The 57,671-nt window shown below is 43.3% G+C and carries 47 protein-coding genes (2 of these 47 running past the window's edge); 20 read left to right on the top strand and 27 right to left on the bottom strand.

All coding sequences use genetic code 11. The features are described 5' to 3' along the window. Positions 1-2,302 carry the 5' portion of a S8 family serine peptidase gene (locus tag TY16_RS27050; protein WP_081772898.1) on the bottom strand. It extends 2,228 nt beyond the left edge of the window, so only the first 2,302 of its 4,530 coding nucleotides appear in the window; its start codon is at positions 2,300-2,302; the stop codon falls past the left edge of the window. Positions 2,303-2,747: 445 nt separating this feature from the next. Here TY16_RS27050 and pepF point away from each other — a divergent pair, with 445 nt between their 5' ends. Further along, positions 2,748-4,562 carry an oligoendopeptidase F gene (pepF, locus tag TY16_RS05935; RefSeq protein WP_043930888.1) on the top strand — a complete coding sequence of 605 codons (1,815 nt, stop codon included), beginning with the start codon at positions 2,748-2,750 and terminating at the stop codon, positions 4,560-4,562. Between the two features lie 280 nt (positions 4,563-4,842). Then, positions 4,843-6,015, top strand: a complete 1,173-nt coding sequence (locus TY16_RS05930; RefSeq protein WP_043930886.1) for an MFS transporter — start codon at positions 4,843-4,845, stop codon at positions 6,013-6,015. A 178-nt stretch (positions 6,016-6,193) separates the two neighbouring features. Here TY16_RS05930 and TY16_RS05925 read toward each other — a convergent pair whose 3' ends face one another. The 3 genes from TY16_RS05925 to TY16_RS05915 all read right to left on the bottom strand — a co-directional run bounded on the left by TY16_RS05925 (position 6,194) and on the right by TY16_RS05915 (position 10,109). Beyond that, a complete protein-coding gene (locus TY16_RS05925; protein WP_052342614.1) occupies positions 6,194-8,158 on the bottom strand; it encodes an LTA synthase family protein in 1,965 nt (654 codons plus the stop codon). A gap of 207 nt (positions 8,159-8,365) precedes the next feature. Next, positions 8,366-9,262, bottom strand: a complete 897-nt coding sequence (locus TY16_RS05920) for a DUF2971 domain-containing protein (RefSeq protein ID WP_043930885.1) — start codon at positions 9,260-9,262, stop codon at positions 8,366-8,368. Then, positions 9,252-10,109 (bottom strand): SAM hydrolase/SAM-dependent halogenase family protein, encoded by an 858-nt coding sequence (locus TY16_RS05915; protein ID WP_043930883.1) that lies wholly within the window; start codon positions 10,107-10,109, stop codon positions 9,252-9,254. Before TY16_RS05915 ends, TY16_RS05920 begins: the two co-directional genes overlap by 11 nt. Positions 10,110-10,388: 279 nt before the next feature. On the opposite strand from TY16_RS05915, the gene TY16_RS05910 reads away from it, so the two are divergent. Then, positions 10,389-11,171 (top strand): SDR family oxidoreductase, encoded by a 783-nt coding sequence (locus TY16_RS05910; RefSeq protein WP_043930882.1) that lies wholly within the window; start codon positions 10,389-10,391, stop codon positions 11,169-11,171. A 493-nt stretch (positions 11,172-11,664) separates the two neighbouring features. Here the strand turns inward: TY16_RS05910 and TY16_RS05905 are convergent, their stop codons facing one another. Together TY16_RS05905 and TY16_RS05900 are read right to left on the bottom strand one after the other, a co-directional pair. Beyond that, complete coding sequence (locus tag TY16_RS05905; RefSeq protein WP_043930880.1) at positions 11,665-12,183, bottom strand: methylated-DNA--[protein]-cysteine S-methyltransferase; 519 nt, start codon at positions 12,181-12,183, stop codon at positions 11,665-11,667. A 214-nt stretch (positions 12,184-12,397) separates the two neighbouring features. Next, positions 12,398-13,078 carry an NAD(P)H-dependent oxidoreductase gene (locus tag TY16_RS05900; protein ID WP_043930879.1) on the bottom strand — a complete coding sequence of 227 codons (681 nt, stop codon included), beginning with the start codon at positions 13,076-13,078 and terminating at the stop codon, positions 12,398-12,400. 378 nt (positions 13,079-13,456) lie between these two features. Here TY16_RS05900 and TY16_RS05895 point away from each other — a divergent pair, with 378 nt between their 5' ends. Continuing rightward, a complete protein-coding gene (locus TY16_RS05895) occupies positions 13,457-14,686 on the top strand; it encodes a DHH family phosphoesterase (protein ID WP_197028364.1) in 1,230 nt (409 codons plus the stop codon). A 46-nt stretch (positions 14,687-14,732) separates the two neighbouring features. Here the strand turns inward: TY16_RS05895 and TY16_RS27245 are convergent, their stop codons facing one another. The 5 genes from TY16_RS27245 to TY16_RS05875 form a co-directional block, all read right to left on the bottom strand. Then, positions 14,733-14,936 carry a hypothetical protein gene (locus TY16_RS27245; RefSeq protein ID WP_442853245.1) on the bottom strand — a complete coding sequence of 68 codons (204 nt, stop codon included), beginning with the start codon at positions 14,934-14,936 and terminating at the stop codon, positions 14,733-14,735. 56 nt (positions 14,937-14,992) lie between these two features. Then, positions 14,993-16,663 carry an alpha-glucosidase gene (locus TY16_RS05890; protein ID WP_043930877.1) on the bottom strand — a complete coding sequence of 557 codons (1,671 nt, stop codon included), beginning with the start codon at positions 16,661-16,663 and terminating at the stop codon, positions 14,993-14,995. Between the two features lie 190 nt (positions 16,664-16,853). Continuing rightward, complete coding sequence (locus TY16_RS05885; protein ID WP_043930876.1) at positions 16,854-17,543, bottom strand: response regulator transcription factor; 690 nt, start codon at positions 17,541-17,543, stop codon at positions 16,854-16,856. 46 nt (positions 17,544-17,589) lie between these two features. Then, positions 17,590-19,044 (bottom strand): sensor histidine kinase, encoded by a 1,455-nt coding sequence (locus TY16_RS05880; RefSeq protein WP_043930874.1) that lies wholly within the window; start codon positions 19,042-19,044, stop codon positions 17,590-17,592. 117 nt (positions 19,045-19,161) lie between these two features. Then, positions 19,162-20,034, bottom strand: coding sequence for a hypothetical protein (locus TY16_RS05875; RefSeq protein WP_043930873.1), 873 nt, complete (start codon positions 20,032-20,034; stop codon positions 19,162-19,164). A gap of 526 nt (positions 20,035-20,560) precedes the next feature. On the opposite strand from TY16_RS05875, the gene TY16_RS05870 reads away from it, so the two are divergent. Next, positions 20,561-20,851, top strand: a complete 291-nt coding sequence (locus tag TY16_RS05870; RefSeq protein ID WP_043930871.1) for a hypothetical protein — start codon at positions 20,561-20,563, stop codon at positions 20,849-20,851. A 243-nt stretch (positions 20,852-21,094) separates the two neighbouring features. Here the strand turns inward: TY16_RS05870 and TY16_RS05865 are convergent, their stop codons facing one another. Then, positions 21,095-22,615, bottom strand: coding sequence for a DHA2 family efflux MFS transporter permease subunit (locus tag TY16_RS05865; protein ID WP_043930870.1), 1,521 nt, complete (start codon positions 22,613-22,615; stop codon positions 21,095-21,097). Positions 22,616-22,990: 375 nt separating this feature from the next. On the opposite strand from TY16_RS05865, the gene TY16_RS05860 reads away from it, so the two are divergent. The 4 genes from TY16_RS05860 (at position 22,991) to TY16_RS05845 (ending at position 27,737) form a co-directional block, all read left to right on the top strand. Further along, positions 22,991-23,869, top strand: coding sequence for a TetR/AcrR family transcriptional regulator (locus tag TY16_RS05860; RefSeq protein WP_043930869.1), 879 nt, complete (start codon positions 22,991-22,993; stop codon positions 23,867-23,869). A gap of 135 nt (positions 23,870-24,004) precedes the next feature. Beyond that, positions 24,005-25,519, top strand: a complete 1,515-nt coding sequence (locus tag TY16_RS05855; RefSeq protein WP_043930868.1) for a spore germination protein — start codon at positions 24,005-24,007, stop codon at positions 25,517-25,519. Positions 25,520-25,529: 10 nt separating this feature from the next. Further along, positions 25,530-26,609: a Ger(x)C family spore germination protein gene (locus tag TY16_RS05850; protein WP_043930866.1), complete on the top strand. Its 1,080-nt coding sequence runs from the start codon at positions 25,530-25,532 to the stop codon at positions 26,607-26,609. A gap of 18 nt (positions 26,610-26,627) precedes the next feature. After that, complete coding sequence (locus TY16_RS05845; RefSeq protein ID WP_043930865.1) at positions 26,628-27,737, top strand: GerAB/ArcD/ProY family transporter; 1,110 nt, start codon at positions 26,628-26,630, stop codon at positions 27,735-27,737. Between the two features lie 90 nt (positions 27,738-27,827). On the opposite strand, the gene TY16_RS05840 is transcribed toward TY16_RS05845, so the two are convergent. The 11 genes from TY16_RS05840 to atoD all read right to left on the bottom strand — a co-directional run bounded on the left by TY16_RS05840 (position 27,828) and on the right by atoD (position 39,734). Further along, positions 27,828-28,796: a proline dehydrogenase family protein gene (locus TY16_RS05840; RefSeq protein ID WP_043930863.1), complete on the bottom strand. Its 969-nt coding sequence runs from the start codon at positions 28,794-28,796 to the stop codon at positions 27,828-27,830. A 286-nt stretch (positions 28,797-29,082) separates the two neighbouring features. Then, positions 29,083-30,060 carry a ring-cleaving dioxygenase gene (locus TY16_RS05835; protein ID WP_043930861.1) on the bottom strand — a complete coding sequence of 326 codons (978 nt, stop codon included), beginning with the start codon at positions 30,058-30,060 and terminating at the stop codon, positions 29,083-29,085. A gap of 103 nt (positions 30,061-30,163) precedes the next feature. Next, positions 30,164-30,667, bottom strand: a complete 504-nt coding sequence (locus TY16_RS05830) for a DUF1259 domain-containing protein (RefSeq protein ID WP_043930860.1) — start codon at positions 30,665-30,667, stop codon at positions 30,164-30,166. A 53-nt stretch (positions 30,668-30,720) separates the two neighbouring features. Continuing rightward, a complete protein-coding gene (locus TY16_RS05825; RefSeq protein ID WP_043930858.1) occupies positions 30,721-31,845 on the bottom strand; it encodes an NADH-dependent flavin oxidoreductase in 1,125 nt (374 codons plus the stop codon). A 195-nt stretch (positions 31,846-32,040) separates the two neighbouring features. Further along, positions 32,041-32,775: a sporulation protein YunB gene (gene yunB, locus TY16_RS05820; protein ID WP_043934536.1), complete on the bottom strand. Its 735-nt coding sequence runs from the start codon at positions 32,773-32,775 to the stop codon at positions 32,041-32,043. Positions 32,776-32,940: 165 nt separating this feature from the next. Then, positions 32,941-34,344 (bottom strand): sigma-54 interaction domain-containing protein, encoded by a 1,404-nt coding sequence (locus tag TY16_RS05815; protein ID WP_052342612.1) that lies wholly within the window; start codon positions 34,342-34,344, stop codon positions 32,941-32,943. 234 nt (positions 34,345-34,578) lie between these two features. After that, a complete protein-coding gene (locus TY16_RS05810) occupies positions 34,579-35,361 on the bottom strand; it encodes a 3-hydroxybutyrate dehydrogenase (RefSeq protein WP_043930857.1) in 783 nt (260 codons plus the stop codon). An 88-nt stretch (positions 35,362-35,449) separates the two neighbouring features. Then, positions 35,450-36,880 (bottom strand): GntP family permease, encoded by a 1,431-nt coding sequence (locus TY16_RS05805; RefSeq protein WP_043930856.1) that lies wholly within the window; start codon positions 36,878-36,880, stop codon positions 35,450-35,452. A 273-nt stretch (positions 36,881-37,153) separates the two neighbouring features. Further along, on the bottom strand, positions 37,154-38,338 hold the full coding sequence (locus tag TY16_RS05800) for an acetyl-CoA C-acetyltransferase (RefSeq protein ID WP_043930854.1): 1,185 nt from the start codon (positions 38,336-38,338) through the stop codon (positions 37,154-37,156). A 77-nt stretch (positions 38,339-38,415) separates the two neighbouring features. Beyond that, positions 38,416-39,072, bottom strand: a complete 657-nt coding sequence (locus tag TY16_RS05795) for a 3-oxoacid CoA-transferase subunit B (RefSeq protein ID WP_043930853.1) — start codon at positions 39,070-39,072, stop codon at positions 38,416-38,418. Further along, positions 39,072-39,734 (bottom strand): acetate CoA-transferase subunit alpha, encoded by a 663-nt coding sequence (atoD, locus tag TY16_RS05790; RefSeq protein ID WP_043930851.1) that lies wholly within the window; start codon positions 39,732-39,734, stop codon positions 39,072-39,074. The genes TY16_RS05795 and atoD overlap by 1 nt, the downstream gene beginning before the upstream one ends. 444 nt (positions 39,735-40,178) lie before the next feature. Here atoD and ilvE point away from each other — a divergent pair, with 444 nt between their 5' ends. From ilvE to TY16_RS05735, 11 genes are all read left to right on the top strand, one after another. Then, positions 40,179-41,087 (top strand): branched-chain-amino-acid transaminase, encoded by a 909-nt coding sequence (gene ilvE / locus TY16_RS05785; RefSeq protein ID WP_043930850.1) that lies wholly within the window; start codon positions 40,179-40,181, stop codon positions 41,085-41,087. 11 nt (positions 41,088-41,098) lie between these two features. After that, positions 41,099-42,766, top strand: a complete 1,668-nt coding sequence (gene ilvD / locus TY16_RS05780) for a dihydroxy-acid dehydratase (RefSeq protein ID WP_043930849.1) — start codon at positions 41,099-41,101, stop codon at positions 42,764-42,766. A 381-nt stretch (positions 42,767-43,147) separates the two neighbouring features. Next, positions 43,148-44,869: an acetolactate synthase large subunit gene (ilvB, locus tag TY16_RS05775; RefSeq protein WP_043930848.1), complete on the top strand. Its 1,722-nt coding sequence runs from the start codon at positions 43,148-43,150 to the stop codon at positions 44,867-44,869. Beyond that, entirely contained in the window at positions 44,866-45,387 is a 522-nt protein-coding gene (ilvN, locus tag TY16_RS05770; protein ID WP_043930847.1) for an acetolactate synthase small subunit, read from the top strand. The genes ilvB and ilvN overlap by 4 nt, the downstream gene beginning before the upstream one ends. 120 nt (positions 45,388-45,507) lie before the next feature. Further along, positions 45,508-46,521 carry a ketol-acid reductoisomerase gene (gene ilvC, locus TY16_RS05765; RefSeq protein WP_043930846.1) on the top strand — a complete coding sequence of 338 codons (1,014 nt, stop codon included), beginning with the start codon at positions 45,508-45,510 and terminating at the stop codon, positions 46,519-46,521. A gap of 80 nt (positions 46,522-46,601) precedes the next feature. Next, positions 46,602-48,149, top strand: a complete 1,548-nt coding sequence (locus TY16_RS05760; RefSeq protein WP_043934534.1) for a 2-isopropylmalate synthase — start codon at positions 46,602-46,604, stop codon at positions 48,147-48,149. A gap of 55 nt (positions 48,150-48,204) precedes the next feature. After that, on the top strand, positions 48,205-49,311 hold the full coding sequence (gene leuB, locus TY16_RS05755) for a 3-isopropylmalate dehydrogenase (RefSeq protein WP_043930845.1): 1,107 nt from the start codon (positions 48,205-48,207) through the stop codon (positions 49,309-49,311). Positions 49,312-49,511: 200 nt separating this feature from the next. Then, positions 49,512-50,927, top strand: coding sequence for a 3-isopropylmalate dehydratase large subunit (leuC, locus tag TY16_RS05750; protein ID WP_043930843.1), 1,416 nt, complete (start codon positions 49,512-49,514; stop codon positions 50,925-50,927). Continuing rightward, a complete protein-coding gene (leuD, locus tag TY16_RS05745; RefSeq protein ID WP_043930842.1) occupies positions 50,928-51,509 on the top strand; it encodes a 3-isopropylmalate dehydratase small subunit in 582 nt (193 codons plus the stop codon). It abuts the gene before it with no gap. A gap of 85 nt (positions 51,510-51,594) precedes the next feature. Further along, entirely contained in the window at positions 51,595-52,548 is a 954-nt protein-coding gene (ilvA, locus tag TY16_RS05740) for a threonine ammonia-lyase (protein ID WP_043934533.1), read from the top strand. A gap of 708 nt (positions 52,549-53,256) precedes the next feature. Beyond that, positions 53,257-54,912 (top strand): glycerol-3-phosphate dehydrogenase/oxidase, encoded by a 1,656-nt coding sequence (locus TY16_RS05735; protein WP_043930840.1) that lies wholly within the window; start codon positions 53,257-53,259, stop codon positions 54,910-54,912. A 65-nt stretch (positions 54,913-54,977) separates the two neighbouring features. On the opposite strand, the gene TY16_RS05730 is transcribed toward TY16_RS05735, so the two are convergent. The 4 genes in view from TY16_RS05730 to TY16_RS05715 are tightly spaced (at most 30 nt apart) and all read right to left on the bottom strand, a layout consistent with a single transcriptional unit that may run on beyond the window. Beyond that, the gene (locus tag TY16_RS05730) at positions 54,978-55,628 is read right to left on the bottom strand and encodes a nitrite reductase (RefSeq protein WP_442853244.1); all 651 of its coding nucleotides are present in this window, start codon (positions 55,626-55,628) and stop codon (positions 54,978-54,980) included. 15 nt (positions 55,629-55,643) lie between these two features. After that, on the bottom strand, positions 55,644-56,441 hold the full coding sequence (locus TY16_RS05725; RefSeq protein WP_043930838.1) for an ABC transporter permease subunit: 798 nt from the start codon (positions 56,439-56,441) through the stop codon (positions 55,644-55,646). Between the two features lie 30 nt (positions 56,442-56,471). Continuing rightward, positions 56,472-57,266, bottom strand: coding sequence for an ABC transporter permease subunit (locus TY16_RS05720; RefSeq protein WP_043930836.1), 795 nt, complete (start codon positions 57,264-57,266; stop codon positions 56,472-56,474). Beyond that, positions 57,263-57,671: the end of an ABC transporter ATP-binding protein gene (locus tag TY16_RS05715; protein ID WP_043930835.1), read on the bottom strand. It continues 485 nt past the right edge of the window; 409 of the gene's 894 nt are visible here — the last part of the coding sequence; its start codon lies beyond the right edge, outside the window; it ends in the stop codon at positions 57,263-57,265. Before TY16_RS05715 ends, TY16_RS05720 begins: the two co-directional genes overlap by 4 nt.

Below are 57,671 nucleotides of genomic sequence, written 5' to 3'. Positions count from 1 at the left end.
CAACTGTTACTTCAAGTGTAGCTGTACCCTTTGCAGGTACCTTCAACTGATTTGTGCTGAATTCTATTGGGTAATCTCCCAGATAAGGCTCAGCATCAGATATCGTGCCATTCTTAAAAATACCTTGCGCTTCTTGTCGGTCTGTACCGTTCAGAACAAAATCAGTTTGAACATTCCCGCCAATATTGTACGTAACATCTTTGTCTGAGAAATTCTCTGCTTTCAAAGTAAAAGTAGCTTTATTCCCTGAAATTTCTTTCAAGGCAACTTTAGCTTCATCTGTAGTTGCTTCTGTAACGACAACAGGAGTAGTCAACGCCGCATGAAGCTGCATCAAACCTGCACCCTGACGACGTGGTGAATAAGGATTTCCTAATCCATATGCACTATTATAAGTGCCTTTATCTTCAACTACTTTTCCTGTATTCATCAGGATATTTTTCGCAAGATTCACTCGGTCCTTGCCAGAAACATTAAAGTCTTTATCAACGCGCTGGAGCACAAGCGCAGACCCACCGGCAACATGAGGTGCTGCCATAGACGTACCGCTCATGACGCCATACGTATTGCCATTCAATGTAGACAGGATATTTCCGCCTGGAGCTGTGATTTCAGGCTTGAAATCAAGGTTTGGAGTAACGCCCCAAGAAGTGAATGAAGACATTTGACCAGCTGTTGGGTTTGGAGCCGTAACCTGGTCACCTTTGAATTCAATTTCCACTTTAGTTCCTTTATCCAGCTCAGCCTTAAGCTTATCGCCATCGACCTTCAGCATGAATAGATGCGGAATTTTAATTGCTGGATCATCGGCCATGTTGACCCATCCAGTTGCGTTGTTAAATACAATTGCTCCGACTGCACCTGCAGCTTGGGCGTTCTTTGTTTTATCAACGAAGTTTACACCGTTACCGCGAGAAATCAAAGCATATTTACCTTTAAAATCTTTTCCTACAAATTCGGCAGCACTTCCATAGCCTGCAAAAACTACTTCAAATTTTTTCTTTTCTTGCTTCGTCGGATCTACTGTTCCTGCAATCATGAATGATGCCTTATCAGATTCTGTTCCATTAAAGGAATAAGTAATAGCATCCAAATCCATGAAACTGTTCTCATACGATGCTACCTGAAGTGACTCATAAGCCAACCCAGGTGCGCCAACAAGCCCCTTATCAGGGTCAGTTGCGAAGTTATTCCCAAATCCGCTTCCAAAACGGTCGGAGTTCCCGGCTGAAATTGACATCAATACTCCGTTGTCAACCGCGCGTGCGACTGCTTCTTGCTCCGGATCTTCAGGTGCCACAAATGAAGCTACAGAACCAAGGCTCATGTTCAGAACATCAGCGCCTAGTACGATTGCATCATCGATAGCCTTAACATAGATATCACTCCATGTAGATGGCATTTCAGGATCATTCCCAAAAACTTTCAGGGCAAGAAGCTGTGCTTCAGGTGCAACACCCTTCAATCCGCCTTTAGTTTCATCACCATTCGCTCCAACTGTACCGGCAACGTGCATGCCGTGCATTGATGCGTCTGGCCCTAGATCAAGAATTTGCTCGTTCTCATCAGCATAGTTATAACCATAAGGCACTTTATCTGTAAAAAATTTACCAGGCAGGCCTTTTTCAGCAGCTGCTGCATCCACTTCAGGCTTTGAAAGGTCTGCTTTGGAAGCATCTGTAAGTACCATATCTTTATGGCTTGGGTCGATACCAGTGTCAATGACACCAACAATCATGCCTTCGCCTTTATAACCGTATTCTTCCCAGGCTTTCTGCGCCTCAACAAGCTCTTTACTATATTTCATGTCTGGCTTTACTTCAGGGCGCTGATATTCATGGGAAATTGTTACTTTCGTTACACCATCAAGGCCTTTAATCAATGGAATTTGTCCATATTCAACGACCCCGCTGAAGCCGTTGACTGCAGTTGTGAAGTTCTGCTTATATTCAATGTTTACGTCGGCATTCTTAATTTTTTCTTTTACCGACTTCTGTTTTCCAAGGATTTGAGCTTGCAACTTATCTTTTGTTGACTTTGAAAGCTCACTGTATTTCTTGCCTTGCTGGGTAGCATATGTAATTGCCGGCTCCCCTTCTACTTCAACGATTACCCTGACTTTGTCAGTCTTTTTATAGCTCTTCTCGACTTCCTTCTTTGAGATGGATTTCGAGTGTGTTTTTTTGGCATTTGAGGTTTCCTGCTGAGTATTAGACAGGATTGGTTTCCCGGCCGCGAGCGCGCTGTTCGAGAACACTAGCAGAAAAATCATCAAAAGCGCAAAACTTCTTTTTAACTTCAAGCCTCTCACTCCCCGTTGTCTCTTATTCTTTCAAACCTGTTCCTTACCCCCACTGGCAAAGTCTTTACCAGCTTGTCTGACTTTTGTAAAATAACGATTCGAATTTTTGGGATAAGAAAAAAACACCCTATTCCAATGAACAGAGCATTTGCCTTAACTAAGAAGCATGGAGCCACTCAGCCCCAGATCAGAATCGTATTTTACTACATAAATGTGTTGGAAATTCCCTCCTTTAAAGGTTTTTAAATACAATTTCAGTTTATTCAAAATATAAACAATAGTCAATTAGTATTTTGTAAATAAATTAAATTTTTGGAAATAACAGAATTACGACATAACCATACCCTTTGAGCCGGCAATTTTATTTTTATTTTTGTATAGTTGACTTAATTTTCAAATATTATAGAATTATATTTAGTATCTCGAAGTAATCAGGAGGCACCATATGAAAAAAACAGTAGAAAAACGGCTTGTCCGATCCGAAGTGCCGGAAGAAACCACATGGGATCTTTCCAGTCTTTTTGCAAATGATGAACAGTGGGAAGAAGAATTGAATAAAACAGCGGCTTCACTGACCGAGTTTACAAGATTTAAAGGGCAATTGGGAAAGGATGCAGCCACCTTGCTAGATTGCCTCGAAGCCCAAGAACAGTTATATATGAAATTAATTAAACTAATGACTTATGCCAACCTAAAGCAAACTGCTGATGGGACAGACCCTGCCAACCAGGCTGATTCTGGCAAAGCTGCAGCGGTTAGGACCCAGGCAAACGCTGCCCTTTCATTCATTGAGTCTGAAATTCTCTCTCTGCCTGATGGCACACTGGAACAATACCTTTCCGAGGAGAAAGGGCTGAAGCCATTCCTGAAAACTCTTTTTGAATTGCTAGAAACCAAGAGTCACCGCCTGTCTTCTGAAACAGAGGAAGTACTTGCCGCTCTAGGCGAATTACATAATGCCCCTTATACCATTTATAATTTGAGCAAGCTTGCCGACATGGAATTTTCTCCAATTAAGGATGAACACGGAAACGAGCTTCCAGTTTCATTCGCACTTTTTGAAAATAGATATGAATTCTCAGCGGATACACAAGTCCGTCGTAAAGCTTACGATTCGTTTATCAAAACACTAAAGCAATACAAAAACACAATTGCCGGCACCTATTCAACCGAAGTAAAGAAACAGGTTGCACTGGCAAAGCTAAGGAAGTACAACTCTGTTACCGAAATGCTGCTTGAACCCCAGAAAGTTTCACTGGACATGTACAACAATCAGCTGGATATCATTTTTACTGAGCTAGCTCCGCATATGCGGCGCTATGCAACGCTGAAAAAGAAAGTGCTTGGCCTAGAAGAATTGCGCTTCTGTGACTTGAAAGCCCCATTTGATCCTGACTTCAATCCCGAAACGACCTATGAAGAGGCGAGAAATGTCATTATTGAATCCTTAAAGGTAATGGGACCTGAATATACGGATATCATTAAAAAAGGATTTGACGAAAGATGGGTCGATCGCGCGGACAATGTTGGAAAGTCGACAGGAGCCTTCTGCTCAAGCCCTTATGGAGCACATCCTTACATTCTCATAACCTGGCAGAATAATATGCGAGGCGCATTTACACTAGCACATGAATTTGGTCATGCAGGCCATTTCTATTTGGCCAATAAAGAGCAGCGGATTATGAATACCCGCCCGTCCATGTATTTCGTTGAGGCACCATCCACAATGAATGAACTGCTATTGGCGCAGCACCTTATGGAAGCCACTGATGATAAGCAAATGCGGCGCTGGGTGATTCTCCAGCTTTTAAGCACGTACTACCATAATTTTGTTACACACCTGTTGGAAGGAGAATTCCAGCGCAGGGTATACGCTGCGGCAGAAAATGGCGGTGCCCTGACCGCAAAATCGTTCAGTGAAATGAAAGGCCAGGTACTTTCTGAATTTTGGGGAGATAGTGTATCCCTTGATGAAGGGGCATCCTTGACCTGGATGCGCCAGCCGCATTATTATATGGGCCTTTATCCATATACGTATTCCGCAGGCCTGACTGCGTCTACTGCAGTTGCTCAATTGATCCAGGAAGAAGGCCAGCCTGCTGTAGACAGATGGCTTGAAGTGCTTCGGGCAGGAGGAACAAAAACACCTCTTGAACTTATGAAGCATGCAGGTGTCGATATGTCCACTCCTGAACCAATCAAGGTTGCCGTTTCCTATGTTGGTTCGTTAATTGATGAACTTGAAAAATCATATGAATAAACACGGGGAACTAGACGGAAACTCACTTAATAGTTATCCACAGTGGTGATATCCTTACCATAAAATGCCCGCCAGCAGAATGGCGGGCATTTATTTTGGAAAAATTTGTTCCATCTGATTCTATGCAATATACTAAAGTTACCATCATATGCTTCTACTAATCCTGTTGAAAGGAGTTGCTTCCCATGAAATTAGCAAGACCGCCTTGTTAACCTGATTGCCCACGTCCCCCTCCTCGTTTGTAAGGTTTTAACCTTACAAATGAAAGGAGAAAAGGGACATGAATTATTTCATTAATATCAGGCTTCTTTATGCCTATAGTTTTTTTCATAGCCTCATCCCCGCGTATGTAATTGAAAGGCTGTTCTGGGAAGACCGGGGGATGACGGTACTTATGGTTGTTTACACTGAAATCATCTATGCCGCCACCATTGTTGTACTTGAGGTTCCAACAGGAATACTGGCAGACAAATGGAGCAGGAAAAACCTTATATTAGTAAGCGCTGCCCTTGGTTCCATGGAGTTTTTGATTTTAGTATTTTCAACGGAATTTTGGCATTTTGCCGCTGTGGTTTTTCTTGCAGGGGTATCGAAGTCGGCATTCAGTGGCGCTGCTAATGCCCTGCTGTACGATTCTTTAAAAGCAAGCGCGCTTGAGCACCATTTCGAAAAGGATCTTGGCTACCTGAATGCCGTTGGATTTTTTGCCGCTATCCTTGCGGCGTTATCCGGGAGCCTCCTTGCAACTAAATTCGGATTCGAATTTAATTACTGGCTTTCGTTTGCAGCAAGTTCCATATGTATCATTTATGCTTTTGGCTTAACCGAACCCGTTCTTTTCAAAATGAGAGAAACGAAGCACGAGCCGCCTTTGAAGGAATGCCTAACAGGTTCAATCAACTTTTTCAGAGCAAAGCCTGAAGTCTGCGTTGTCCTTCTGTCCGGGATGGCCACAGGTGCTTCAATTAATTATATTTACGAATTTTGGCAGCTTTATCTTGACCGGTTGAAGATACCGGTTATGTATTTCGGTGTATTCTCTGCGGGAATTATGGTGCTTTCCCTGCCTGGAAGCCTTATGGCTCATTGGCTAATTGGGAAATTCAGTCATGCCAAGCTTTTAACAGCCGTACTGGTTATTTTTACTTGTGGTTTTTCGTACTTGGCAACTATAAAGGGACATACGGGACTGGCAGTCGTCTATCTTATCTGTCTGGCCTCCGGAATAGTCAACCCAATTGTGACAGGCTTCTTGCACCATCGGATTGATACAGATATGAGAGCGACCATTGATTCATTTCATTCACTTTCCCTTAATGCATTCCAAATTATAACGGGAATCGGCTTTGGCTTTTTTGCTGGCCATTTTGATATTTTCGGTGGGTATGGATTCATTGCAATCCTTTGTGCCATTAGCCTGGTCATCTTTATCCGATTTATCAAACGAACATGAGAAAAGGCGCTATGGGTTCATCCCATGCGCCTTCCTATTTCCTTGTCCTATGAGTATTTTATCTCCAGAGTTACTTCTTTCCCTACTCCTAACTGGTGGGGATTTGCATTTTCCCATTATGCTGACCCAGAGGTATAACAGCCTTTAACACCCACAAAATTATTATCCGATTAAGCTGCTAGTTTGAAGGGAAAATCTTTCTATAATAATCAAGATCCAGGACTTTTGCAGAGTAATAGAATTTGCTTTGGACAATAGAGGATATCGTTTTTATATAATTCTGGTCCACACTTACTCCGGGCTCCGGAAGATACTCGCTCGTCACGGCATTATAGCGTCCCTTGTCTGTGATAAAACTTTTGTTCATGAACACAACCAGCGGAGCTTTTTCAGAAAAAATGTCCTGGCCCATTAACAGCCTGGAATCATAATCGAGTCCAAGAAGGTTTGAAAGTGTAGGGATAATGTCAAGGCTTGAAGCAGGCTTATCAATGACCTCTGGTTCCATCCCCTTTGAATAGAGGATAAAAGGGCTCCTGTACAACTCGAAATTCTCTTCAACCTTATGTCCGGCAAGCTCATTGATTGTTTTTGGATCGAGCCCATATGGATAATGGTCGGCACTCAATGCAATCAAAGTTTTTTCAGCAACACCTGCCTGTTCAAGCTGAGCAAGCAGGCTTTCAAGCGCCCTATCAAGCTCGATTTGAGTCGCAAGATAAGCTTTGGCCTGATCGGATAAAGAGAGTGAATCCACATGCTTTTTGTTCTTCCAGGCAATATAATTTCCCGTGAACGAATATTGCATATGCCCGCTTACCGTCATGTAATAAGCGTGAAACGGTTCTTTTCCAATATACTCCGGCACAGTCTTTTCGATCATTTCAAGGTCTGATTCCGGCCATGTTTCTTTTACATTCAGGCCATTGCCGAGCCCTTTATACTCATAGCCCATATTTGGATGAGACAAATCTCTTCGATAATAGGTGTAAGTATGATTATGATAGGCCATTGTTTTATAGCCGATTTTTTTTAACTGATTTCCCATTGCGAAAGGGAGATAATTTCTTCCGGATTCCTGAAAGCTCCATACGCCGCTTTTCGGGATAAGGCCAAGCGTGGCAACATATTCCCCATCAGAGGTGCTGACACCCCAAATCGGATTATAAAAGTTTGTAAAGTTATATCCCTCATGGACGAGTTTATACAATGTCGGGGTAACTTCCTTATTGACTGCGTAAGGAGAAAAACCCTCGGCAGTAATGAATATCAAATTATAGTCCTTAAATTTCCCTGTATACTCATTTTTTTCTGTCGGCAGTACCTTGCTAAAATAACTGTGCACGCTTTTCAGGTCTTGATTCTTCTCCGCCCTTGCCATGGCTTCAAAGTCTATGTTCATTACATTATACTCTGCAGGTTTTTCCGGCTCCGCATCTTGATTGTCAGGCAGTGGATCTTCAGCCGGCAGTGGAATATCATCCGCAGACGCTTCAAGCCTCGGGGACCAACCTGTCACCATACGTTGCATATCCAGTCTCATTGTCGTAACAAGGCCAAGCTTTTCCATAGAAAGAAGAGGAAGACTGTTTCGGTAATATAAGTCATATGCCGAGTTGATGCCCTTTCCACTAGCAAAAACGGTCCCGATTCCGGCAATTTGGGCAATGACAAAGCAAAGTGCGATTGAAACTCGATTGAATTTATCAAGCCTTTGAAAGGATAAAAGCCTCTTGCCCCAGAAAACTAACAGCAGGAGTGGAATCATAAACAGTCCCAGCCAAACGATATTCTCCACAAGAAGAGTACGAATATCCTTCCAGAATTCGAAGACCTGGGCACCGTTTCCCGCTGAATACACGCTATAAAATGTTCTGAAGAATTGATAATACATAAATTGGGAGGCATAGAGTACTGTTACGAAGAGGAGAATCAGGCAGGCGATGACATGGCTTGCCTTACCCACAAAAAAACTGTTTATAAAGTGCAATAAAAAGGCTAACGCTAAAATAAAGATCAGCGAAAGGACGTAGTCACGAATATAAAAGTCTTCAAAAACACCTAATCTGAATGTAAGATCGATAAAAGCGATCGACATGAAATAAAAGATAAGCAGCGAGTCCCTCTTTGACATTTCAGCCATTTCTCCAACCCTTTCAAAAGCACCGTAATCAATCCGGGTTCTATACGTAAAGTATACTCGTCAAAACTGACGAAATAACTGATTATTTCGTTTCACTGATTCTTTTTGTCCAGCCAAGTTTTAGTTTTTTTAACAATGCTAAAAAGCCCATTCTTTTTAAAGAACGGGCATTTCATGCTTATAAGTGCTATTATTGCTATCACCAAATCAAAATCTAAGTGGAATAACTGATTTCTTAATGTCAGTATCCATGTATCCAAGTGATTGCAGAAAGGCCTTCAATCCAAGGTACGCATTATCCATTTTGTTGGTTGGTCCAATCCATACTTCTTTTACCGGAAGCTTTACATCATTTTGATTCTGCTTAAAATCAAGTTCAATGTATGGAACAAGGCCGCCTGCCGAGGTCCGAAACAAAACGGCAAACTCCTGTACCTTTGCGAGGTTTTCGGGAAAAAAGGCAACTCTATACTCTGTTTCCGGCTTAAAAGCAGGATGCTTAAAAAAGTAGCTGTAATTGAGCATCCTGACCATGAATGCCCGGGCAACCTCTCGCCCCGCTTCATTACTCATCCTTACATGTTCCCAAATGCCTAAATATCTCTCCACTTCTTCTCTAACAATTTTCCTCTGAAGGCTTTCATCGTAGAGGACATAGCCAGCCATATACGCCCCGCCATACTTTATTTCCAGCAGATGATGAAGTTGAAGGCTATCCAAGCCTATATTATAGCCATCAAAATTAGAATAAGCTGACCAGTTGGTAATTAAATCAGAAATCGCGGTCAATGAGAGAATATAGCATTTACTGCGGTGCTGTTCATTGAAGTATGAGCCATTTAAAATTTCATTAACCTCAGATTTGAATGTGGCCTCTATACTGGAAGCCGGTTTATCCGAAAAAACATCTTCAATAACTGTTTTTATATACGTCAATTCAGAGGCATCATTAAGGAACTCGCTTCGTGTCATCCAAATTGAGCCTGTTGAAAGAATTGCATAGAGTGCCTGCAGATTTGTGTAATGGTATAGTATACCTTCATTCTCACGCTTAATCCTATAGGGATTTTCGAGAGATTTTTTCAAAATAACCTCAAGCTCCATGATTAACCTCATTCTTTACAAATGAGATCGTCCAATTTGTGCCTGAGCCGATATGAAAGGCATCGGCAAACGAACCCTGATTAATCGCAATGGCCAAGTTATCAAGTGAATTGATATAAACGAGAGGCTCCCCGACTAGCGTATCAGCAAATGATCTGCCAAATGTCATCGTATTCTTATAGACCTGACGTGTCCCGTTGCCAATAGTAACGGATAGGCGATCGCCGTATTGAATTCCAGCTTCTTTTAGCAAGTCGCGATTGATATTCGTCCAGAGATTCCCAAACCTAACATCATGAATTTCTACTATCCCATCAATACTTCCTTCCGTTCTTGTTGCCTGATTTAATGGAAGGTTTACGATTGAGCTGACCTCAATTTCTTTTCCAATTTGCTCAAAAGATATTCTCCCCATCGCCAGCCGGGCACCTGTATAGGCAAAAATATCACGGCCATGAAATGTATAAGATTCCCTCGAATGAGGAAGCCTGTTTTTTCCCTCATCAAGCTCTCTAGCTTCTACAATGCCAATAAATCGATGGATATGTGTCAGAGTTCCATTATTCGGAGTAATGATGATTTTCCCATCCTTCGTTTTAACAGCCACACTTTTCCTCGCAGAACCGACACCCGGGTCAACTACAGATACAAAAACCGTTCCTTTGGGCCAGTAGGAGATAGCCTGGAGCAAGCGGTAAGAACCCTCCCATATATTGAATGGAGGAATGTCATGTGTCAAATCAAATATACGGATAGCGCTGTCAACAGAAAATGCAACTCCGTACATCGCGCTTACCGCCCCATCACTAATCCCGAAATCCGATTGAAGAACCAAAGCCCTATTCATACGTAATCCCCCTATTCTAATACACAATCCTTCTATTAAAAGTTTGTAAGGCCTTCCTTAATTAACGCGCACTATATTATTCTTCTATTTCTATATTTACTTCCCCTTGTCTAAAAAAAGAAAAACTTCTCTCCTTGAATTTCCTATTCTGCTTCCCACTGAATTATCCCCTTACGAAGGTATACCGTAACTCTAAAGATTTTCACACTTGAATGTTTCCTTCTTCAAAAAAAGGGGATAACAAATAAGTAAGTTTCGCAAGAATGGGAGGTTGGTTTAATGGGAACATTGGATGGAAAAGTAGCATTTGTAACGGGGGCAAGTTCAGGTATCGGCCGCGCTGCTGCCATCAAACTGGCCAGCGAAGGGGCTAAGGTCGCGTTAATTGACCTGAAAGAAGAAAATGCCGGTGAAGTAAAGGCCCTCATTGAACAAAAAGGCAGCAGTGCCATCATTGCCGAGTGCAATATCGCAAACCCGGATGATGTGGAACAGGCCTATAAAAAGACGATAGAGGCATTCGGGCGGCTCGATATTGTGTTTGCTAACGCCGGGATCAATGGTGTAATCGCACCAATTGAGGATCTTGAGCCGGATGACTGGGATGAGACCATCACCACGAATTTAAGAGGGACTTTCCTGACACTGAAGTATGCCATTCCCCATATGAAGGAACGGGGCGGAAGCATGATTATCACTAGCTCAATTAACGGAAACCGCTGGTTTAAGAATTTTGGCTTCTCGGCTTACAGCACGTCCAAAGCAGGACAAGTTGGGTTTGGGAAAATGGCTGCTCTTGAGCTTTCAAACTATAAAATCAGAGTCAATACCATTTGCCCTGGTGCCATCGATACCAATATCCACGACAATACCTTCCCTGCGGAGGAGGAGCTTGAAAAGATCACTATCCCTGTCGAGTACCCAGAAGGAAATCAGCCGCTCGCAGACCGGCCCGGAAAGCCCGAGCAGGTGGCCGACCTTGTTTACTTCTTGGCATCGGACCTGTCAAGCCACATCACAGGCACCGAAATTTACATCGACGGAGCAGAATCACTTTTATAAATCATTTTAACCGAAAAGGCCGGTGCGCAGCTGCATCGTGCTTTTTTTGGTTTGTGCGGATAGTACATTCACGCGCTATGGAAAAGGCCTTCGTTTACAAAGGTCATGGATATATCAGATGAATGACATTTCAGGCTATCGGACGAGACAAAGTGTCATTCATAAAGCAAATGAATAACATTTCGGGCTACCAGACGAAGCAAAGTGTCATACATAAAGCAGATGAATGACATTTCAGGCTGCTGGACGAGGCAAAGTGTCATTCATAAAGCAAATGAATGACACTTCGAGCTTCCGGATGAAGCAAAGTGTCTTTCATAAAGCAGATGAATGACATTTCGAGCTTCCAAACGTGGCAAAGTGTCATTCATAAAACGACAAGAGCCTATTTAAAAAAGATAGGAGTAAATTTTTTACAAAAAACCAAAGCTGCCCTATAAGGTTGTCAGTCAATAACCCGATGGGACAGCTTCTTCAATTTACAATGCATTCCTTATTGCTGTACAACGGTAAATTTGGTTTCATGCTCCAAAAGAAACTTCTTCATTTCAATGCCGCCTCGGAACCCTGTGAGAGCTCCATTTTTACCTATGACCCTGTGGCATGGAATTGTAATCATGACAGGATTTGCCCCAATAGCTGAGCCGACAGCCCTGACCGCTGCGGGCTTGCCTATTATATTTGCTATATCGCTGTAAGTAACCGTCCTGCCGTAAGGGATTTCCTTCAGGGCAGCCCAAATGCTCTCCTGAAAGGGAGTTCCCATCGTGTCCACCGGAAAGTTGAAGCTAGTAACTGAACCTTCAAGATAATCATTTAACTCAGTAAAATAAGGTTTCAAGAACTCCTCATTTTCAACAAGTTGGGCCTTCGAACGATGCTTCAACACCCAAGCCTCAAGTTCCTTGAACCCTTCACCCGGTGACCCTACATAGCACAATCCTTTTTCCGAAGCAGCGATATGCAAGGGCCACTGGCTATTTTTAAAAACCGACCAATAAATTGTTGTCATCTTGTCCAGGCTCCTCTCGTTATTCTGGCACTTCCTTCTTCATAACTACCAAAATATACAGGGAAAAGCAATATTTTTTTAATAGGGGCAGAGTAACGTGCAAATGCCCTCGTAACAGGCAAAGGGCATTCTTTGAAGCTTCTAATCGACCCCCGGCTCGCTTTTTACTCGTCTGTTCGAGTCAAAGTTAAAAGAGGGAAGGCCCTTCCCATATTCAATCAATCCATTTAATTACATCACTTTCAGGCCTGCGCTTTTTCGGGGCAGGTTCTTGTTTCCGATATCCAAACGCAGCCATAACGGAGATGCTGAATTTGCCATCCTCGAGCAAGCCCTCCTCTTCAAGGAGCGCATTCATTTTCTCGATATTGAAGCCCTCAATTGGACAGGAGTCGATTTTCAGCTGCGCAGCTGCCGTCATCATATTCGCCAGGGCTATATATGTTTGCCGGCAGGCCCATTCATACAAAAGCCTGCCATCATCATCAAGCAGCTTGAAATCTTCTCTTTGGAATTCCTCAATTCTGCTCAAGAATTTTTTTAGAAAATCCTCGGGGATCTGCGCTGAATTAAGGAAATGCTCCCGAAGGTAATTTGCATCATATCTCGTCTCACTGGCGGTCCTTGCCAGAAAAATCACAAAATGGCTGGCATTTTCCGCTTTACCATATGCGCCCCAAGACGTCTCCTTAATTTTTTTGCGGAGCTCCTGGTTCTGTACCACAATAAACCGCCATGGCTCCACTCCAAATGAACTTGGCGATAAACGTCCTGTTTCTAATATGAAATCAAAATCTTCCTTACTAATTTTCTTTTCCGGATCAAATTCCTTCGTTGCATGCCGGAAGTTGAATGCCTCAAGAATGTCCTTTTTAAGTTCCTCGTTCGTTTGCATATGTACCTCCTCGTTATCCTTCTATCTAACCACACTATTTAAGATACCTTTCACAGAAAGCAATTAAACAAATGATTAGAAAGCTAATACAGGCTGCCCGCTATCTTTTATCCCACTTTAAGGGGCAGCAAGCCTCCCTCGGAAGCAACTGACCCTAAAGGTCCGATTCGTGAACTAAGATTTTTCTTGGGCTTCAGTCCTTAGAAAAATCAATCGGACTTTGCGCGGCTAACAACCAGTGAAGCCTTCCACTGAAAGAAGGTTCACTTTATCATTAAATTAATATAGAGTAAGGACATGAATACTAAGTCAAATGAATAAGGAACTTTTTGGAGTTAAAACTAATCCTTATGAATCACCATGAAAGGAGACTTCCTTATGAAGCTTTTCACAGACATAGATTTGGATGGTTTAGGCTGCGGTTTGCTGGCAAAAATTGCATATGGAGACAAGGCAGATGTTGCCTATTGTTCGCATCGGGTCTTAAACGACCGCGTCCAGCAGCATCTTGCAAAGAATGAGACCGCCCATGATGAAATCTACATAACTGACATGGCTGTAAACTCCGAAGTGGAAAAAAGACTTGCGGAGCGTTTTAAAAAGGGCAGCCATATTAGGCTTATTGACCACCATGTGACCGCTATGCATTTCAACCAATATGAATGGGGTTTCGTTTTACCGGAGTATGAAACAGGTAAAAAAACCTGCGCGACCTCTCTTTTCTATGAACATCTTGTCAAGACCAATGCCCTCCGCCCGACAAAGGCACTCGACGAATTTGTCGACCTTGTACGTCAATATGATACATGGGAATGGGATGAAAACAACAACACGGCCGCCAAAAGGCTTAATGATCTATTTTATATCATGGAACGGAATGAATTTGAGGAGGTTCTGCTTGAACGGCTCAAGAAAAACCCGGAGGCCTTTTCACTATCTAAAAATGAAAACTTCCTGCTGGACATTGAAGATGCGAAAATCGAACGATATATCCGTTCCAAAAGCAGGCAGCTTGTCCAGGCAAAAGTTGATGGATATTTTGCAGGAATCATCCATGCCGAGCAATATTTGTCGGAGCTGGGCAACGCACTGAATAAACTGTTCCCACATCTAGATATGGTCATTCTCATGAATGTTGGCGGAAAAAAGGCGGGGTTCCGGACAATTCATGATGAGGTTAATGTTGCAGAATTTGCATCACGTTTCGGAGGCGGAGGGCACCCAAAGGCATCCGGCTGCGAGCTTAGTAAAGATGCTTTCCAGAAATTTGTAGTTGATGTTTTTTCACTTCAGCCGCTTAAACTCGATGCAGACAGAAATGAACTGAACGTAAAAGGCACCTCCTATGGAACCTTTTTTGAAAACAGAAATGGTGACATGATTCTTATTCGGCCATCAGAAGGCGGGAAAGTTGAGGCTGTTAATAAAGGAACAGTACAAAAAGAGTATTCTACATTTGCCGATGCTGAACGAGATGTGAAAAGGAACTTTTCAGCATGGCTCAGCTATGACAATGACTTGCTAAGAAGACTGGGCGAGGCACTGGATATACCATTTGAAGAAGCAAGGCAATCATACAAGGAAATGCTTTATCATTTAACAGAGTAATAAAAAGCGCTCATTCCCGATTGGAATGAGCGCTGAATTCTTTAAATTATAGTTTATATACAACAGCTTCATACTGACGAAGCGGAAAGAAGCCATTGGAATTCCCGATTGCTTCCGGATAGTTGCCGATCAACAGTGTTTTGCTGTCTGTCCTGAATTCAGCAGGCAGTTTGAATGAAAGTTCTTCTTTTGAGAAGTTGCAGACGTCGAGAAGTTTCTCGTTGCCTAGTGTTCTTGTATAGGCGTATATCTATTTATCGTCCTCAAGGAGCATTTCATATCGCAATAGACACAGCCATAGGGCTTTTAATAAAGGAAATATACTCTTGTTTCAAAAGGCTTCATTGTAAATTCCTTCGGCAGTTTCTTCCCCTGTACGGGATAGTTATTCACGATCAATTCGCTTTTCTTATATCGGATTGCTGCTGGCATTTTAAACCTGGATGGAGTTCCATGCACATTGCAAAGAATAATCGCCTTCTGGCTCCCCAGCGTCCGGGTGTAGACAAATAGCTTTGGGTGATTCGGATGATATAAATCATACTTGCCATAAACAAAGAGCTTATTTTCTTTGCGCAGCCTAATTAATTCTTTGTAAAAATGAAGGATGGAATCCTTATCATCCAACTGGCTGGCGACATTGATTTTTGTGTAATTTGGATTAATCCCGAACCATGTTTTATCTGCAGCCGTGAATCCACCCATGTGTGAAGAATCCCATTGCATTGGGGTCCGCGCATTGTCACGCCCATGCTTCCAGATAAACTCCATAATTTCCTCATGGGAACGGCCTTTTTCAGTTTCAATCCTATAATAGTTGCGCATGCCAACATCATTATAGTCCTCGATAGAAGGAAATTGGACATTGGTCATTCCAATTTCCTGACCCTGGTAGATAAACGGCGTTCCTTTCATGAAAAAGTACATCGCCCCTAGCATCTTTGCGCTTTCTTTCCAATACTTTTTATCATTTCCCCATGTTGAAACCCGGCGCGGCTGGTCATGGTTTTCAATGAACAGAGCATTCCAGCCAATTCCCTCAAGGCCTTTTTGCCATTTTGTCAAAACCCGCTTCAAAGCTTTAACATCGACCGAGTCTTTCTTATTCTTGTCCCATAGTCCCAGGAACTCGAATTGAAAAATCATATTGAAATAGCCGTCCCTCTCACCAACCCACTTGTCGGCGTCAGTGATGCGGACTCCATTGGCTTCTCCGACTGTCATGACATCATGGTTGCGCGTTGTTTTGCTGACAAACTCTTTTAGGAAGCCATCAACACCCTCGACGTTCATCATATAATCAAAGGAAGGAACATACTCTAAGCCCTTTGGATTCGGCATGTCAGGCAAGCCAGGCTTCTTTTTTATATGTGAAATGGCATCGACCCTGAAACCGTCAATCCCTTTATCCAGCCACCAATTTACCATGTCATAAAGCGCATTTCTGACCTCGGGATTTTCCCAGTTCAGGTCAGGCTGACGACCTGAAAATAAATGCATGAAATATTGCCCGGTCTGTTCATCCAGCTTCCAGGCTGAACCACTGAAGATGGATTCCCAATTATTCGGCTCCCGCCCATCCTCGCCATCACGCCAAATATACCAATCCCGCTTTGGATTGTCCTTTGATGAACGCGATTCAATAAACCAGGGATGCTCATCACTTGTATGGTTAATGACAAGGTCAAGGATAAGCTTCATCCCGCGCTTGTGCACTTCTTCCAAAAGTTCATTAAAATCCGCCATTGTTCCAAACTCATCCATAATATCCTGGTAATCTGAAATATCATAGCCATTGTCATCATTCGGCGACTTATACATTGGCGACAGCCAGATGACATCGATACCAAGCTCCTTTATATAATCGAGCTTTGCGGTTACGCCCTTTAAATCGCCAATCCCATCACCATTGCTATCCATAAAACTCCTTGGATACACTTGATAGCAAATACTTTCTTTCCACCACTTTTTATCCATCTTGCACCTCATAGTTAGCATATTCATTTTAATGCAAACGATTGCACAATTAAGCACAAAAACAGGATTGATAGAACAACCCATCACCTACATAGTAACATACTAATCTATTTTCCAAAACCACTCTGTATAAAAAATAGGCTTTCCTTAAAGAAAAGCTCAAGCTTTTATATTAAGGAAAGCCCTATATTCAAATTTTAAGCCTATATCCCGCACCCCAGACTGTTTCAATATACTGAGGCTTTGATGAATCCATTTCAATTTTTTCCCTAAGCTTCCTTATGTGGACTGTCACAGTCGAAATGTCTCCAAAAGCATCAATACCCCATATATGCTCGAAAAGCTGCTCCTTACTAAAGACCCGATTAGGATTTTTCACAAAGAATACTAGAAGGTCGTACTCTTTAGCTGTAAGGGTAATTTCCTTCCCTTCCCGGTATACTCTGTGGTCATCAATATCAATTGCCAAGGCCCCAAGCGAAATAACGCTCTTACGGGCAGTTTCCCTGCCAAGGAGCCGATCATAGCGTGACAAATGCGCTTTTACCCTCGCCACCATTTCTCCAGGAGAAAATGGCTTTACCATATAATCATCTGCACCCAGCCCCAGGCCCCTAATTTTATCAACATCCTCTTTCCTTGCTGAAATCATCACAATAGGTGTATCCTTCACCTGGCGGATATGCCGGCAAATTTCAAATCCTCCCAGACCAGGGAGCATTAAATCCAGTATAAAACAATCAAACTCTGCTGATAGCGCCTTATCAAGTCCAGCTTTTCCATTTTCCTCTATATCAACACGAAAGCCCTCGGCCTCAAGATAATCACGCTGCAGCTCAGCGATGTCCTGGTCATCTTCAATAATCAGTATATGCTTCATGTTTACACCACCTATAGTTCTACGGGATTACTACTACCATTTGCAGCTACTCTGAATCCGGCTTCATCAGCGGTAACGCAATAATCATCGTAGTTCCTTCACCTTCTTCGCTTTCAACCCTGATTGATCCGTTATGCATTTCGACAATTTGTTTGGCAATGGTCAGCCCAAGCCCTGAACCGCCTGTCTTCTTATTTCGAGAATCCTCGGCCCTGTAAAAGGTATCGAATACACGCGGAAGGGATTCTTCCGGGATGCCGGGTCCGTTATCCTGAATTTTAACAACCGCAAAGCCGTCTCTCTCTTTAAGCGAGATTTCTATCTTACCAGCTTCCTTGTCCATATACTTGGAACTATTCTGGAAAATATTATTGAAGACCCTCATTAGTTTTTCGCGGTCAGCCTTGACAAGAACTGGCGGCTCCAACTCACTCTCCAGCAACAGCCGAATTCCCTTTTTACGGAGTTCAAGTTCTGCTACCTCTGCGATATCCTTTATATATCTCGTTAAATCCACTTTTTCAAAATGGAAAGGCACTTGATTCAAATCGAGCGTGGAATTTAGAAACAGCTCATTAATCATTGCATCCATTTCATTTGCCCGCTTGTAGATAATGTCTATATATTTAGTACGCTTTTCTTCGGTATTGGCAATCCCGTCCTTGATACCTTCAACATATCCCTTTATCGAACTAATAGGTGTTTTTAAATCATGGGAAATATTCGATAACAAAAGCTTTCGGTCGTTTTCAAACTGAATCTGTCTGTCTATGGATTCCTTAAGCTTTTCCCTCATCTTTTCAAAGTCCTCTATAAGTTCACCGATTTCATCCTTACGTTTCGTCTCAAGCATAAAGTCAAGATTGCCAGCCATAATTTTCCCGGCCGCATCCTGAAGAAGTTTCATTGGATCGATAATGCCCCTTGAAACGATGTATGACAAAAGCCCGTTTGTTAAAAGGAGAGCTAGTACGCAAATGACCATGATAAGCGGAAGATGCTTTAGCGCAAACTGTTCAAGGGAAGTTGCTTCTTCAACAATAAAGATGCTTCCTTCCCGGCCATCAGGCATCACATAGTCATGCTGCCGGAATTTGAATGGTTTACCGTCGACCTCTACACTCTCATGGACCTGATTCACAAAACTCCCAAACGGAGGCAGCTTGTCTTCGATTGCTACTCCTTTAAACATCTCATCTGTATAAGTTAGCTTCCCATCAATGCGGATGATCAGTTCGTAATCGGATTTATTAAGGCGGGAATCCATCTCATTAAGATAAGATTCCTGCTCCAGCTTATCAGGCTCAGCGGTTGTCATCAGTTTAAGCTCACCAAACAATTCGTCACGTCTGGCTATCCGTTCAAGCTCATTCACATAACTCGACAGCCTGCCCTCTTCACCATATACAAGCATAAGAGCTGATACAGCGATCAGGAAAAAGAGGATAGGCACAACCACCATTGCACCGAATGCAAGCATAAGCTTTTTCTGAATCGACATATCATTCACAACTTTCCTTTGGCCTTACACCAAACATGCGGCCATTTTTACTAGAAATACTAATTACTATAACTATAATAGAAATAGGGCTATACAACACAGCCCCATTTCAACGAATTAATGTATTTTTTTCATTTCGAATTCCTTGATGTCCTTCCCTGTAAGGTCTAGCCTCTCAACTGTTGTACTGCCAACTGATTTCACAGCCAAATCCATGGTTATTTCAATTTTATGCTGGACTCCCAAGGCATCCTTGCCTTTAATTTTAAAAATGGCATCCTGGGACTTAATCAGACCTTCATCAGTTAGCTTAACTTTTACATATGCCTTTTCGATAGAAATTTCCTCTTCTAGCTTTGGAAGCTGGGAAGTAAAGCTTTCACTTAGGAATGGATATTCAGCAGGCGTCAGTTCAATGTCACTGTGGGCTTTGAAGCCCAATTTTATGACCTGCTTGCCGATGGTATGAATAATGTTAGGGAAATCGTCCTTATTCATATCGATTATGATTGTATTGCCTTTTTGTTCAAATTCCCCCTGGACCGGCTGGGCTACCGCATCGATAATCAACTCTCCAAGCTTGAGCATTTCAGGGTCATGGAAAGTCTCGCCTTCCTTCAGGTTCATACTCGGATGTTCAACACCTTCAGGTATATAGTAAGCACCGCCTTCAGACTGAATTACCGGCCGGCCATTCTCGAGGAAACCATTCATTTTTAGTGTTTGGCTGCTGTTATTTACAGTAACAGTCCCAGCTGCCAAGTCGCTGTCCTTATCAAACTTCATGCTTGAATCGGATGAAAGGAGAAGCTTGCCATTATCGGTAATTGTCATATCAATTTCCATCGTTGCATTGTCAATCGTGTGAATCTTTTTCATTGCTTCCTTGTAGGCATCGTAGCCTGCTGAACCCGCAAGGATCTTGTATGAACCCGCCCCGGCAAACAGAATTCCAAGAGATGCTGCGATTGCAATTGCTTTCTTGTTCATAAGTGTTTCCTCCTAAATAATTGATTGATTTGTATTAGCTGCTGGAAATTGATTCCGCCAAAGTAGCTGTTTTGCACTTTTTCAGCCTCTTCAATGTTGAACAAAGGCACACAACGAACCCTATGGAAAATGAGAACCTACCACGTTTTCCATTCCAGCACGATAAAAAGAGAAGCCTGCTTGCGAGTACAACAACCCCTCCTTTGGCTTTCGGTAGATCAAGCATATCCAAAAATCCTAAACTCTCTCTAAACGAATTCTTAAGAAAAGATTAAATCTTTGCATTGCCGTAACAACGGCGCCGTTATTCACAATTTCACCACTTAACTCCCCCTCACTCAGTAAGCAGGATTTATAACCCGGAACGCTTCACTTATAACCCCGAACAAAAAATTTATAGTCCTTGATTAAAAGTTATAAATTGACACCCCCGAATGCGGCGATTCTCCTGTACAAGATGCTGTCGTGAGTCCATACTGAAAGTTAGAAGAAGCAAATGAATACAATTAAAAATTGGAGGGTTCCTATGGCAGTCAAAACAAAGAAAGTGAATTTTTCTATCCCGCTTACTAATGGAAAGGTCAGGGAGATTACAGGTGGCTTGGAGTTCAAGCTGAATACTGGACATGCGGCAGTTGTTCACCCGAGCATCAAGGGTAATGGGTGGAGCGTTACGTTAAAAGATACGGGTCTGCTTATGATTAAGGATGCCGCTAATAAGGATGAAGCGATTGACCTTGCCTTAGAGGAAAGTGATAAGCTAGGTAAAGAGTTTATTGCCAATCGGATAAAGCGTTTCAAAAAAGAAGGGAAATAAGGAAAACTCTATAAAGTTGGATTCATACGGGGAAACCACTAAAAATACTCGCAATTCTTCTACTACTCATTCTTCCAAGCCTTTTAAAAGTAAGAGAAACCGTTCGCCATAATAATGCGGTTCGTTACATGGATAAGAATTAGCCGCAGGAATTGGTTGAATTGCCGTGGGGAGTAAACCCGAACGGATAAAGAAAAAAGGCATCGCCACATATATACGTGGCGGTGCCTTTAATTGTTTATATTAATTTTCAGCAAGCTTATTTCTGGCAGCAGTTTTTTCAAGTGGATCTTCCGCTTGTGTCGCTCGCTTGATAAAGAAGGCAAGTATTAGGGAAATCACCGAAATGAACGTTGCTACCAGGAACGAGAAATTAATTCCATCAAGCATCGCCTGTGCCATGATTTGCTGCTTCATTTGAGCTGCGACTTCTGCGGTAGGTTGTTCAGTCAATTTACTCATCGCCTCTTTGCCAAGCTCTTCAGCACTTGACTCTGTCCTGTTCGTCATAATGGTGACCAGCAATGCTGTTCCTATAGCACCAGCAACCTGGTTCATCGTGTTGTTCATTGCGGTCCCATGCGGATAAAACCTTGGCGGCAGCTGGTTGAGCCCGTTTGTCGATACCGGCATGAAGACCATCGACATCCCCAGACTCCTTATCGAATACAACACAATCAGATGAGTATAAGATGTTTCAAGGGTAAGCGTTGCGAAATCATATGTTGTAATTGTAATTATGAACAAACCAACAATGGCAAGAACCTTTCCCCCAAACTTATCAAACAGCCGTCCAGTAATAGGCGACATGAAGGCCATGATAAGGGCTCCCGGAAGCATCAACAGCCCAGCGTCCATCGGCGTGATTCCACGCAGGTTTTGGGTATAGATGGGCAGAAGTATCATCCCGGAAAACAATGCCATATTTACGGTCATTGAGATGACAGAAGCCAAGGCAAAGGCAGGAAATTGGTAAACACGGAAGTTCAGCATCGGATTATCCTGTTTCAGCTGGCGCCAGATGAATATCATCAAGGAGGCGACACCGATAATAATTGTTCCGTATACTAAAGGACTATCCCAGCCTTTGTTACCCGCTGAACTAAAACCATAAAGAATACCGCCAAAACCAATACTTGATTGAGTGAGTGAAACAAAATCAAGCCGGTCATTGGACTTCTCTTTCTTATCTTTTAAAAGGAAGAATCCAATGATTAGGATGGCAGCTGCTATTGGCGTGATGAAATGGAATAGCATTCTCCAATCATAGTGTTCTACAATCCAACCAGACAGAGTCGGCCCGATTGCAGGAGCAAACATCAAAATCAAACCAAACACACCCATCGCTGTACCCCTTTTTTCAATCGGGAAGCTGACGAGCATAACATTCATTAATAGCGGCATCAAGATTGCCGAACCCGAAGCTTGCAACATCCTGCCTGTAAGGAGAACAGGGAAAATGTGCGCAGTTCCGGCTATAATTGTACCCACTGTAAAAATCCCCAAAGCAGCCAGGAATAATTGCCTTACCGAGTATTTCTGGATAAGAAAAGCCGTTGTTGGAATTAAGATTCCGTTAACAAGCATAAAACCTGTTGTCAGCCATTGTACAGTAGCTGCTTCTATTTTCAAATCCGCCATAATGGACGGAAGTGCGATATTCAATAATGTATTATTTAAAAATGCGATAAACGCCCCGATCATCAAAACCGCGATAATGCCATAGGGGGGTCTCCCACTGTTGTTTACTGACTTTTGATCCATCTGTTCCTCCTGTATACTTTCAGTTCATATTTTATCCCACTCTTAACGGGCAGTAAAACTCCCCACATCAACATTCAGAGGGTACAAAGAATGTAAGTGGGGAAGCAACTGCCCATATAGATCCGATTGGCGAACTAATAATTTCTTGGGGCTTAAATCAATCGTGCGTTAGCGCGACTATCCATCCGTGGGGTGAGGACACCCTACGGATGGATAGTTCACTTTATATTCAAATTCCACATGCACTCTATCATATACCATGAGTCCAAAAAATTCAATCTGTAAATTCCATGTTTCTCGGGGGTTTGAATAATCTTATAAAATAGTTTAGTATTGTTTTGTACCGCAAGTACAAGTAATCCATAAGGTGATGAAATGAACGATAGGAAGCAGCATGTTATAAAAAGCGCTCATAAATTATTTGTGGAAAAAGGTTTTCAGGCTACGTCCATACAGGACATTCTTGAATATAGCTGCATTTCAAAAGGAACATTTTACAATTATTTTTCCTCAAAAAATGAGTTATTAATCGCTCTAATAAAATCAATACGCAAGAAATTGGAAATCGGCCTAAATGAGCTGCAGATCGGCCATGAACGATCTGATATTGAAGTCTTTACTAAACAAATAGAATTACATCTCAAAGCAAATCGTACAAATAAATTGCTTTCTCTTTATGATGAAGTTATGTTTTCAAATGATCCGGAACTAAAAAGGTATTTGAAAGAAAATCATCTACAAAATTTGAGATGGCTGTACCATCGGTTCATTGATATTTTCGGTGAAGAGAGAAAGCCATACCTTCTGGATTGCTCACTCATGTTTATGGGGATTCTCCAGCAAAGCTTAAAATTCAACTCACTGGCAAACTCTAGTATATCAATTCATGAAATTGTCCGATTCAGTGTTGATCGAATTGTAAAAATAGTCGATGAAGTTTCTTTATCAAATGACAGACTGCTGGATCCATTCTTCCTCGAGAAATTATTCCCTAAAGATAAAGGAACAGACCAGGTTTTATGTATTAAACTTCACAAGATGATTTCGGCCATAAAAAAGAATTACCGCCTTCAGGAGCAGGACAAAACGTATGAGCTATTGAATTTCATTGAGGAAGAAATCGTAAATGCAAAGGCACCGCGTGTATTTGTAATTGAAAGTGCTATTGGTACGTTAAAATCCGAAGGAACGATTAATATGGACCATATAACTGAATTGGAACAGCTTGCAAAGGCTGTTTTAAAAACTAAATAATGCTCTTTTCACCTCAAAGCTTCCGCTGCTGCGGAAGCTTTTTTTAATTCCTCGCCCGTTCTTGACTCATATTTCTTTTCCAAACATACATACTAACCTTATGATTCCATTTTTTCCTACAGGTTGGTGGCATAGGTGTTTAAAAGGAAAAACAGCTCGACTGCGAAAACGAACCGTGATACTCCCGTTCAAATAAAGGATCTTCTGGCCAATGCCGGGGAGTCAAGTGATTTTTCAAGTATTAGTCCATTCGAGGATAAAAAAATTTCTCTCCATTACTATTCGACTTTAATTGATGAAAAAAAGCTTTACGAGCTGGTCCTTCAAAATCTCCAAGACAAAATCAAAAATATACAGGTAATTTCAGATATCGTGAACATTATTCCTGTTGATGGTGTAAAGATAACCGAAGATCCAAAGGAAGTGGAAGAGAAGCTGCATAAAGGCTATGCCATACTCCTGTTTAAAAATGATATCCGGCATTGTGCTCTAATCAATATCGAAAATTGGTCTCAGGGTGTGCGGAAAACGAACGATACTAATAGTGAATACAGTGTTGTTGGCCCTAAATTAGGATTTATTGAGGATATTAAGGCAAACATGCACTTATTGAGGCGCGAGCTTTTGACTTCAGACTTGGTCTTCGAAGAAATCAAAGTGGGGACTAAATTGAAAACCAACACCTCGATCGTTTATATGAAAGGTATAACAAATCCCGAGTATATCCATACTGTCAGGCAGCGCCTCAAGGATGTCGATTTTGACGGCAGGGTTGATTCAACTGTCATCGAACAGCTTATTTCCGATAATAATTATACCCCTTTCCCATTATTCATTGTGACAGAAAGGGTTGATAGAGCCGTTTCTTCCCTGCTAAACGGTCAATTGGTTATCCTGACTGAAGGATCTTGTTATGCAATCATTGGCCCTTCAACTTTGATGGACTTTTTCTCCGCCGCGGAGGACTATTATTTATCTTGGATTCAAGGAACTTTTTTTCGATTAATTCGTTTTTTCGGTGTAGGTTTTTCAATATTAGCAACGCCCATGTACGTTGCTATTCTTACATATCATTACGAAGTTATTCCCAGCGACCTGCTTGGCCCAATTATTTTTTCACGGGCAAATGTACCCTTCCCGCCTTTTTTGGAGGTTTTGTTTTTGGAAATAACGATTGAGCTGCTCCGCGAAGCAGGAGCTAGGCTGCCAAACAAAATCGGCCAGACACTTGGAATCGTCGGAGGCATTGTAATAGGGCAGGCAACAGTAGAAGCAGCATTAACGAGCAACATTCTATTAATCATTGTCGCACTGGCTGCATTATCATCGTTCACAACACCCATTTACAAAATGTCCAACACCGTCCGGCTGTTGAGATTTCCGCTTATTTTTTTGGCAGCAATCTGGGGCGGTTATGGTTTGGCAGTTGCCATCGTACTCTTGCTCGGACATCTTATGAAACTAAAGTCGATTGGCAATCCTTATATGGTCCCTCTCTTTCCATTACGTGTAAATGATATAGGAACTGGGCTTTCAAGGCTTCCTTATTCACTCTCTACCAAGAGGCCTGGATTATTTAGGCCCTTGCAAAAAAAGCGGTATACAGCATCTGAAAGTAATGACCCTAAGAAAGACCTTGATACTGAATAGAGGTGAAATAATGTATCGCCCATTGTTATTTTTGATCATCATCATTCTTATCATTATTCCCGGATGTGAACGAACCAAGATTATTGACAGATTGAGCATTGTTCATACTCTTGGGTATGACATCCAAAAAGACGGGACATTGGGTGCAACTGTTCTGTATCCCGATTACACAAAAGGGAAAAATAAACAAGCTTTGGAAATCAGGAATGTCGAAGGAGCAAATTCCAGCGAAATGCTTGCCCATACAAATCAGCAAACCAAATTTCCCATTGAACTTTCGAAGACAATTGTCATTGTATTCGGTGAGGATTTTGGGAAGGAAGGAGTAGGGCATATCATTCGGACCGTCTTCAACAATCCAACGATAGGTACCAGTGTTCAGACAGCTGTCGTAAAACCAAATGCAAAGGAGTTCCTAAAAAAGGTTAAGGAAAACGGGACATTGGCAGTAGCGGAAACCATTACCCAAAACTATACAACGTTGTCAATGCCTCGTACAGATCTTCATATTTTTTTAAACAATTATTTTGGAGCTGGCAGGGATCCTTATATGCCCGTCCTTTCTCAAGGTACAGAAAATAGTGTCCGTATTGAAGGGCTAGCCGTTTTTAAGGATGATAAGTTAAAGCTTGAATTAAAGGAAAACCAATACGAAATTCTTGCCCTCCTTGATCCCTTTGAACACCAGGTTTTATTTGAAATACCGATAAAGAAAAATGAAAAGAAGGGAGAGATAGGCGTACGCGAAATAAGGAGTAAACCAACCTGGAAAGTCACTGCTAATGATTCAATTAAGGTAAATCTAGATCTAAATGTTAAAATTCGAGAATTTCCTGGCTGGATCCAACTGAATCAAAAGAGTGATATAGATCTGATAAAGTCAGCAATTGAGAAAGAGCTAAAAAGTGAAATTTTAGAACTGATCCAGTTGTTAAAAAAGAACGGGGTAGATCCAATTGGACTTGGGGATTTGATCAGGTCACATGACGAAGCATGGAATGAAGATGATTTCTATAATAATGAATATAAACACCTAAAGGTCGAGCCTGATATAACAGTAACAATTATTCAGGCTGGCATTCGAAGATAATGAATCGGGGTAATAAATATGGATCGGACTGTTCAAGAAAAAAATAAACTTTCCCCGTTTTTTTTGTTTTTCCTTTTTCCCGCCTCCCAAATTGGAATAGGGACTTTAAACTTTCAAACCAGAATCGCAAAAGGAGCAGGCCATGATGCCTGGCTTTCACTGCTAGTTGTCGGATTAAGCTTAAACATATTGTTTTTGATGGTGATGAGCATCTTAAAAAGTTCTCCGTCTGGTGATTTAATGGGATTCCACAAAAAGACTTTCGGAAAATACATTGGAAATTCCCTTAATATGATCCTTGTTTGTTACTTTGGCTTAATCAGCTTCAGCCTACTCTATGGATATATTGATATTTTACAGACGTGGGCGTTTGACATGGTTCCACTTTGGGAATTAACATTTGCTATCTGTATCGTTGTCTACTATATTGTATCGGGAGGATTCAGGGTAGTTACAGGAATAGCCTTTTGGGGAGTTGTCATACCCATATTTCTTATTTTCCCTTTCATTCTCTTGTACCCTTATCTTGAACTTCGCAATATGATGCCTTTTTTCTCACATAGCATAAAAGACTATTTCGTTTCCGGCAGGGAAAGCATTTATCTTTTTATTGGCTTTGAGAATATCCTTATCTACTTTCCGTTTATAAAGAACCATGGACAATCCAAAAAGTGGGGGCATTTGGGTCTCTTCTCTACAACATTGCTTTATCTAGGCCTTTGTATCCTGACTTTTTTATACTATACACAGGGAAAGCTTGCCCATACACTATGGCCGACACTGGCCATGATTAAATTAATTCGTTTTTCTGTATTGGAGAGCTACGAATTTGTTTTTATCTTCACCTTCTTCCTTGTCATCACATCTATTGTTTCCATTTCCCTATGGTCGTGTACAAGGATTCTAAAAGTAACATACGGCTTTAAACCTACCCGTGCTCTTTTAGGATTTTTGATTGCCTTTTTCCTTTTGAATCTGGCTTTGGAAGATATTGAATACGGAAAAAAACTCTCAAAAATCACAGCTTATTCAGGTATAGCCTTTCTATATGGCTATATCCCCTTCCTTTTCCTTGTAAGCATCATAAAAAGGAAAATGGAGAAAAAGAATAGGAAGGAACAACTGTGATATAAGAAAGCCGGTCTATCCATATAAGGATGCCCGGCTTTCTTGTCTACGTCTAGCTTCAGCGCCACAAGGCGCTTGCGCTTTTGATATTTATTTTTTCTTTGTCAGCCTGCCTAGAAGGAATGCTCCAGCTGCAAGGCCAATCATTGTATTCGTCTTCTTGTTGAACACTTGTTTTGCGACAAGGTTCAGGTTTTGCGGCCTTTCTGCAAGGCGGCGCATGAAATAGCCATACCAGTCCTTTCCAAAGGGAACATATGTGCAGAAGTTATAGCCTTCTTTTGCGAGTTCGTACTGAAGCTCCTTGCGGAAACCATACAGCATCTGGAATTCAAATTGGCTGTTCGGGATATTATGCTCTTTCACAAACAGTTTTACATGGTTAATGATGTTATGGTCATGCGTAGCAATTGAAGTGAATTTACCATTTAGCAAATGCCACTCAATGATTTTCCGGTAGTTTGCATCAATATCCTTCTTATCTTGGAAAGCAATTTCAGCAGGCTCTTTATAAGCTCCTTTTACAAGGCGAATACGCATGTTCCGATAGTTTTGAACCTGCTCTAGTGCGTTATGAAAATAAGCCTGGATGACGGTGCCAACGTTCTCATAATCCTCATAAAGGCGGTCAACGAGAAGAAAAGTCTTTTCAAGGTGGCTTGAATCTTCCATGTCAATATTCACAAAGATGTCGTACTCTGATGCTTTCGCAACGATTTCCCTTACGTTAGCAAGACAGAAGTCAAAATCGATATCGAGGCCAACCTGAGTCGGCTTGATGGATAGATGAGCTGACAATTTGTGTTCATTAATGGCATTAACAACCTTGAGGATTTGTTCCTTCGCTTCAGTTGCTTCGGATTCTTTGTAGACGAATTCCCCTAAGTTATCAACAGTAGCGGAAATGCCGTGCCTGTTCAATTCTTTTATACTTTCAATTGTTTCTTCAACGTTTGTCCCGGCAACAACACTTTGTGCACCTAGCTTAAGGCCATAATTTTTTGCAGCAGTATTCAGCATTTGGTTTTTGGATAGGCCAATGAAAAGATCTCTTAACATCCCAATTGCTCCTTGTTGTGTATTTTCTTTTATTATATCACGGCTGTCGAAAAAACTATTAATTTAACTATTAAAATATTTTTCCACTATAACATTAGGAAAAAATAGCAAATCTTTAAAGGAGCAGGATTTTATAGAATCATAGTTACATAGTTCCTTGAGGAGGAAAAAAGATATGGAGTGTAAAACACCACGCTAATTTCGGCTTCAGGCAGCGCTTCAATCAACTCTTGCTTATAATAAAACCGCCGTCCCTCGAGGGAACAGCGGTCATTCGTGAAGATAGTTATTCTTTTTCAAACTCAATGGTGCTTCTGATGGTATTAATAGGCCGCACCATTTTTTCAATTTGCTCGCGTTTCGGTTCCAAAAATGGCGGCAGTGACAGTTTTTCTCCTAGCGTTTCGTATGGCTCATCCCCCATGAATCCTGGTCCATCTGTTGCAAACTCAAATAGGATACCAGGTGCTACCCGTACATAAAGGGAACCGAAGAAGAAGCGGTCAACAAATCCAGACGTTTGGAAACCAAAGCTTTCCATCCTCTTGATCCAATAATCAAGTACTTCCCGGTTCTCAACCCTGAATGCCGCATGGTGGACCGTGCCGAAACCCTGCCTTCCCTGTGGAAGAAGTGTATTAGGCTCAACAATGACTCCAGCACCATTCCCGCCTTCACCGACTTCGAACAAATAGAGGGAACCTTCATGGGCAACTTCTTTGTAATCCATGACCTTTCCAAGAACTTGTCTGAAGTAATCAAAATGTGCCGTCCTAACATGAATCGGTCCTAGTCCGACAATCGCATATTCCAATGGAATCGGCCCTTTTATCCACGGAACCCCAGGGGCTACTCCACCAAGATGCTCATCAGAAATTAGTTGATACTGCTGGTCGTCAAAATCAACAAATGACAGTGTCTTTCTGCCGAACTGTTCCTTTATGCCTTTGTGGCTGACCTGCAAACGGTCGAAGCGCTCTACCCAATAACCTAAAGCAGCATCACTTGGAACGCGGAATGATGTTTTGAAAATTTCATCTGTCCCATGTGTGCCTTTAGGGATACCTGGAAAATCAAAAAAGGTCATATCTGTTCCAGCACTGCCTTCATCATCAGCGAAGAATAAGTGATAGGTCTGGATATCATCCTGGTTCACTGTCTTCTTGACAAGCCTCATCCCAAGTACATAAGTGAAGAATTCATAATTTTTTTCAGCACTGCTCGTAATAGCCGTGACATGGTGCATTCCTTTTAGTCCGTTCATGTTTTTTCCTCCGATATAATGTGTTATTTATCTTTAGTTAATTTATCTCTACTTCGAGATAAATATATCATGAACAATAAACTAAGTCAACCACCGGACCTTTTTAATGAGCTCCGGTGGTGTCCAATGCTTGTTTCTGTTTCTCTTTCGTCACTGCAATCGCGTTAATCAATGTATTGGCCTGCTTAATCATATTGCCTTTCCCTTGAACATGGAGATACATAATCCTTGGCTTTTCATACATCCAAAGGTTATGGATAGCGGAAATCTCAAGGCCACCCTCCCTTAACTCATCAATAACAGGATTTACTTCTTCTTGGAGCAGTGCCATTTCACCAATGACCAAAGTTTCTTTATCATCCAATTTCTCAAATGCAAAATGAAAAGCTAGACCCGCCGTTTCAGGTGAAACCTTTTCCCCCATATGAGTTGCTTCAATACTATTTCGGGTGATTTCCAGACTGCAAACATTTTTCTCAGCTTTAACCTTCGTCTTGAAAATCTGTTCTAATGCCTTGCACTCCGGATTTTGTTTACCCGCAAAGACTTCATTTCCGTTCATAATCAGCACTGTTAGTAAAGCAAATATTATTATTGTTTTTTTCATCCAGGGCACCTCCACCCTTATCGTTCCCACTGACGCGCCATTTATAAGCTATATCAATCCTTTAGAGGAAACCAGCCGGGTGTGTTAACAATTGCCTGCCATAACGGATTTGGGACTACAAGTTTTCCCTGATCATTTTTTGAAAGTGTTACACGAATCTCTTCTTCCTTCCCTGAATTTACCTTCTCCACCCATTTAGGTTCGACAATCAATTCACGGCCAAGTGCAATCAACGGAACCCCGCTAGACATTGCCTTCTTAACGTCATCCGGAGAATAAAGCGACCCTACTCCAATGACCGGAATCTTATCTCCTACGCGGTCATGTATGAGGACAACCCGGGAACGGTCATCTGACTTGTCCCTCAGCGAACCTTTCCAAAAATCTTGAGTCGAAACGTGGAGGTAATCCAAGCCCTGTTCCGATAATACATCAGCCAATTTTAGAGTTTCCTCCATTGTAATCCCAGGTTCCTCGATTTCTTCGGGGGAGAGCCTGTAACCGACAATAAACGGATCTATGGCATATTTTTTTGCAGCCTGCTTTACGGATTCAGTTACCGCTAACGGAAATGCCATTCGCTTCTCCAGGGATCCTCCCCACTCGTCTTCACGGCGGTTGGAATGAGGAGAGAAAAACTGCTGGATAAGATACGTATTGGCACCATGTATTTCAACTCCGTCAAAACCAGCTTCAATTGCCCTTCTAGTCGCTTCCCCAAAGGCGTAAATGATGGACTTAACCTCTTCTCCTGTTAGTTCACGAGGAGTTTTCGCACCAGGGCGCGCCGCTGCAACAGCACTTGCACTAACCGGCTGGCTGTCATCAAGCAATTCCGGAGGAGACATCCTTCCGGCATGAAAAATTTGCAAAATCGCTTTTGCGCCTTCCCCTTTAATGGTTTCCGCAAGCCTTCTCAGGCTGGGGATATGTTCATCTGAATAAGCACTAATCTGGTCCTTAAATCCCTGGCCGTCCCTGGTAACATTTGCGCAAGCTGTAATAACAGCACCTACTCCGCCAGACCGCTCCAGATAATAAGCCAATTCATCATCAGTGACCATACCATCTGCGCCAGAAGACCAATTTGTCATAGGCGCCATTAAAATCCTATTCTTTAGCTTTACACCTGATGGCAGCGCTATTTCTTCTAACATTTCTTTATATTCTTCTTTCATGCTGTAATCCTCCAATCCTAACTGCATTTCCCTTCAAAGTTGCTAGTTCCCTTTATAAATTCAACACAAACAACATGATTAGTTTTGGCCCATGAACTGGTTTTATTCCTTGCAATAAACAAACTAGTTAACATATGACTGCACATTAAAAAGTCATCAAAGGATTTCCCCATGATGACTTTGCTAAACATTGACTTAGTCAGGAATCACAATTGGATTGACATCATTGCCGCCCTTGTCGCTGCCGTTATAATATTGAGGAACCTTTCCTTGTAAAAATAAATCGCCTATCTTAACGGAGTTGGTTACCTTAACCTCTCTTTCAATGAGCGGAATAATGACACTCATTTGCACCTCTGTCTTCACGTATAACTCAAGAAACGTATTGTTGATGCCTATTTCTGAATACTTTGTTTCAATATTTGCTGTTACATCGCCGAGAATTTCAAAACGTACCGGCACCTTTGGACCTAAGTTTGAAAAGAGGGTATTGTTAGTTGCCATTCCTAATGGTATTTCGTAAATAATCCCATCTTTTCCATTTGATTCAGATATATCTGCTTCCTGAAAAGCCGCCTCAAGCTCGGCAATATCTCCTGATTCCAGTAAATTAAGATAGTTCTGGACCCGGGTTGTTGCTTCGGAAATGACATGGTTGTAAACTCTCGGATTAAAGCTGTAGCCAATTTCATTTCCATTATTATGAACTATGATTAATTGGTCAATCTCGATATTCTCCGATACATTTTGGGAAATTGCATTGTTTACTGCTTGGGATGCGATTTCCCTTGCTTTTGTTTCAGCAATTTTTATAAGGCTTGGCTCAATGTGTTTATTGATTAAACTTAAGCTTTGATATGTAACGAGTACAAAGGTAATAAACGTAATGAGCACTACATATCGAAGGGGCAGCGGACCCCTTCTCCTCATTCTCCTCAAATGGGATACCTCCCCGCAAAATCGTCTACTACTTGTATATGCGGAACTGACTCCCTATAGACGAACAATAGAGGGAAGTGCCCTATAGTTAAAGGATATGAATTGCCTGCATTCCACAAAAAAAAATACCAGGGATCCTGTTACCGGTCCCTGGTATTAGTTTATTGAATATTGCTTGCACTTTTCATAAAATCTCGTCTTGCCTATATTAAGGAGCTTCGCCGCCTCAACCCGATTTCCGTCTGTTAGCGCAAGCGCTGATAGAATGGCCTGTTTTTCCGCCTCCGCTATCGTTTCTTTAAGGGGCTTTACTGGTCCGGCCTTTGGTTCAGGCGAAACAGGAATCAAATCCGGGGTTACAAATTCCTGGTCCCTTAAATATAGCGGAAGGTGGACAGTCTCAATCACATTACCGTCAAGTACATTAATGGATCGTTCCAATACATTCTCAAGCTCACGAATATTTCCCGGCCAGGAATGCTGCTCGAGTATGCGAAGTACTTCAGGAGAAATTAAGATTCCCTTCCGATGGAATTTCTTTTCCAGCTTGTTAACAAGCCCCTCAGAGAGAACTTTAATATCTTCTTTTCGTTTCCGTAACGGAGGAATCTCTATTTTAATAACATTTAAACGATAATAGAGATCCTGGCGAAACTTCCCTTCCTCGACCATTTTTTCAAGGTCGCGATGAGTCGCGGTTATAATCCTCACATCGACGGGAATTGTCTTTTGACTGCCTACAGGCTGGATTTCCTGTTCTTGCAGGACACGGAGCAGTTTACTCTGCATGGCAAGCGGCATGTCACCAATTTCATCCAGAAATATCGTCCCTTTGTTGGCAAGTTGGAAAAGACCTTTCTTGCCACCCTTTTTGGCGCCAGTAAATGCGCCATCCGCATAGCCAAATAGTTCCGATTCAAGAAGATGCTCAGGAATGCTCGCGCAGTTAATTGGTACAAACGAAAAAGCAGATCGCATGCTGTTATCATGGATGGAATGCGCAAACAGCTCTTTACCTGTACCCGACTCTCCTAAAAGGAGAACTGCGGAGTTGCTGGCGGAAATCCGCCAGGCAAGTTTTTTCACCTCCATAAAGGACGGGCTTGTCCCAATAAGGTCACTAAATTCATACTTGCTGGTCAATTCCTTCTCGACTTTCTTTTTATAATATTTTAATTCGTCCACAAGATGCTGTATCTTTGTTTTATAGGTATGGAGTTCTTCTGGATTTCGGAACATGACTGTCCCCACTGCGCCGACCAATTGCCCATCCACAATAAGAGGGAATCGGTTCGCAATCATTTCGGTCCCCTTTATTTTATGGACCGCTGCAATTTCTGCCTGCCCTGTTGCTGAAACAATATGCATCCTAGTATTTTCAATAACTTCTGTAACAGGACGCTTAATTGCCTGTTCAACAGTGGTCCCCAGAAACTCACAATAGGCGTCATTAATAAAAATAATGATTCCATCACGATCCGTTACGACGATTCTCTCTGCTGAAAGGTTGATAATTTCCTCCAGCCAATCCGCAGGAATATCATCTATCCGTATACTCAACAGTTTCCCCCCTCGTTTAAAATCGTTATATTTATGATTATATCAAGTTAAAAAGGTTTTGTGGCTCAAAATGCGTTTTTTGTTAGAAAATTGGAATTGCCAAGCATGTCAATCTTTGGCATAGCAAGCGCAACAGAGTGGTTTCCTGTTAAACTATCAAAAAAATCCTGTCCGCTTTTCAGGACAGGATTTTAGTGTATTTTTTATTATTAACCTTTTTACTCTTTGCTATTCTTATTGCGCAGTATAACCACCGTCAAGAATAACAGCCTGGCCTGTGATGCCGCGGCCTTTGTCGCTTGCAAGGAAGACTGCATAATCAGCAATCTCGGATACGTCCAGCAGCCTCTTTTGAGGTACTAGCGGGTAAATAACTTCCTCAAGCACGCTTTCAAGAGGTACATTTCTTGTTTTTGCAAGATCGTTCAATTGCCCACGTACAAGAGGAGTGTCAACATAGCCTGGGCAAAGGGAGTTAACAGTGATCCCATCTGCAGCGCCTTCAAGGGCAGCTACTTTTGTCAAACCGATAACACCATGTTTTGCACTGTTATAAGCAGCTTTTCCAGCAAAACCAATTACTCCATTAATTGAAGCCATATTAATAATGCGGCCAAACTTTTGCTTCTTCATTACCGGGAATACAGTCTTGATGCCAATGAATGGAGCAGTAAGCATTACTTTAACGAGAAATTCAAACCTGTCAGTTGGGAATTCTTCAATTGGTGATACATATTGAAGGCCTGCATTGTTTATAAGCACGTCAATTCTTCCAAATTCCTCAATCGCTGAATTAAGAGCATTCTTATACGCTTCCTCATTTGTTACATCACATGGAGCAGAAAGTGCTTCATATCCTTCCTCTCTTAGCTGTGCAACAACCTGTTCGCTCTTTTCCACGTTCAAGTCCGAAATGACAACCTTTGCTCCCTCTTTTGCGAAAGTAGTTGCAATTTCAAGTCCAATCCCGCTGGCAGAACCAGTTATAAATGCTACTTTTCCTTCCAATTGTTTCATGGTGAAGCCTCCCTTAATAAATTAGCTCAAAGCTTATTTTCTGAAATACACCCTGGAGGGAGGTTGCCCCCTCCTTGGTGTGTATGAGTTAAACTAGTCCAGTCAATGTGTAAAGTGTGATGATGACAAATACTGCCAATGTCTTGATGACTGTGATAGCAAAAATATCCTTGTAGGACTGCTTATGTGTCAAGCCAGTAACAGCGAGCAACGTGATGACGGCACCGTTGTGCGGTAATGTATCCATACCGCCGGACGCCATTGCAACTACACGGTGCATAACTTCAGGGCTGATGTTTGCAGCAGCTATCGCAGCATTGTAGGTATCAGCCATCGCACCGAGTGCAATACTCATACCGCCGGATGCAGAACCTGTCACACCCGCAAGAACAGTAGTAGTTACTGCACCATTTACAAGTGGGTTAGTAAATGTCGAACCAATTGCATCACTGATTTGTGCGAAGCCAGGAAGAATCGCAATAACACCGCCGAAACCATACTCAGCACCAGTGTTCATAACAGCCAGCAATGAACCGGCGATTGCAGCATTCAGGCCTTCCTTAAATCCGAACTTAACCTTTTTGAAGTTATAAGCAAGGCTGGCAATGATACCAATACTAAGTGCCATCATGATGGACCAGATGGACATAGTGGCTGCAACATCAACCTTGTATGCATCAAGGCCGATTGCGGAAAAATCAAAACCGTTCGGATACCATTTCGGAATGTACGTAATGAACACTTTGTTTGCTACAGCAACCAGAATAAGTGGAACGAACGCAAGGATTTGTCTTGAGCGGGATTGCTCAAGATTCATCTCAGCCACAGGTTCTTCCTTTTTAGCTGCTTCTGCGGCAGCTGCATTTTCTTTTCCAAAACCAAAGTAGCCTTCACCGGCAGCCTGAGCTGTTTTCCTTCTCCATTCGAGGTAGAATAGGCCAGAAGCAAGGACAACTAGCCCACCAATAATACCAAGGGTTGGTGCTGCATAAATGTCAGTACCGAAGAAGGTCGTTGGAATAACATTTTGGATTTGCGGTGTACCCGGAAATGCATCCATTGTGAATGTAAATGCACCGAGTGCGATAGTACCAGGAATTAAGCGTTTCGGAATATCAGCCTGTTTGAAGATTTGTGCAGCAAATGGATAAATGGCAAATACAGCTACAAATAGGCTGACTCCGCTGTAAGTCAAGATTGCACCAAGTAATACGATAGTTAAAATTGCACGTTTTGCTCCGAGCCAGCTGACGATAGTCTTTGCAATCGATTCAGCGATTCCGGACATTTCAACTACTTTACCGAAAATTGCCCCCAGCAAGAAGACGGCAAAATAGTTTTTGATAAAGCCGACCATCTTTTCCATGAAGACACCGGAGAAGAATGGAAGCACATTGGCTGGTTCGATGAGCACAACAGCCAATAGGGCAGCGATCGGTGCGAACAAGATGACCGAGAAGCCCCTGTAAGCCATGAACATCAAAAGGCTTAACGAAAATAAAATAATAATTAAATCCATGTATATCCCCCTTAAAGTTTATGCAAGCCAATCCCTTCCCTTGGCAGCGTTTCCAAGAATGACTCGCATCTATCAATAATGCAAGTTTCGTGCCAATAATGGTAGAAAAATAGCAATTTTTATTTTTTATAGTTTAGGCACGTTCCTCGACTTTTAATAAATTAATTTACCAAGCTATTATGTTTTTTCCAACAACTCACAAACTATTTTTCCGGAATTCCGGAAAACCGGAAGCGCTTTCAGTTCGGAATTCCGGAATTTTTTTGGAAAATGTTAATTTTCCATTTCTACAACAGTTGCAATACCCTGTCCTCCGCCAATGCACAATGTCGCCAATCCATAACGAGAGTTTCTGCGTTTCATTTCATGCAGAAGAGTAACAAGAACACGTGCACCGCTAGCCCCAATTGGATGGCCTAGGGCAATTGCTCCCCCATTTACATTCAGCTTTTCGTTAGAAAATTTGAGTTCCCTGCCTACGCTCAGAGCCTGGGCCGCAAAAGCTTCATTTGCTTCAATTAGGTCAATATCATTCATGCTCAAACCAGCAAATTGTAGAGCTTTTTTTGTAGCAGGAACTGGTCCGATTCCCATGATGGAAGGGTCTACACCAGCTGTCCCATTGCCCCTGATAACGGCCATAGGAGTGATGCCTAGTTCTTCAGCTTTCTCCCTGCTCATCAAGACTAGAGCAGCGGCTCCATCATTGATCCCGGATGCATTTGCTGCTGTCACTGTCCCATCTTTCTTGAATGCAGGTTTTAGCTTGGAGAGCCCTTCAGCTGTTACGCCTGCACGAGGGAATTCATCTGTTTCAAAACGGATTGGATCACCTTTACGCTGCGGGATTTCAACAGCAACGATTTCATCCTTAAATCTGCCCTCATTAATTGCAGCTTCCGCCTTCTGCTGGCTCCATGCGGCAAACTCATCCTGATCTTCCCTGGTCAAACTGTACTTTTCAGCAAGGTTCTCGGCTGTAATACCCATATGGTAGTTGTTCATTGCACATTGCAGGCCATCAGCAATCATGCTGTCGATTACTTTGCCATCACCCATTCTGTATCCAGTACGTCCTTTTGGAAGCAGATAAGGGGCAAGGCTCATATTCTCCATGCCGCCAGCGACAACGATTTCAGCAGCTCCGGTTTGGATTGCCTGGGTTCCCAAATGAACAGCCTTAAGTCCTGAACCACATAATTTGTTGATAGCCATTGATGAGACTTCGATAGGAAGGCCAGCTTTAAGAGCTGCCTGGCGAGCCGGCCCTTGCCCAAGACCTGCCTGGAGTACGTTGCCCATGATTACTTCATCAACCTGGTCGCCAGGAATTCCAGCCCGGTTTAGAGCTTCTTTTATTACAATTGCTCCAAGTTCCGTTGCTGGTGTATTGCTGAGTGTTCCGCCAAACGTGCCAATTGCCGTCCTCACAGCACTTACTATTACTACATCACGCATGTTAAACTTCCCCCAAACTTATAATCTATCAGTCTCAGCCTGTACTAATAGGCTGAGACCGGTATTCTATTATATTATTATTTTGCAAGGTCCGGGCTCACCATGAATGAAGCCTCTGTTTTTTCTTCAACCATTTCCAGTGTGGCTCCATTTTGAAGCTCCTCAAGAATAAGGCCGGAATCTGTTACCCTGAATACAGCTAGCTCTGTGACAATCAGGTCAACAATACCTACGCCTGTCAATGGGAGGCGGCATTCCTTCAAGATTTTTGGAGAGCCATTTTTCGCAACATGCTCCATAGCAACAATGACTTTTTTCGCACCTGTTACAAGGTCCATTGCTCCGCCCATTCCAGGTACCATTTTGCCAGGAACCATCCAGTTGGCAAGATTCCCCTGCTCATCTACTTCAAGGCCTCCAAGGACTGTAACATCCACGTGTCCGCCGCGGATTAATTCAAATGAGAATAAGCTGTCAAAGAATGCGCCCCCCGGAAGAATCCCCGAAGGCTGGCCGCCGGCATTTACAAGATCAGGATCGATGTCGCCATCAAGCGGTCCAAGTCCTACGTACCCATTTTCCGATTGAAGGATAACGTTCACATCTTCGGGCAGATAGTTTGGCACCATGGTCGGAAGTCCGATCCCAAGGTTTACGACATCGCCATCTTGCATTTCCTTTGCGACACGTGCAGCGATTATTTGTTTTGGATTAGTTTGTTGAGATGTTGACATTATTTGTTACCTCCTCTTAACAAAATCTTATCAACGAGAATTCCTGGTGTCATAACTTCATCCGGATCAATCTCGCCTACTTCAAGTATTTTATCTACTTGTGCAATTACCACATCTGCAGCAAGAGCCATCAGCGGGTTAAAGTTACGTGCGGAACGATGGTAAACAAGGTTCCCGGCTTTATCTGCCTTATGTGCTCTTAAGATGGCAACATCAGCGCGCAGAGGCTTTTCCAACAGGTATTCACGGCCGTCCACTGTAATTTTCTCTTTGCCTTCCTCTACAACTGTACCAACACCGGTTGGAGTAAGTACACCGCCAAGACCTGAACCGCCAGCACGTACACGCTCCGCAAGTGTACCTTGGGGAACGAGTTCAACATCCATCTCGCCGGCAATCATTTGCCTTCCTGTTTCAGGATTTGTACCAATATGGGAAGCAATTACTTTTTTAACTTGGCGGTTGGATATTAGCGGGCCAACTCCAGTTTCAATAAAAGCGGTATCATTAGCGATCAGAGTGATGTCTTTAACTTCTTTTTCAATCATGACGTCCACGAGATCCTGTGGTGTCCCCACACCCATGAATCCCCCTGCCATTACAGTTACTCCATCGCGGAAAAACTGGGCGGCTTCTTGTTTTGTAATTACCTTGCTCACTATAAAAGCACCTCCGAAAAATTTTGGTGAGGTTAACTAATTGCTCACACCTTTTTATAATGCAAGAAGCGTGCCAACATAATGGACAATATAACTTCCTCATTCATCACCCCCTTAAATCAACTTAAACTGTAAAATTTGGTTTTTTTTAACACATGGATATTCATTATTTTCTTAGGTGAATAAACAACAGAAATAAAAATATTTTTCGAGGCCTCAAAACGCTGACAGGACAACAATGAAAACGCTATCAAATTTGTTTAATTATTCAGATTTTTCTGATTTGATGTGGAAATTCGCTTGATTCTTCTCGATAATGGTTGTATCATACAGAAATATCAGAAAAATCAATATACACCTAACTCTGTTTTATGTTTGTCAGAAAGTCTTACACACTTTTTTCTTATCCCAATAGCTTGAATACAAAGATTGTAAGGAGTGTTGAATTTGTCCAGCCAGTTTATCTTCTTAGATGGAAAATTTGTTAAAAAGGAAGAAGCGGTCATTTCGGTATACGACCATGGCTTCCTCTACGGAGACGGAGTCTTTGAGGGAATCCGGGTTTATAATGGGAACATCTTCAGACTGGATGCCCATATTAAAAGACTGTATGAATCAGCTCACTCCATTAGGCTTGAGATTCCGTACACCATCGAGGAATTTAAACAAATCATTGTAGAAACAGTCCGCAAAAATGAATTATCCAGCGCCTATATTAGGCCCGTTGTTTCAAGAGGAATGGGCAACCTTGGATTGGATCCTAATTCCTGCTCCAATCCGAAGGTCATCGTCATAGCTGAACCACTCGCTCTCTACCCGCAGGAATTGTACGAACGGGGCCTGAAAATTGGTTCAGTTGCAACGAGAAGAAATCGGCCAGATGTATTAAGCCCTCAGATTAAATCACTTAACTACTTAAACAATATCCTTGTTAAGCTCGAGGCAAACCAGGCCGGTTTAGATGAAGCACTTATGTTAAATGACCAGGGTTATGTCACAGAGGGCTCTGCCGATAATATTTTCATAATCAAAAATGGCGTCATCTTCACTCCTCCAGTCTATCTTGGAGCTTTGGAAGGGATTACCCGCAATGCAATAATCGAGCTTGCAAGAGACTCTGGCTACGAGGTCAGAGAGCAGCCATTTACAAGACATGATGTATATATTGCCGATGAAGTGTTCCTTACTGGTACTGCAGTTGAAGTGATTGCAGTTATAGATGTTGACACAAGGAAAATTGGCGACGGGAAACCAGGACCGATAACAAATCATCTTTTAAAAGAATTCAGGAAGTTGGTTACTGAGGACGGCGTGAAATGCTATCCGGATGTGAAACCAGAAGCAATCGTTGGGTAAGGAGGTCCATCATGCGAAGCGATATGATCAAAAAGGGAATTGACAGGGCTCCTCACCGAAGCCTTCTATATGCAACAGGAGTAAAAACTAGCGACCTTGAAAAACCCTTTATCGGAGTATGTAATTCATACATCGATATAATCCCGGGCCACAAGCATTTGAATGTTTTTGCCGAGGTTGTAAAAGAGGCAATCCGCGAAGCAGGCGGGATTCCATTCGAATTTAATACGATTGGTGTGGATGATGGTATAGCAATGGGTCATATTGGTATGCGCTACTCTCTCCCAAGCCGTGAAATAATTGCCGATAGCGCCGAAACAGTCATTAATGCCCATTGGTTTGACGGTGTTTTCTATATCCCGAATTGCGACAAAATTACACCTGGAATGCTGATGGCCGCTGCAAGGACCAACGTCCCTTCTGTTTTTGTATCAGGCGGGCCGATGGAAGCTGGCGTCTCCTCGACCGGGAAGCCTCTCTCGCTTGTCTCAGTATTTGAAGGTGTAGGTGCCTATCATAAAGGAACTATGTCCCAGCAAGAATTGTTGGATATCGAAACAAACGCATGTCCAACTTGCGGCTCATGCTCCGGGATGTTTACAGCAAACTCAATGAATTGCCTAATGGAAATGCTTGGAATGACCGTTCCGGACAACGGAACAATTGTTGCTACTTCAGATCAGCGTCATCAGCTTATCAGACAGGCAGCAAAGCATTTAATCGATATGGTTAAAAACGATGTTCGTCCGCGTGACATCATGACAAAAGAAACATTTGATAATGCCTTTGCACTCGATATGGCCATGGGCGGCTCTACAAACACCGTATTACATACATTAGCGATTGCCCATGAGGCCGGAATTGATTACGATCTTCACGAAATCAACCGTATTGCGGAAAAGGTTCCATACCTTTCAAAAATTAGTCCAGCTTCCGATTATTCGATGGAAGACGTTCATCATGCTGGCGGTGTTAGTGCTATTATTCACGAACTATGCCAGATTGACGGATTGATTTACAAAGACCAGCTAACGATTACTGGAAAAACGATTTACGAAAATGTTAAAGATGCAAAAATCACAAACGACAAGGTAATCAGAAGGAAAGAAAATCCTTATAGTCCGGTAGGTGGATTGTCCATCCTGTTTGGTAACCTGGCACCTGACGGCGGCGTTATTAAAGTGGGTGCTGTCGATCCATCAATCAAAACATTCCTTGGCGAAGCAATTGTATTTGAATCACAGGAAGATGCGCAAGCCGGGATTGACAGCGGCAAAGTAACATCCGGCCAGGTTGTGGTCATCCGGTATGAAGGGCCTAAAGGCGGGCCGGGAATGCCCGAGATGCTCGCACCAACCTCGGCGATTGCCGGGCGCGGCCTTGAAAAAGAAGTAGCTCTCATTACCGACGGACGATTTTCCGGAGCTAGCCGCGGAATCTCTGTAGGGCATATCTCCCCTGAAGCAGCCGAGGGCGGACCAATTGCATTCGTCGAAAATGGTGACTTGATAATGATTGATTTGAACGCACGTACTATTGACCTGCTAGTCGATGAGGAAGTTTTAAACGAGCGCCGTAAAAATTGGGTGAAACCCGAACCAAAAATCAAAACGGGTTACCTGGCCAAATACGCCAAGCTCGTCACCTCAGCAAGCACCGGCGGAATCATGAAGTTTTAACCTATATGAAAAATCGCAGACGGGAAAAAAGGAATAAGATTTTAGTATTCACAGAGATCCGGGGTTGCTGGAAGCCCGGAAATACTACTTATTCCGACATCGTCCCTGAGTGTTACGCCGAAAAGTTTTCTTAGTAGGCCTAGCCGGGTGTTTTCCAGCACTCGTTACTAAAACCGGAGCGGGAAGTTTCCGCTCCATGAGGCAGCAGTTGAAAGACTGTTGTGAAACCGGGTGGTACCGAGAAAAGCAAGAGCCTTTTCTCCCCGATGATACTCGCTGAAAAAATCAGCAGTGTTTTCGTGGGGGAAAAGGCTTTTTTGTTGGAACAAGCATAGTTAGAGTTGGGCGTTGAGCCAAATACAAAAAACAGGAGGTTATCACGTGAAAGTGGAAGCGATGCCGGCATTGGAACCGGCGGTAACGCCAAAGACAGGAGCCGATATCTTAATCGAATCATTGGTGAATGAAGGTGTCGATACGATTTTTGGATACCCGGGTGGTGCTGTATTGCCAATTTATGATGCCATTTACCGGGCAAAAGGACAAATACAGCATCTCTTATTCCGGCATGAACAAGGTTCCATCCATGCTGCCGAAGGTTTTGCCAGGGTCACAGGCAAACCGGGGGTTGTCATTGCTACTTCCGGCCCAGGGGCAACTAATCTGATTACGGGCATTACCGATGCGATGATGGACTCATTACCACTTGTTATTTTTACAGGCCAGGTGGCAAGCGGAGTTATCGGAACCGATGCATTCCAGGAGGCAGATATCATCGGCATCACGACTCCAATCACAAAACATAACTATCAGGTTCGCTCAATTTCAGATTTGCCAAGGATTATCAAAGAAGCTTTCCATATTGCTTCTACCGGCCGGCCAGGCCCAGTTGTAATTGATATCCCAAAAGACATCTCAAGTAATCCTGTCCATGGTGAACTGACTGACCATTTTCACTTGCCCGGGTATCAGCCAACCACAAAGCCGAATCCGCTGCAAATCATTAAGCTGGCAGATGCACTTTCCAAAGCAAAGAGGCCTGTTATCCTTGCGGGTGCCGGCATCCTGCACGGGAAGGCATCCAATGAACTGAAACAATTGGCAGAAAAATACCAAATTCCTGTAACAACTACCCTGCTTGGGCTTGGGACCTTTCCCGGGAGCCACCAGTTATCGCTTGGCATGGCGGGTATGCACGGGACTTATACAGCGAACATGGCATTGTATGAATGCGACCTGCTTCTTAATATCGGGGCACGTTTCGATGACAGGCTGACCGGCAACCTTAAACACTTTGCCCCACAAGCGGCAGTTGCCCATATCGATATCGATCCCGCGGAAATAGGAAAAAATGTACCAACAAACATCCCGATCGTTGCGGATGCGCGGGTAGCATTGGCAGAACTATTAAAACAGGAGTTTACGGTAAACCAGCATACGGATTGGTTAAGGAAGCTTGAAGATAACAAGGCTCACTTCCCGCTTTGGTATCAAAGGGACGATGAATCGATCAGTCCTCAGGAACTTATTGAAAAAGTTCATCAGTTCACCAATGGTGAGGCAATTGTTGTAACGGATGTTGGCCAGCATCAAATGTGGGCGGCCCAGTACTATACCCTTTCAGAACCTGATCGCTGGGTCACTTCCGGAGGCTTGGGCACAATGGGATTCGGGTTTCCGGCCGCAATCGGCGCCCAGCTGGCTGATCCTGAAAGGACAGTAGTTGCATTAGTCGGTGACGGTGGCTTCCAAATGACTTTGCAGGAACTTGGCGTTCTCCAGGAGAGGAACCTTCCAGTCAAGGTCGTTATAGTCAATAACGGTGCCTTGGGAATGGTTCGGCAGTGGCAGCAGGAATTTTATGGTGAACGATATTCCGAGTCCCTCCTCCCTGTCCAGCCTGATTTTGTAAAACTGGCTGAAAGCTATTCAATCAAAGGGGTAAGGATTGATTCCGAAGACCAGCTCTCAACGCTCCTTCCTGAGGCACTTGCTTTTCCAGGGCCGGTTCTGATTGATTGCCGTGTCGCCCCTGGAGAGAACGTCAATCCGATGATTGCCCCTGGTAAAGGACTGCATGAAATGATAGGAGTGAAACCATGAAACGGATCATTACAGCGATAGTCCAAAACAAAAGCGGTGTCTTAAATCGTGTGACCGGACTCCTTCAGCGGCGCCAATTCAATATTGAAAGCATTACTGTCGGCCCAACCGAAGTTGAAGGAATTTCCAAAATGACGTTAGTTGTTGAAGTTGGCGACAGCATGAAACTGGAGCAGCTGACTAAACAGCTCCACAAACAGATAGATGTACTTAAGGTCTCCGATATCACAGATAAATCGGTTGTTTCAAGGGAACTTGCTCTTATAAAGGTTTCAAGCACAGGTCATATAAGGCATGAAATCAAAGAAATTATTGAGCCTTTCCGCCCTGCCGTCATAGATGTTGCTAAGGACAGCATTACGATACAAGTAACCGGGAAGCCGGAAAAGGTGGAAGCGTTGATTGAATTATTAAGGCCATACGGAATTAAGGAAATAGCCAGAACAGGGCTGACAGCGCTGTTGCGGGGCAGCCAGCAAAACGTCTCGGAAATGCCCGCCTTTTCAATGCATAAATAGAAACGACTTGCCCTTTCTTAGCTTAGTACTACGAGCTGAGCCCGAAACGGCATCAAAGATTGTGTTCAATTAATTTTATATAAAACAAGCAAACTCAAAAACCGGAAGGATGGATGAATAATGGCAAAGGTACTTTACAATCATGACATTTTGGAAGAGGTTTTGAAAGCGAAAAAAATCGCAGTAATCGGTTACGGCTCCCAGGGCCATGCCCATGCACTGAATTTGAAAGAAAGCGGTTTTGATGTCGTTGTAGGAGTTAGGCAGGGAAGATCATGGAACAAAGCTCAGGAAGATGGGCTTGACGTACGCCCTGTTGATGAAGCTACAGCCCAGGCAGATGTAGTCATGGTTCTGCTTCCTGATGAGCAGCAGCCTAAGGTGTATCAAGAAAGCATTAAAGATAACCTTAAGCCAGGTGCAGCACTTGTTTTTGCACATGGATTCAACATTCATTTTAACCAGGTCGTCCCTCCTGCCAATGTCGATGTATTCCTTGTCGCACCAAAGGGCCCCGGCCACCTCGTACGCCGAACATACCAGGAAGGAGCCGGTGTACCCGCACTATTTGCCGTCCATCAGGACTATTCCGGCCAGGCACGGCAGATTGCCCTTGCGTATGCAAAAGGAATTGGGGCAGCACGTGCAGGGGTACTTGAAACTACCTTCCAGGAAGAGACAGAAACTGACCTATTCGGCGAACAAGCAGTACTTTGCGGCGGGCTGACCAGCCTCGTTAAAGCTGGATTTGAAACATTGACCGAGGCAGGTTACCAGCCTGAGGTCGCCTATTTTGAATGTATGCATGAACTAAAGCTGATTGTCGATTTGATGTATGAGGGCGGCCTAGAAAACATGCGCTACTCCATTTCCGATACAGCCCAATGGGGTGACTTTGTATCCGGACCTCGTGTCGTTAATGATGAAACGAAAGCAAGGATGAAAGAAGTGCTCAAAGACATTCAAACAGGCGTCTTTGCAAAGGGATGGATCCTTGAAAACCAGGTGAACCGTCCGCAATTCAATGCGATCAATGCAAAAGAAAACAACCATCCAATCGAAAAGGTCGGACGTGAACTCCGCGAGTTAATGCCTTTCGTCAAACCTCAGCAAAAGGCAAAGGTTCTTAATTAACCGCTGGAACTATTCGAGAAGGAAATTCGGCCCTTTCCCAGGGGAAGGGCCCAAGTCCAAAGAGAGGGATGGGAAAAGGAATGACCAACAATATCCTCATTTTTGATACGACTTTGCGCGATGGGGAGCAGTCGCCCGGAGTTAACCTGAACAAGCTTGAAAAATTGGAAATCGCCAAGCAGCTCGAACGCTTTGGGGTAAACGTGATGGAAGCCGGATTTCCAGCTTCGTCCCAGGGTGATTTTGATGCAGTCAGAAATATCGCCCAAACTGTTAGGAATGTTTCGGTTGCTGGCCTTGCCAGGGCTAATGTCTCTGATATTGATGTGACTTGGGAAGCACTAAAAGAAGCAGAAGCTCCCCGCCTTCATGTCTTCCTGGCCACCTCTCCCATTCACATGACATACAAGCTGAAAAAATCGCCTGAACAGGTCATAGATCTGGCAGTCGATATGGTCAGATATGGAGCGGGTAAATTCCCTTACGTTGAATGGTCCGCAGAGGATGCCTCCCGTTCCGATCTAAATTTCCTTGCTAAAATTATTGAGAAGGTAATCGATGCAGGAGCGAAAGTCATCAATCTTCCTGATACCGTTGGCTATGCAACCCCGGAAGAATATGGGCGAATGTTCAGGTATGTCAAAGAACATGTTCCTAATATTGATAAAGCAATACTTTCTGCACATTGCCATAATGACCTTGGAATGGCGGTTGCCAATTCAATGGCAGCGATTGAAAACGGGGCAACCCAGGTCGAGGGGACAATTAACGGAATCGGTGAACGTGCCGGCAACGCTGCCCTGGAAGAGTTTGCAGTCGCACTGGCAATCCGGAATGACCAATATCCATACACCACAAGCCTTGAACTGAAAGAGATTAAGAGGACAAGTGATTTGGTCCGGAAACTCACCGGGATGCCAATCGCCCCGAATAAGGCTGTTGTCGGGCAGAATGCATTCGCCCACGAATCAGGAATTCATCAGGATGGAGTGCTCAAACATGCACAAACCTATGAAATTATCACTCCATCCATGGTAGGTATTCAATCAAACGAACTCGTGCTTGGGAAGCATTCAGGGCGGCACGCCTTTAAAGACAAAATAGAACAGCTCGGTTTTGCCTTGACGGATGAAAAAATCGAGGAAGCGTTCAAGGATTTTAAATCATTGACTGATACAAAGAAAGAAGTAACCGATGAGGATCTATTTACTATCCTTACCGATATCCAGACGTCCATATCCGATTTGAAAAAGTATGACTTGCTTGCATATCAGGTCCAGTCGGGATCAATAAACCTCCCTACTGCTACGGTCGCACTTAAAACTCCGGAAGGGTTAAGAGTTGAAACCGCACGGACCGGTAAGGGGCCCGTAGAGGCTCTCTATAATACGCTTGAAGCTCTAATAAAGGAAGAAATCCATTTAAGCAGATATCAATTAAGCTCAGTTGGCCAGGGCCGTGATGCACTAGCCGAGGTCCATGTAAAAATGACCGTCAATGGTATCCCGGTGAGCGGGCGCGGCTCTTCACAAGATGTGCTTGAAGCTTCCGCAAAAGCATTCCTGAATGCAGTGAACCGGGTTTTTTACAACAAAAACTATAAAGTTATCGAAACTGTGAGTAGCTAACTGTTTAAGGGGCTAACCCGTTCTAGCTTTTTCAAATAAAAAGGAGGACCAACCGATGAAAAAACATATCGTCCTGCTTCCAGGGGATGGAATTGGAACAGAAGTCATCAACGCCGCTCAGGAAGTTCTTACTGCTATTGCTGAGGAATACAATCATTCCTTCAGCTTTGAAACCCATGATATTGGAGGGGCGGCAATTGACCGCCATGGAACTCCCCTTCCCGAAGAGACCATTACAGCCTGCAAGAGTGCCGATTCTGTCCTGCTCGGAGCCGTTGGCGGGCCAAAATGGGATCACAACCCTTCCCATCTTAGACCGGAAAAAGGCTTGCTTGGGATTAGAAAAGCACTCGGCCTATTTGCGAATTTAAGGCCGGTAAAAGGGTTTGAACAATTGTTGCATACCTCCCCTCTAAAAGAAGATATTGTCAAAGGGAGCGACTTGTTAATTGTTCGGGAACTTACTGGCGGGTTATATTTCGGAACCCCAAGTGAGCGGCAAAATGACGGGAACTCAGTCGTAGATACCCTTTTCTATACACGCGAAGAGATTGAAAGAATTGTAGATACGGCGTTCCAATGTGCCAGGCAGCGGCGAAAGCAACTTACATCGGTTGACAAAGCAAATGTCCTTGAATCAAGTAAGCTTTGGCGCGAAATCGTCGAAGAGAAAAAACAGCAGTACCCTGACGTAACGGTTGAGCATCAGCTTGTTGACTCAGCCGCGATGAAATTAATCACGAATCCTTCCCACTTCGATGTTATTGTCACAGAGAATATGTTCGGTGATATTTTAAGTGACGAGGCTTCGGTGTTAACAGGTTCATTGGGAATGCTCCCTTCTGCAAGCCTGAGAGAGGATGGTTTCGGACTATACGAACCCGTTCACGGATCGGCGCCTGATATTGCTGGCAAAGGAATTGCAAACCCGGTTGCCATGGTGCTTTCCGCAGCCATGATGCTTAGGCACTCCTTTGGACTTGATGAGGAAGCTAAAGTTATTGAAGATACAGTTGAATCAATCTTGAAAGCCGGCTTCCACACCTCGGATATCCGGATTGAATCTGGCCAAAAGGTAAGCACCGAAGAAATGACAATCTTAATCACAGAATCAATCAAAACCAGAAGCGCGGCTAATTGTATTATGAGTTGTTATGCATAAGAAAAGCCGGAAGCACCCGTTTAGCTCCGTATGGCCTGGAGGGCCTCGACACGAGATAAAGGAAACACGAAGAGCACTAGCGATTCGATGTTGACTTATCGTAGCGAGTGGCCCGAAGGACACTAGGCGCTGGGTGCTGGAGCTAGACAATTCTAAGGAGTTTTTGTCATTCTTATAGCTAAAAGAAGAGGAGGTACTTTATGACTGCCAAAACGATTATCGAAAAAATATGGGAGAAACACGTTGTCCATCAGGAAGCAGGTAAGCCAGACCTATTGTATATTGATTTGCACTTGGTTCACGAAGTCACCTCCCCTCAGGCCTTTGAGGGTTTGAGAATGAACGGGCGCAAAGTCCGCCGCCCTGATAAGACGTTTGCTACTATGGACCACAATGTGCCGACGAAAAACCAACTGGTTATTAAGGATTTAATCTCCAGAAAACAAATAGATACATTGATGCAGAATTGCAAGGAATTTAACATACCGCTTGCTGACATCACCCATCCTGACAATGGGATCGTCCATGTCATCGGACCTGAACTCGGCCTTACCCAGCCAGGAAAGACGATTGTTTGCGGTGATAGCCATACCTCCACACACGGTGCTTTTGGGGCTCTCGCATTCGGCATTGGCACGAGCGAAGTGGAACATGTGCTTGCCACTCAAACACTTTGGCAGCAGCGTCCCAAAACAATGAATGTAAAGGTTAATGGAACACTTGGATTCGGGGTGACGGCAAAGGATTTGATTTTGGCGATTATCGGCAAATTCGGCGTCCGTTTTGGCACAGGTTATGTTATGGAGTATACGGGCGAAGCCATCCGCTCCCTTTCCATGGAAGAAAGGATGACCGTATGCAATATGTCAATCGAAGCAGGTGCACGTGCCGGGTTGATTACTCCAGATGAAACAACCTTTGAATACCTGCGCGGAAAAAAATATGCTCCGCAGGGAGAAGCTTTTGAAGAGGCTGTAAAGGAGTGGAGTGCGCTTGCCAGCGATGATGGCGCTGTCTACGATAAAACGGTCGAAATCGACGCCTCGGAAATCGCACCTCAGGTCACCTGGGGAACGAATCCGGGAATGTGTATCCCTGTAGATGCAGCCATTCCTGCTCCGGAATCGGCCCGGACAGATAATGAACGAAACGAAATCGAGCGTGCCCTTGAGTATATGGGACTAGAAGCAGGAAAGCCAATCTCATCGGTCACAGTCGAACATGTATTTATCGGTTCCTGTACCAACTCAAGGCTGAGCGACCTCAGAAGGGCAGCATCTGTAATCAGGGGACGAATAGTTAATCCATCGGTACGCGCTATTGTTGTTCCCGGTTCAAAGAGCGTTAAAGCTACGGCTGAACAGGAAGGCCTTGACGTAATTTTTAAGGATGCTGGATTTGAATGGCGGGATGCCGGCTGCAGTATGTGCCTGGCGATGAACGATGACTTTGTCCCTCCTGGCGAGCGCTGCGCATCTACATCGAATCGTAACTTTGAAGGCCGGCAAGGTACCGGGTCCCGAACTCACCTGGTTAGCCCCGAAATGGCAGCTGCCGCCGCGATAGAAGGCCATTTCGTTGATGTTCGGGAATACGCTGCCGCGGAGGTGCTTTAATTGGAACCAATTACAGTTCATACAGGTCTCGTCTTCCCTCTCAACAGAAGCAATGTTGACACTGACCAGATCATCCCTAAGCAATTTTTAAAACGAATTGAGCGCCAAGGATTTGGCCAGTTCTTGTTCTATAACTGGCGGTTTGATCTAAATGGCAATCCGCGCGAGGATTTTCCACTTAACTCCGAAAAATATAACGGTGCATCGATTTTAGTTGCCGACGAGAACTTTGGGTGCGGGTCATCACGGGAACACGCGCCATGGGCCTTACTGGATTATGGCTTTAAAGTGATTATCGCGCCAAGCTTTGCCGATATTTTTAAAAACAACTGTTTAAAAAATGGAATACTTGCCATCGAGTTAGAAGCAAAACAAGTTCAATCGCTTTTGAAAAAAGCAGAGGAAGATAGTTATTACGTAACAGTCAACCTAGAGGAGCAGACTGTACAGGATTCGGACGGCTTCTCTTACAAGTTTGACATCCCTCCATACAACAAGGAAATGCTGCTCAACGGCCTTGACGATATCGGGATTACTCTTTTATATGAAGAAAAAATTACTGTCTTCGAAAACAGCCGATAGATATTGGTTATATTGAACAACAAACATTTAAAAGGAGTGTGACTCCCTTGGGGATTCCTTAACGACTAATATGATTTCCGATGCGATGGAACAATTGGCAAAAATCGTGTATCGGACACCGCTTACAACATCTAGCTTTTTAAACCAATTGGCAGGGACCAACATTTTCTTCAAAATGGAGAACCAGCAAAAGACAGGCGCCTTTAAGGTCCGCGGGGCAAGCTACAAGATGGCCCGATTGTCTGAACATGAAGCCCAAAAAGGTGTTATAGCTGCCTCTGCCGGTAATCATGCCCAGGGTGTTGCATATGCTGCGGCAAGCCGCGGGATTTCAGCAAAAGTCTTTATGCCAGCCAGTACCCCTGCCGCAAAGGTTCAAGCGACGGAATATTATGGGGCCAAGGCCGTGCTTACTGGTGCTACTTTTGAAGAAGCATATACCGCCGCCTGCCAGGAGCAGAAAAAAACAGGCAGCTTCTTCCTCCATCCGTTTGACGATTACGAGGTGATGGCTGGTCAGGGAACGATAGCAATTGAAATGCTCAGTCAGGAACCTGATCTGGACACTATCATCGTACCAGTCGGCGGCGGCGGACTGATAAGCGGCGTTGCGGTGGCGGCCAAACAGCTTAACCCAAAGATCCGAATCATTGGTGTCCAGGCAGATGGAGTTAAGGGAATGCACGACTACTTCCATGGCTACCATTCTACATCGGTAGGGACTGCCAAAACCATTGCAGAGGGTATTGCTGTAAAGGAGCCGGGGAAGTTGACCCTGCCTATCATCCAGCACTTAGTTGATGATATAGTCACAGTAAGCGAAAAAGATATCGCCACTGCCATTGTTTACATGTTGGAAAGAAAGAAAACATTAGTCGAAGGTGCAGGAGCTGCAGCATTTGCAGCCCTTCTTGTCCACCGTAACACAATCCGCTCTAAAAACTGCGGCATTATTGTCAGCGGAGGCAATGTGGATATAACAGGCCTTGGATATATTCATCAGCTTGCTAACAGTGGAGCAATTTCTCTGCTTGCATAACGTTCACATGGCTATCAAATAGAAGGATTCCCTAATGGGGATCCTTCTTTTGGTCCAAAATCAAAAGGTAAATAGAAGAGTAGGAACAAAAGCGCAAGCGCCTTGGTGACAGGCAAAGTACCGCCTAAACGAAAAAAAAGCAATACTGCCCGCAGCATTGCCATCATTAACTTATTTTATTTCTTCCTGGATGCCTCCAGCTTCTTGCCAAGCATATATTCTGCTAAACAGTAGCAAAACTCCATACTGGCCACAATAACTGAGTAAGCATTTTTTACTCTATTCATGTTTATTCACCTCTAACCCATCAATTTATTCTACCATGATTTAATCAGATACCGCTACAGTTTCCTTTACAAGCTTGCCTTCACTCACCTTATCCATTTCAAGCCCCGCATCCCCACAAATCCAACTCATGCCTTAAGATATATATGAATAACACTCCATTATATATAGACTAATTTTACGTTATTTAGTTTCTTATCCTTTAAATTTCCTTAGGAAATTTCTTTGAAACGAATACGTGAATTGGTGATCCGACCCATACTAAGCACGTATGTTACAATGAAGATGAAATTTTACCCAAATTCAATAATGAAAGCTTAAATCAATCCTCATAAATTCATTCATTTTTTATGGTTACATGAACATAAATGTTTAAGGGTAATGGTAAGAGAGTCTTTTTTCTGTTTTAAGGAGGAAACTATCATGTCTTTTTCAAATCTCCGTAGGAAAGAATTTATACAAAGCCTTACATCCCAATCTTTTGACGTCCTCATTATTGGCGGCGGTATTACAGGTGCCGGGATTGCTCTCGATGCCGCAACAAGAGGCATGTCAGTTGGACTTGTTGAAATGCAGGACTTTGCAGCGGGCACCTCGAGCCGCTCAACTAAGCTTGTCCACGGCGGATTAAGGTACCTAAAGCAATTCGAGGTAAAAATGGTTGCCGAAGTCGGCAGAGAGCGGGCAATTGTTTATGAAAACGGCCCCCATGTAACAACCCCGGAATGGATGCTCCTCCCCTTTCATAAAGGCGGCACGTTTGGCAGTTTCACTACTTCAATTGGGCTGATGGCTTATGACTTCCTGGCAGGCGTTAAAAAAGGTGAGCGCCGTGAAATGCTTACACCCACCCAGACGCTAGAGAAGGAACCTCTTATTAAAAAGAAAGGCTTGCGAGGCGGCGGTTACTATGTTGAGTACCGTACTGATGATGCCCGGCTTACAATCGAAGTCATGAAAAAAGCCATTGAAAAAGGGGCGACTGCACTCAATTACGCTAAAGTTATAAAACTACTATATAATGAAGGAATTGTTTATGGCGCAGTTGTAGAGGACGTACTGACCGGTGAAGAATATGAAATTTATGCAAAAAAGGTCGTTAATGCGACAGGCCCATGGGTTGATAACGTGAGGGAATTGGATAACTCAAAGAAGGGTAAGTATCTGAAACTATCAAAAGGTGTCCATATCGTCATCGACCAATCCCGCTTCCCGCTCAGGCAGGCAATTTATTTCGATACCCCGGACGGCAGGATGATATTCGCAATACCGCGCGCAGGGAAAGCATACGTTGGTACAACCGACACTTTCTATGAAGGAGATCCTGTTAACCCGGAAATCACGGAAGATGACCGGAATTATCTTCTAAAAGCCATCGACTACATGTTTCCGGATGTAAATATCTCCGAAGAGGATATCGAGTCAACCTGGGCAGGAGTCAGACCCCTAATTTATGAGGAAGGAAAGGCCCCATCCGAGATTTCCAGGAAGGATGAAATTTGGGAATCTGACACCGGGTTAATTACGATTGCCGGCGGGAAGTTGACTGGGTACCGAAAAATGGCTGAGACAATTACGGATTTGCTTGTGGAAAAACTGTCAGCCGAAAGCGGGCGAAGCTTTTCGCCCTGCCAGACAAAGAATCTCCCAATCTCAGGCGGAGATGTTGGGGGTTCGTCCATGTTTGGAACGTTTGTGGAGGCTCAAGTAATAGCTAGAACGGAGGTTGGATTAACAGAGAATGAATCCCGTGAGCTTGCACGTATGTATGGTTCCAATACTGAGAAAGTATTTGAGGTTGCTGCATCCTACAAGGATGACAGTGCCAGCTCTGGTCTGCCTCCAGTTCTTTTCGCAAAATTGGCCTATGCCATCGAGGAGGAAATGGCGGTAACTCCAATTGATTTCTTTAACCGAAGGATCGGTGCAATTCTATTCGATATTCAAACAGTATTAGAATGGAAGGATCCTGTTGTCGATTACTTTTCTTACCGATTTGGATGGAGTGAGGGAGAAAAACAGAGGCACCTTGTTGACCTTGAACAGGCGGTTGCCCAGACTTCCGGTGCTTCCCTGTAATCCTTTATTGAGACATAAACCTATTGGAGCAGATAATTTCAAAATGCAAAGAAGCATGCCAATCTTCAACTGGATTGGCATGCTTCTTTTTCATTGATTTTTGCATTAAAAACATCTCTGCCATACCTTTTTAGGAACTTATGGAATGGCTCACGCTTCTTAGCCTCTTCCTTATACACCCGGATGATTCTTTCGACAGTTTTATAGAGTTCCTCCGGCTGAAGGCCCTTCCGAAATAGACTCCCTGCCTCGGCATCCCTTCCCTTCGCTTTACCGCCGATATATAAATCATAATGTTTGCCCATTTTCATGACACCAATATCATTGACGAGCGGTTCACCGCATCCAATTGGACAGCCTGTATACGCAGGCTTTAGGGTAAACGGAACTTGGATCCCTGCTATCCGCTTGTTTAACTCTATTGCAACAGGCATCCCTTCTTCCTCAGAACCTTTGCAAAAATTGCATGTTCGCAGGCTCTTAACAAAGCTTCCAACAGGGTAACAGCTCAGTCCAGCTGCTTCAAATTCCGCTATCACTTCATCCTTTTGCGTTTCAGGGATATCGATATAAAGCTGCTGGAAGGTTGTCAATTCAAGTTCATCACTATCATCCATGTACTTGGCGATAACAAGCAGTTGCCTTGCGGTCAGCTTTGCACCAAATCCAATACCTCCATTGACTGCCAGCTTAACTTTATTTTCAGTTTCCAATATCTTTACCTCCTGCTTTTAAACCTGCAAATCTCGCTTTCTATAAAAGGTATACGTAACCCAAACCATTATGCCTATAATTATGACAGACAAAAGGACATACACAGCATCAAAGCCGCTGCCATTCAGCATTTGAGCAGCATCGAAATATTTAAATGGGGTGATATATTTCAAGCCCTCAAGACTTTCGTCCATGTCAACAATTATTGATAGGATAAAAGCTACTAACAGTATTGTCGTTGCTATTGAAGCTGCCGATTTAGGATTTTTACATAAAGCCGCAATCCCTGTTCCAATGACCAAAAACATTACCTGCAAGATGAACAGCCCAGCCATTAATAACCCGATCTCACTCGATACCTCTTCTCCACTTGCATAGCTGTTGACAATTGCGATGGACGAAACAAGCGTGACGAAATTGAGTATGACAACATTCGCTAGTGCTGCCAACAGTTTAAAGGTGATAATTTTTTTTCTTGAAACAGGCTTAACCATCAGGAATTCTGTTGTTTTATCCCGTTCTTCTTTTGAAATAATAGTAGCTCCAAGCATTGCCGCATGAATCGTTGCCATTACAACAAGATAAAGGAAAAGAACTCCGTAAAATCCACTTGCCTTTGTTAAGTCGAACTCACCAAAGCCAAGCACGGTCCTGATTGTCTTTGGGATTTGTGAAATCAGTTCGTTTACTGCTTCCCCCGACCCTTCGTAATAGGAGAACTTCCCCATACCGCTGATTACCATAAGAACAACCCCGATACTCCACAGGATAAGAGATCTTAAATGCGCCTTTAATTCCCGTGCAAGAATATTCATGTCGACCCCACCTCCATTTCCGCTGCCGGACTATACGGCATGAATGTCCTTTTTTACAAAAATGAAATAGCTAATGAGAATCGCTGCAACCACAAAAATGCCAGATGCTACACTATAAGGGACCTCATAGGCAGCGTGCTTAATGATGTAGGCTGTATCGAAATATTTAAATGGTGAGAAATATCTCACTGCTTCATCCTCAAGCAGCGAACCAATTGCCGAAACAATAAAGAATCCAAACACGGTGCTAATTGAAATCGAGATGACAGATCGTACTTTTCCTAGTGTCGCAGAAACTAGCAAACCCAACGCCAGGAACATCAGCTGAATAAAAAACATCGACAATGAGATTAGTAGAAAGACTTTCATATTGAAGTCCTGGTCAACAGTAAGCGACATCGCAACCGTAATGACAAGATAGATAGCATTGGTAATGGCAAGTGCCACAATCGCAGCCAACACCTTGCTTCCAAGTACATCCGAGCGGCGGACTGGCTTTGTCATCAAGAACTCTGCTGTCTTGCCGGTTATTTCTTTTGATAGAACGCCCGTACCCAGGCTCATTGCCTGAATGGCCCCGCACAGAATGATATAGACGAACACAAACGAGTAATAGCCTTCAAGAGTCGCAATGCTATCTACATAAATTCCGAGTGCCTTTCTCATTGCCTCAGGCATCGAGGACAGCACGCTCTTGTAAGCGTCAATTTCCCCAAGCATTGATGAAAACATTGAGATAAACAATGCCGCAAGTCCCGCCATTGATAAAGCCCAAATGAGAATGGATTTACGGTAGCCCTTCAGTTCATGCAGGAACATATTCATTCCTTACCGGCCTCCTTCTCGTAATAATGCATGAAAATTTCCTCCAGGTTTGGTTCTTCAATCCAGGCATTGGCCAAATCAATTTCGGAGATTTTCCGCATGATTAAATTGATGTTTCCTCTATATAAAAAACTGATGGTTTTTCCTTCAATGGTGAGATTGCTGACTCCGTCCATTGCAAAATGGTCAGGGCTGACTTCACCTTTCACTTCCAGCTTGAAGTTCTTGTAACTGTTTTCGGTTAAGTCGCTGATTTTTTCAACCTTAACAATCCGCCCTTCCTTGATGATGGCAACACAGCTGCATAGCTTCTGTACTTCACTCAAAATGTGAGAAGACAGGAAAATGGTCGCTCCCTTTTTATTTTCTTCATGGAGCAGGTCAAAGAATTTCTGCTGCATAAAA

Origin of the sequence: Bacillus sp. EB01 (genome assembly GCF_000613125.1) — a bacterium.
GTDB lineage: Bacteria > Bacillota > Bacilli > Bacillales > Cytobacillaceae > Bacillus_D.
Note: the sequence above shows the minus strand (reverse complement) of the source record. Positions and strands in the feature narration are given on the sequence as shown.

What these genes read in the sequence shown, in the direction of transcription:
- pepF (WP_043930888.1), top strand. Translation starts at nt 2,748, where the DNA reads ATGAAAAAAACAGTAGAAAAACGGCTTGTCCGATCCGAAGTGCCGGAA.
- TY16_RS05930 (WP_043930886.1), top strand. Translation starts at nt 4,843, where the DNA reads ATGAATTATTTCATTAATATCAGGCTTCTTTATGCCTATAGTTTTTTT.
- TY16_RS05925 (WP_052342614.1), bottom strand. Translation starts at nt 8,158, where the DNA reads ATGGCTGAAATGTCAAAGAGGGACTCGCTGCTTATCTTTTATTTCATG.
- TY16_RS05920 (WP_043930885.1), bottom strand. Translation starts at nt 9,262, where the DNA reads ATGGAGCTTGAGGTTATTTTGAAAAAATCTCTCGAAAATCCCTATAGG.
- TY16_RS05915 (WP_043930883.1), bottom strand. Translation starts at nt 10,109, where the DNA reads ATGAATAGGGCTTTGGTTCTTCAATCGGATTTCGGGATTAGTGATGGG.
- TY16_RS05910 (WP_043930882.1), top strand. Translation starts at nt 10,389, where the DNA reads ATGGGAACATTGGATGGAAAAGTAGCATTTGTAACGGGGGCAAGTTCA.
- TY16_RS05905 (WP_043930880.1), bottom strand. Translation starts at nt 12,183, where the DNA reads ATGACAACAATTTATTGGTCGGTTTTTAAAAATAGCCAGTGGCCCTTG.
- TY16_RS05900 (WP_043930879.1), bottom strand. Translation starts at nt 13,078, where the DNA reads ATGCAAACGAACGAGGAACTTAAAAAGGACATTCTTGAGGCATTCAAC.
- TY16_RS05895 (WP_197028364.1), top strand. Translation starts at nt 13,457, where the DNA reads ATGAAGCTTTTCACAGACATAGATTTGGATGGTTTAGGCTGCGGTTTG.
- TY16_RS05890 (WP_043930877.1), bottom strand. Translation starts at nt 16,663, where the DNA reads ATGGATAAAAAGTGGTGGAAAGAAAGTATTTGCTATCAAGTGTATCCA.
- TY16_RS05885 (WP_043930876.1), bottom strand. Translation starts at nt 17,543, where the DNA reads ATGAAGCATATACTGATTATTGAAGATGACCAGGACATCGCTGAGCTG.
- TY16_RS05880 (WP_043930874.1), bottom strand. Translation starts at nt 19,044, where the DNA reads ATGTCGATTCAGAAAAAGCTTATGCTTGCATTCGGTGCAATGGTGGTT.
- TY16_RS05875 (WP_043930873.1), bottom strand. Translation starts at nt 20,034, where the DNA reads ATGAACAAGAAAGCAATTGCAATCGCAGCATCTCTTGGAATTCTGTTT.
- TY16_RS05870 (WP_043930871.1), top strand. Translation starts at nt 20,561, where the DNA reads ATGGCAGTCAAAACAAAGAAAGTGAATTTTTCTATCCCGCTTACTAAT.
- TY16_RS05865 (WP_043930870.1), bottom strand. Translation starts at nt 22,615, where the DNA reads ATGGATCAAAAGTCAGTAAACAACAGTGGGAGACCCCCCTATGGCATT.
- TY16_RS05860 (WP_043930869.1), top strand. Translation starts at nt 22,991, where the DNA reads ATGAACGATAGGAAGCAGCATGTTATAAAAAGCGCTCATAAATTATTT.
- TY16_RS05850 (WP_043930866.1), top strand. Translation starts at nt 25,530, where the DNA reads ATGTATCGCCCATTGTTATTTTTGATCATCATCATTCTTATCATTATT.
- TY16_RS05845 (WP_043930865.1), top strand. Translation starts at nt 26,628, where the DNA reads ATGGATCGGACTGTTCAAGAAAAAAATAAACTTTCCCCGTTTTTTTTG.
- TY16_RS05840 (WP_043930863.1), bottom strand. Translation starts at nt 28,796, where the DNA reads ATGTTAAGAGATCTTTTCATTGGCCTATCCAAAAACCAAATGCTGAAT.
- TY16_RS05835 (WP_043930861.1), bottom strand. Translation starts at nt 30,060, where the DNA reads ATGAACGGACTAAAAGGAATGCACCATGTCACGGCTATTACGAGCAGT.
- TY16_RS05830 (WP_043930860.1), bottom strand. Translation starts at nt 30,667, where the DNA reads ATGAAAAAAACAATAATAATATTTGCTTTACTAACAGTGCTGATTATG.
- TY16_RS05825 (WP_043930858.1), bottom strand. Translation starts at nt 31,845, where the DNA reads ATGAAAGAAGAATATAAAGAAATGTTAGAAGAAATAGCGCTGCCATCA.
- yunB (WP_043934536.1), bottom strand. Translation starts at nt 32,775, where the DNA reads ATGAGGAGAAGGGGTCCGCTGCCCCTTCGATATGTAGTGCTCATTACG.
- TY16_RS05810 (WP_043930857.1), bottom strand. Translation starts at nt 35,361, where the DNA reads ATGAAACAATTGGAAGGAAAAGTAGCATTTATAACTGGTTCTGCCAGC.
- TY16_RS05805 (WP_043930856.1), bottom strand. Translation starts at nt 36,880, where the DNA reads ATGGATTTAATTATTATTTTATTTTCGTTAAGCCTTTTGATGTTCATG.
- TY16_RS05800 (WP_043930854.1), bottom strand. Translation starts at nt 38,338, where the DNA reads ATGCGTGATGTAGTAATAGTAAGTGCTGTGAGGACGGCAATTGGCACG.
- TY16_RS05795 (WP_043930853.1), bottom strand. Translation starts at nt 39,072, where the DNA reads ATGTCAACATCTCAACAAACTAATCCAAAACAAATAATCGCTGCACGT.
- ilvD (WP_043930849.1), top strand. Translation starts at nt 41,099, where the DNA reads ATGCGAAGCGATATGATCAAAAAGGGAATTGACAGGGCTCCTCACCGA.
- ilvN (WP_043930847.1), top strand. Translation starts at nt 44,866, where the DNA reads ATGAAACGGATCATTACAGCGATAGTCCAAAACAAAAGCGGTGTCTTA.
- ilvC (WP_043930846.1), top strand. Translation starts at nt 45,508, where the DNA reads ATGGCAAAGGTACTTTACAATCATGACATTTTGGAAGAGGTTTTGAAA.
- TY16_RS05760 (WP_043934534.1), top strand. Translation starts at nt 46,602, where the DNA reads ATGACCAACAATATCCTCATTTTTGATACGACTTTGCGCGATGGGGAG.
- leuB (WP_043930845.1), top strand. Translation starts at nt 48,205, where the DNA reads ATGAAAAAACATATCGTCCTGCTTCCAGGGGATGGAATTGGAACAGAA.
- leuC (WP_043930843.1), top strand. Translation starts at nt 49,512, where the DNA reads ATGACTGCCAAAACGATTATCGAAAAAATATGGGAGAAACACGTTGTC.
- ilvA (WP_043934533.1), top strand. Translation starts at nt 51,595, where the DNA reads ATGGAACAATTGGCAAAAATCGTGTATCGGACACCGCTTACAACATCT.
- TY16_RS05735 (WP_043930840.1), top strand. Translation starts at nt 53,257, where the DNA reads ATGTCTTTTTCAAATCTCCGTAGGAAAGAATTTATACAAAGCCTTACA.
- TY16_RS05725 (WP_043930838.1), bottom strand. Translation starts at nt 56,441, where the DNA reads ATGAATATTCTTGCACGGGAATTAAAGGCGCATTTAAGATCTCTTATC.
- TY16_RS05720 (WP_043930836.1), bottom strand. Translation starts at nt 57,266, where the DNA reads ATGAATATGTTCCTGCATGAACTGAAGGGCTACCGTAAATCCATTCTC.